The organism is Mucilaginibacter rivuli (assembly GCF_019391655.1).
In the GTDB taxonomy this organism is placed as follows: domain Bacteria; phylum Bacteroidota; class Bacteroidia; order Sphingobacteriales; family Sphingobacteriaceae; genus Mucilaginibacter; species Mucilaginibacter rivuli.
The window spans coordinates 115,343-173,013 of the sequence record NZ_JAHXPQ010000006.1 but is presented as its reverse complement, the minus strand read 5'-3'; the positions used below and the strand labels follow the sequence as shown (position 1 = coordinate 173,013).

General features: G+C 43.0%; 39 protein-coding genes and 2 tRNA genes (2 of these 41 running past the window's edge). 17 read left to right on the top strand and 24 right to left on the bottom strand.

Translation table 11 applies throughout. The features are described from left to right. The 4 genes from KXQ82_RS15045 to KXQ82_RS15030 all read left to right on the top strand — a co-directional run. On the top strand, positions 1–1,623 hold the 3' portion of the coding sequence (locus KXQ82_RS15045; RefSeq protein WP_219489259.1) for a TonB-dependent receptor. Its footprint begins 840 nt before the window's first position; the window shows 1,623 of its 2,463 coding nt (coding positions 841–2,463); the start codon falls outside the window, past its left edge; it ends in the stop codon at positions 1,621–1,623. Between the two features lie 237 nt (positions 1,624–1,860). Continuing rightward, positions 1,861–2,463 carry a trimeric intracellular cation channel family protein gene (locus KXQ82_RS15040; RefSeq protein WP_219489257.1) on the top strand — a complete coding sequence of 201 codons (603 nt, stop codon included), beginning with the start codon at positions 1,861–1,863 and terminating at the stop codon, positions 2,461–2,463. 166 nt (positions 2,464–2,629) lie between these two features. Further along, positions 2,630–4,708 (top strand): beta-galactosidase, encoded by a 2,079-nt coding sequence (locus tag KXQ82_RS15035; RefSeq protein ID WP_369412467.1) that lies wholly within the window; start codon positions 2,630–2,632, stop codon positions 4,706–4,708. Positions 4,709–4,865: 157 nt separating this feature from the next. Continuing rightward, entirely contained in the window at positions 4,866–8,918 is a 4,053-nt protein-coding gene (locus KXQ82_RS15030) for a hybrid sensor histidine kinase/response regulator transcription factor (protein WP_219489252.1), read from the top strand. Positions 8,919–8,949: 31 nt separating this feature from the next. Here KXQ82_RS15030 and KXQ82_RS15025 read toward each other — a convergent pair whose 3' ends face one another. Genes KXQ82_RS15025 through KXQ82_RS14990 form a run of 8 tightly spaced genes read right to left on the bottom strand, consistent with a single transcriptional unit; the run spans position 8,950 to position 19,377 of the window. Then, a complete protein-coding gene (locus KXQ82_RS15025) occupies positions 8,950–9,804 on the bottom strand; it encodes a glycoside hydrolase family 16 protein (protein ID WP_219489250.1) in 855 nt (284 codons plus the stop codon). Between the two features lie 46 nt (positions 9,805–9,850). Next, positions 9,851–11,689 (bottom strand): glycoside hydrolase family 35 protein, encoded by a 1,839-nt coding sequence (locus tag KXQ82_RS15020; RefSeq protein ID WP_255563674.1) that lies wholly within the window; start codon positions 11,687–11,689, stop codon positions 9,851–9,853. Positions 11,690–11,697: 8 nt separating this feature from the next. Then, positions 11,698–13,545, bottom strand: a complete 1,848-nt coding sequence (locus KXQ82_RS15015) for a glycoside hydrolase family 2 protein (protein WP_219489248.1) — start codon at positions 13,543–13,545, stop codon at positions 11,698–11,700. Further along, positions 13,545–14,645 (bottom strand): glycoside hydrolase family 43 protein, encoded by a 1,101-nt coding sequence (locus KXQ82_RS15010; RefSeq protein ID WP_219489246.1) that lies wholly within the window; start codon positions 14,643–14,645, stop codon positions 13,545–13,547. Before KXQ82_RS15010 ends, KXQ82_RS15015 begins: the two co-directional genes overlap by 1 nt. 22 nt (positions 14,646–14,667) lie before the next feature. After that, entirely contained in the window at positions 14,668–15,915 is a 1,248-nt protein-coding gene (locus KXQ82_RS15005) for a DUF2264 domain-containing protein (RefSeq protein WP_255563673.1), read from the bottom strand. Next, positions 15,915–16,925, bottom strand: a complete 1,011-nt coding sequence (locus tag KXQ82_RS15000; protein ID WP_219489245.1) for a family 43 glycosylhydrolase — start codon at positions 16,923–16,925, stop codon at positions 15,915–15,917. Before KXQ82_RS15000 ends, KXQ82_RS15005 begins: the two co-directional genes overlap by 1 nt. Next, positions 16,922–18,127, bottom strand: a complete 1,206-nt coding sequence (locus KXQ82_RS14995) for a glycoside hydrolase family 88 protein (RefSeq protein ID WP_219489243.1) — start codon at positions 18,125–18,127, stop codon at positions 16,922–16,924. Before KXQ82_RS14995 ends, KXQ82_RS15000 begins: the two co-directional genes overlap by 4 nt. An 11-nt stretch (positions 18,128–18,138) precedes the next feature. After that, positions 18,139–19,377 (bottom strand): BNR repeat-containing protein, encoded by a 1,239-nt coding sequence (locus tag KXQ82_RS14990; RefSeq protein WP_255563672.1) that lies wholly within the window; start codon positions 19,375–19,377, stop codon positions 18,139–18,141. A gap of 605 nt (positions 19,378–19,982) precedes the next feature. Between KXQ82_RS14990 and KXQ82_RS14985 the strand changes: the two genes are divergently transcribed. The 10 genes from KXQ82_RS14985 (at position 19,983) to KXQ82_RS14940 (ending at position 35,767) form a co-directional block, all read left to right on the top strand. Then, positions 19,983–23,018: a SusC/RagA family TonB-linked outer membrane protein gene (locus tag KXQ82_RS14985; RefSeq protein ID WP_219489242.1), complete on the top strand. Its 3,036-nt coding sequence runs from the start codon at positions 19,983–19,985 to the stop codon at positions 23,016–23,018. 12 nt (positions 23,019–23,030) lie between these two features. Continuing rightward, entirely contained in the window at positions 23,031–24,770 is a 1,740-nt protein-coding gene (locus KXQ82_RS14980) for a RagB/SusD family nutrient uptake outer membrane protein (protein WP_219489240.1), read from the top strand. Between the two features lie 46 nt (positions 24,771–24,816). After that, positions 24,817–27,966: a SusC/RagA family TonB-linked outer membrane protein gene (locus tag KXQ82_RS14975; protein WP_219489239.1), complete on the top strand. Its 3,150-nt coding sequence runs from the start codon at positions 24,817–24,819 to the stop codon at positions 27,964–27,966. A gap of 47 nt (positions 27,967–28,013) precedes the next feature. After that, positions 28,014–29,831 carry a RagB/SusD family nutrient uptake outer membrane protein gene (locus KXQ82_RS14970; protein ID WP_219489238.1) on the top strand — a complete coding sequence of 606 codons (1,818 nt, stop codon included), beginning with the start codon at positions 28,014–28,016 and terminating at the stop codon, positions 29,829–29,831. Between the two features lie 328 nt (positions 29,832–30,159). Further along, positions 30,160–30,750 carry a TetR/AcrR family transcriptional regulator gene (locus KXQ82_RS14965; RefSeq protein WP_219489236.1) on the top strand — a complete coding sequence of 197 codons (591 nt, stop codon included), beginning with the start codon at positions 30,160–30,162 and terminating at the stop codon, positions 30,748–30,750. A 138-nt stretch (positions 30,751–30,888) separates the two neighbouring features. Next, positions 30,889–31,563: an SDR family NAD(P)-dependent oxidoreductase gene (locus KXQ82_RS14960; RefSeq protein ID WP_219489235.1), complete on the top strand. Its 675-nt coding sequence runs from the start codon at positions 30,889–30,891 to the stop codon at positions 31,561–31,563. 11 nt (positions 31,564–31,574) lie between these two features. After that, positions 31,575–32,573: an NADP-dependent oxidoreductase gene (locus KXQ82_RS14955; RefSeq protein ID WP_219489233.1), complete on the top strand. Its 999-nt coding sequence runs from the start codon at positions 31,575–31,577 to the stop codon at positions 32,571–32,573. A 429-nt stretch (positions 32,574–33,002) separates the two neighbouring features. Continuing rightward, positions 33,003–34,187, top strand: coding sequence for a PAS domain-containing sensor histidine kinase (locus tag KXQ82_RS14950; RefSeq protein ID WP_219489232.1), 1,185 nt, complete (start codon positions 33,003–33,005; stop codon positions 34,185–34,187). Further along, positions 34,184–35,236, top strand: coding sequence for a response regulator (locus KXQ82_RS14945; RefSeq protein WP_219489230.1), 1,053 nt, complete (start codon positions 34,184–34,186; stop codon positions 35,234–35,236). The genes KXQ82_RS14950 and KXQ82_RS14945 overlap by 4 nt, the downstream gene beginning before the upstream one ends. Before the next feature lie 81 nt (positions 35,237–35,317). Next, positions 35,318–35,767: a Rossmann-fold NAD(P)-binding domain-containing protein gene (locus KXQ82_RS14940; protein ID WP_219489228.1), complete on the top strand. Its 450-nt coding sequence runs from the start codon at positions 35,318–35,320 to the stop codon at positions 35,765–35,767. 77 nt (positions 35,768–35,844) lie between these two features. Here the strand turns inward: KXQ82_RS14940 and KXQ82_RS14935 are convergent, their stop codons facing one another. The 9 genes from KXQ82_RS14935 to KXQ82_RS14895 all read right to left on the bottom strand — a co-directional run bounded on the left by KXQ82_RS14935 (position 35,845) and on the right by KXQ82_RS14895 (position 42,529). Beyond that, positions 35,845–36,192, bottom strand: coding sequence for a hypothetical protein (locus tag KXQ82_RS14935; RefSeq protein WP_219489227.1), 348 nt, complete (start codon positions 36,190–36,192; stop codon positions 35,845–35,847). Positions 36,193–36,283: 91 nt separating this feature from the next. Next, positions 36,284–36,895, bottom strand: a complete 612-nt coding sequence (locus KXQ82_RS14930) for a YceI family protein (protein WP_219489226.1) — start codon at positions 36,893–36,895, stop codon at positions 36,284–36,286. A gap of 11 nt (positions 36,896–36,906) precedes the next feature. Beyond that, a complete protein-coding gene (locus KXQ82_RS14925) occupies positions 36,907–37,314 on the bottom strand; it encodes a hypothetical protein (protein ID WP_219489224.1) in 408 nt (135 codons plus the stop codon). A gap of 78 nt (positions 37,315–37,392) precedes the next feature. After that, complete coding sequence (locus KXQ82_RS14920; RefSeq protein ID WP_219489223.1) at positions 37,393–38,769, bottom strand: hypothetical protein; 1,377 nt, start codon at positions 38,767–38,769, stop codon at positions 37,393–37,395. 32 nt (positions 38,770–38,801) lie between these two features. Next, positions 38,802–39,413 carry a YceI family protein gene (locus tag KXQ82_RS14915; RefSeq protein ID WP_219489222.1) on the bottom strand — a complete coding sequence of 204 codons (612 nt, stop codon included), beginning with the start codon at positions 39,411–39,413 and terminating at the stop codon, positions 38,802–38,804. A gap of 175 nt (positions 39,414–39,588) precedes the next feature. Continuing rightward, on the bottom strand, positions 39,589–40,482 hold the full coding sequence (locus KXQ82_RS14910) for a universal stress protein (protein WP_219489220.1): 894 nt from the start codon (positions 40,480–40,482) through the stop codon (positions 39,589–39,591). A 63-nt stretch (positions 40,483–40,545) separates the two neighbouring features. Next, entirely contained in the window at positions 40,546–41,838 is a 1,293-nt protein-coding gene (locus tag KXQ82_RS14905) for an acetyl-CoA hydrolase/transferase family protein (protein WP_219489219.1), read from the bottom strand. 11 nt (positions 41,839–41,849) lie between these two features. Next, positions 41,850–42,278 (bottom strand): hypothetical protein, encoded by a 429-nt coding sequence (locus KXQ82_RS14900; RefSeq protein ID WP_219489218.1) that lies wholly within the window; start codon positions 42,276–42,278, stop codon positions 41,850–41,852. Between the two features lie 163 nt (positions 42,279–42,441). After that, positions 42,442–42,529: transfer RNA gene (locus KXQ82_RS14895), tRNA-Ser, on the bottom strand. 164 nt (positions 42,530–42,693) lie between these two features. Here KXQ82_RS14895 and KXQ82_RS14890 point away from each other — a divergent pair. From KXQ82_RS14890 to cdaA, 3 genes are read left to right on the top strand one after another with little or no spacing between them, the layout of a single operon-like run. Further along, positions 42,694–43,665, top strand: a complete 972-nt coding sequence (locus tag KXQ82_RS14890) for a polyprenyl synthetase family protein (RefSeq protein ID WP_219489216.1) — start codon at positions 42,694–42,696, stop codon at positions 43,663–43,665. A gap of 1 nt (position 43,666) precedes the next feature. Next, positions 43,667–44,716, top strand: a complete 1,050-nt coding sequence (locus KXQ82_RS14885) for a TerC/Alx family metal homeostasis membrane protein (protein WP_219489215.1) — start codon at positions 43,667–43,669, stop codon at positions 44,714–44,716. Positions 44,717–44,745: 29 nt separating this feature from the next. Then, complete coding sequence (gene cdaA / locus KXQ82_RS14880; RefSeq protein ID WP_219489213.1) at positions 44,746–45,537, top strand: diadenylate cyclase CdaA; 792 nt, start codon at positions 44,746–44,748, stop codon at positions 45,535–45,537. A gap of 195 nt (positions 45,538–45,732) precedes the next feature. On the opposite strand, the gene KXQ82_RS14875 is transcribed toward cdaA, so the two are convergent. The 7 genes from KXQ82_RS14875 to KXQ82_RS14845 form a co-directional block, all read right to left on the bottom strand. Beyond that, positions 45,733–47,145 (bottom strand): efflux transporter outer membrane subunit, encoded by a 1,413-nt coding sequence (locus KXQ82_RS14875; RefSeq protein WP_219489212.1) that lies wholly within the window; start codon positions 47,143–47,145, stop codon positions 45,733–45,735. Positions 47,146–47,178: 33 nt separating this feature from the next. Further along, positions 47,179–50,394 carry an efflux RND transporter permease subunit gene (locus KXQ82_RS14870; RefSeq protein ID WP_219489211.1) on the bottom strand — a complete coding sequence of 1,072 codons (3,216 nt, stop codon included), beginning with the start codon at positions 50,392–50,394 and terminating at the stop codon, positions 47,179–47,181. Between the two features lie 23 nt (positions 50,395–50,417). Beyond that, complete coding sequence (locus tag KXQ82_RS14865) at positions 50,418–51,554, bottom strand: efflux RND transporter periplasmic adaptor subunit (protein ID WP_219489421.1); 1,137 nt, start codon at positions 51,552–51,554, stop codon at positions 50,418–50,420. A 317-nt stretch (positions 51,555–51,871) separates the two neighbouring features. Continuing rightward, positions 51,872–52,471 carry a TetR/AcrR family transcriptional regulator gene (locus tag KXQ82_RS14860; RefSeq protein ID WP_219489208.1) on the bottom strand — a complete coding sequence of 200 codons (600 nt, stop codon included), beginning with the start codon at positions 52,469–52,471 and terminating at the stop codon, positions 51,872–51,874. Positions 52,472–52,778: 307 nt separating this feature from the next. Then, a tRNA-Ala gene (locus KXQ82_RS14855) sits at positions 52,779–52,852 on the bottom strand. A gap of 66 nt (positions 52,853–52,918) precedes the next feature. Next, positions 52,919–54,883 (bottom strand): rhamnogalacturonan lyase, encoded by a 1,965-nt coding sequence (locus KXQ82_RS14850; protein WP_255563671.1) that lies wholly within the window; start codon positions 54,881–54,883, stop codon positions 52,919–52,921. A gap of 241 nt (positions 54,884–55,124) precedes the next feature. Further along, positions 55,125–57,671, bottom strand: partial view of a glycoside hydrolase family 2 TIM barrel-domain containing protein gene (locus KXQ82_RS14845; RefSeq protein WP_219489207.1) — the 3' portion only. The gene runs 450 nt beyond the window's last position; 2,547 of the gene's 2,997 nt are visible here — the last part of the coding sequence; its start codon lies off the right edge, out of view; the stop codon is at positions 55,125–55,127.

Genomic DNA, 57,671 nt, shown 5'->3' with positions numbered 1-57,671 from the left:
AACAAAATTGACGGCCCGGTTTACAATACAGGTTTCCGCGAATACAATCTTTCTGCCATGGCCCGGGCCGATAAAAAATGGGGCTACACTCAAATAGGGGCTACACTTTATGATAACCAGCAGGAAATACCTGATGGTAGCCGCGACTCGTTAACCCGCAAATTTACCAGGCAGGTAAGCGAGAGTGTTACTGATGATATAAAGAACAGGCCATTGGTAAATACCGGCGATTTTAAAAGTTACACCATATCACCCTTGCACCAGCATATTCAACATTACAGGCTATACACCCACAATGAAATTAAGTTGGGCAATGGCAGCCTCAATGCCTCGCTGGGTTTGCAGCAAAGTATCCGCAGAGAGTATAACCACCCCACGTTGCCTGAGCAGGCGGGTTTGTACGTAGTGCTCAATACCTTTAACTATGATTTGAAGTACAACCTGCCTGCTATTGGCGGGGTAGAGAGTACCATTGGCCTTAACGGGATGTACCAGGCCAACCGCAGCAAAGCTGCAACCGACTTCCCCATTCCTGATTATGACCTGTTAGATGCAGGTGCCTTTTTTTTCGCCAAAAAAACCTTTGGAAAGCTGGATCTTTCCGGCGGGTTAAGGTATGATAACCGCCATATTAACTGGAGCGATTTTTATGTAGGGCCAAACCCCGGGAACGGATTTGAGCAGCACATTCAATTAGCCGGTACGGCCGGTTCACGCTTGCAGTTCCCGGCATTTGAACATGTGTATGAGGGTTTTTCGGGTAGTTTAGGACTGACCTACAACATCAGCGAAAGGTTATTGCTTAAAGCCAACATTGCCAGGGGCTACCGTGCGCCCAATATTACCGAAACCGGCTCAAACGGCCTCGATCCGGGCGCGCATATAGTTTACCTGGGTAACCGTGGCTTTAACCCCGAGTTCAGCTTGCAGGAAGATATCGGTATTATCTCTTACCTAAAAGATGCCGATCTTATAGCGGAGCTTTTTAACAATAATATTGATAACTACATTTACCAGGCAAAATTAACCGATGCCAATGGTAATCCGGTGGTTATTGTACCGGGTAACAGCACATATCAATATCAACAGTCAAAAGCATGGTTATATGGGGCCGAATTAACCGTTAATCTGCACCCACGCGGTTTAAAATGGCTGGCCTTTAACAACAGCCTGGCCTACGTAGCGGGTATTAATCAAAACGAACAACTGATAAACGAATCAAAAGGAGCGGCTAAATACCTGCCCTTTATTCCCCCTTTACATACCCGCTCTGAGTTGAAAGTTACCTTACAACGCCGGTACGGTTGTTTATCCAAAATTTATTTAAAAACAGAAATAGAAGCTTACGCCGCACAGAACAATTTTTATGCGTTGGATGATACCGAAACCGCAACCCCCGGCTATACCTTATTCAACGTTGGGGCAGGTGTAACTCTAAAAAACAAAAAGGAGCTTACAGTGGCCGAGCTTTTTTTACAAGCAGATAACCTTTTCGATATCGCCTACCAATCTAACCTTAACCGCCTCAAATACTTTGAATATTACAATGCTTCGCCCAACGGACATTTAGGTATTTATAACATGGGCCGCAACATTAGCTTTAAAGCGGTGTTTCCGTTTTGATATTTGTTATTGGAGTTTAAAAAAAACAGGTAAAAACAGGTATTCTTTCGTTTTCGCTCCAAAGCAGGGTGGTAAATTGGTATTTTAAAAAAAACATCACTTTAGTCCTTCATAGCTAACTATACAATATACGAAACATTGATGGTATTTGGAAACTATTCCATCTATAACAAAGGTGAGTTTGCTCGCATATTGCCACAAAGTCATTTCGCTCAATTTTGTAAGTTTGCATCCTCAATGAACCTGTCTTATATCATCATCATAGAATTATTCGGCACCATTGCATTTGCAATTTCAGGCGCGGTATCAGCTATTGAGAAGAAGCTCGACCTGTTTGGCGTGCTGGTGCTGGCCTTTGTAACCGCCATTGGCGGTGGTACCATTCGTGATGTGCTTATTGGCAATACGCCCGTTACCTGGATGCGCGATTTGAATACCCCTATGGTGATACTTGCAACGGCATTGCTGGCCGTATTTTTTAAAAACAGATTAAAGCTGTTGCCAAAAACGCTTTTTTTATTTGATACGCTTGGCCTTGGCCTGTTTACAGTAACCGGTATACAAAAAGGTATCGCCATGGGTATCAGCCCCGGCATTTGTGTGGCGCTCGGTACCATTACCGGATGCTTCGGCGGCGTAATGCGCGATCTGTTATTAAGGGAAATACCTGTATTATTCCGAAAGGAATTTTACGCGTCGGCATGTATTGTAGGTGGCTCTGTTTACGTGTTATTGCTCCCGGTTTGCGGGCAGGTAATTGCCCAAACTGTTGCAATTGTTATCATCTGTGCTTTGCGTTCCCTGGCCGTTCGGTTCAACTGGCGGCTTCCATCGGTTTAGTGAGATAGGGTTTAAAGCTACCTGCAAATTATTTAATGGGCTACCCTTTGGTAACTAAATATAAAAAATCTACATAATGGCTACGCTGATTTTTTTCAGTGCAATTAAATAGTATTTTAGCACAACCAATTTCAATCCGATATTTTTTTATTCACGAATGACCTGAATGATGATGAAAAAAAGATTGCTTGTTTTAATAAATGTTATTTTAACAATTATATGTTGTAAACAAACAAGCTACGGACAAGTTCCAAAAGACCATATTTTGTTTGGCGTAGCTTATTATGACGAATATATGCCCTATGAGCGTCTTGAAAGGGATGTTAAAATGATGAAGGAAACAGGCATAAACGTGGTACGCATAGCAGAGTCTACCTGGAGTACAATGGAACCACAGGAAGGGGTTTATGATTTTAGTCATATCGACAGGGTGCTTAACGCGATGGGCAAGGCCGGTATCAGCGTCATTATCGGAACACCGACCTATGCGGTACCTACCTGGCTGGTAAAAAAATATCCTGATGTATTGGCCATTACTTCAAAAGGCCAAAATCAGTACGGGCCGCGTCAAAACATGGATATTATTAATGTTCACTTTCGTGCCTATGCCGAAAAGGCAATACGCAAAATGCTGATGCATATTAAAGATCATCCGGCAATCATCGGCTATCAGATTGATAATGAAACCAAATCTTATGGAACCAGGGGGCCAAATGTGCAGGCGCAGTTTGTGGCTTACATGAAAGTTAAATACCCATCGCTGGATAGCCTCAACAAGATATTCGGACTGGATTATTGGAGCAACCGTATAAACAACTGGGATGATTTCCCATCCGTAAACAGCAGTATCAATGCCAGCCTTACGGCAGAGTTTGCCAAATTTCAGCGTGCTTTAGTTACCGAATACCTTGGCTGGCAGGCCAATATGGTGCGGGAGTATAAAAAGCCCAACCAGTTTATTACCCAGAATTTTGATTTTGATTGGTGGGGATATACTTATGGTATACAACCGGAGGTAGATCATTTTGCGGCAGCTAAAGTACTTGATGTTGCCGGTGTTGATATTTACCACCCATCGCAGGATAAACTTACGGGTGCCGAGATCTCATTTGGCGGCGATGTTGGAAGATCTATGAAAGGAGGGCAAAACTACCTGGTAATGGAAACACAAGCGCAGGGTTTCCCGGAATGGCTTCCTTATCCGGGCCAGTTACGCCTGCAGGCTTTCAGCCACCTCGCATCGGGTGCTAATATGGTTTCTTACTGGCATTGGCATTCCATACACAATTCCGCAGAAACCTATTGGAAAGGCTTGCTCAGTCATGATTTTGAACCTAATCCAACTTACCTGGAAGCGCAGAGCACAGGCGCGGATCTCAAAAAGATCGGCCCGCACCTGGTAAACCTTAAAAAAACAAATGAGGTAGCCATATTATTCAGTAATGAAGCGCTAACTGCTTACAATTCTTTTGGACCGGGCAATTATAACGGCATACTTAGGCCAATGTATGATGTGTTTTATAATATGAATATCGGGGTTGACTTTATAGATCCGTCAAGCAAGGAAATGGAAAAGTATAAGCTAATCGTTGTACCAGCTTTATATGCCGCTCCCGATAGCTTATTGCAACGTTTGAACCGTTTTGTAAAAAATGGCGGGCATATTGTATATACCTTTAAAAGCGGCTTTGCCGATGAGCATAATAAAGTAAGGGCCGTTCGCCAGCCGGGCATTATCAGTGAAGCTTGTGGTGTGTACTATAGTGAATTTTCCAGGCCCGAAAAGGTAACGCTAAAAGATGACCCGTTTCATGTTGGTAATAACCAAAACTATATTGATAAATGGATGGAACTTGTTGTACCAACAACCGCCAAAGTATTAGCATGGTATGATCATCCGGCCTGGGGCAAGTACGCAGCGGTTACACAGAACAGCTATGGTAAAGGAGTGGCTACGTACATAGGCTGTGGCACCACCGGGGCTATCACACAAAAGATACTGGAGGGGGCAGTGAAAGGTGCAGGACTTTGGGGGAAAGACCAGGCACTGCAATTTCCGTTGATAGCCAAGTCCGGGATTAACCAACAGGGTAAAACAATTCATTATTATTTCAATTATTCTGCTGCGGAGAAAACATTTGTTTACCCATATAGTAATGGTACTATGCTGTTAAGCAATGAAAAAATAGTTGCGCAAAGCCAGGTAAAATTACCAGCCTGGGGATTCATGATTGTTGAGGAGTAACAGATGCGATAATGCTGTTATGAAAAGCGAATATGTGAAAATATAAATTATTGAGTGTGATAGAAAGAGTTAATATGCTCATTGTGGGGAGTACTTCGTTATGCGGTTTAAAAAAGGTAATTTTGAGTACCAATTTAATTTTAATAACTATACTTATTTGAAATCAACATTTACTTGCATCGTCGGGTTTGTGCTAATGGTATGTGGTGTGCTGGTTTCTCCGGGTGCATCAATGGCGCAGGATCGTCCTGTTAAATACCTTGGTATAGAATCGGGGCTGTCAAATAATTCTGTTACCAGCGTTCTGCAAGATCAATTCGGATACATATGGCTTGGCACTTATGATGGTGTTAACCGTTACGATGGCTACGATTTTAAAACATTTCACAATGAGTGGGGCGATCCCCATTCGCTTATCAACAACCACATTAAATCGGTAGCTATTGCAGGTAACCGCATGTTTGTTGGAACTGAAAAGGGGCTGATGTACCTCGATTTTACCGATTCGAAATTTCATTCATTATATTTTGCCGGAGCTGATAAACAACCCACAAAGATCGATTTTATTATCAACCAGGTTATAGCTGATCGCGAGGGGAATATATACGCGGGTACAGGTGCTAATGGACTGATAAGATTTCAGGGTACAGATACAGTTGGTATAATAGTGCCACTTAAAGCTTCTAAACCCAATTACTCAGCGCAAGCAATGGCGCTTGATGGTGCCGGCCACATGATGCTATTTATAAATGGCAAAGGTTTGGGGCTATACAACGCTAAAAGTAAAAGCATTTCGCTTGTCAATAAAGACCTGCTATTAGCTGGTTGTATGATCATTGATAATAAGAACACGGTGTGGATAGGTACCAGTAATGGAGTTTATACCTTTAAAGACCACCGGTTAACGAGGTTTGATGACGAACAACATCATTTGTCAGCTACCAATATCTCATGTTTGTACCAGGTAAGCAATGGCGATATATGGATAGGTACCAATGGTGCTGGTATCAATATTTGGAATCCTGAGAAGGGCAATATCCGCTACCTTGTTCCCGGAGAATCACAAACATCGCTTAGGAGCGGAGCTGTTTTTGGTATCTTCGAAGATAAGGAGAAACGGATTTGGATTGCTACCCTGCGTGGAGGAGTAAATATTATAGACAGCAGGCCGGTACGTTTTGTTAATTATACCTATGATGCCGCAAATAAGTATGGCATCCCCAATAATTTTGTCCGTTCTTTTTGCGAGGACGAACTGCATAATGTTTGGGTTGGTTTTGACGGTAGCGGACTCTCTTACTGGAACCGTAAAACGGATACATTTTCCAGTTATCCCCACCCGGGCGCCGGTACCGTAGGCAGCAATTTTGTGGTGAGTATAGTTAAAGATTACCAAAACAAGATATGGACAGCCACCTTTAACGGGGGAATTGATGCACTTGATAAAAAGTCGGGAGCATTTAAACATTATACCTGCCTAAAGCCGGGTACAAACATTGAAGAAAAAAACTTTTGGAACTTATACGAAGACAACGCGCATAACCTTTGGGCGGGAAGCACCTGGGGCGGAACAATATACCATTACAACCGCGCGAGTGATCGCTTTGAAGTGCTTGACCCCGGATTAGCTGATATCCACGCCCTGTATGTTGACCATTCAGGAAGAATGTGGGGTGGCGATTACAGACGCTTGATTTTATTAGACCCCATTAAAAGAAAACATAAATCTTTTTTTGTAGGACAGGCTATACGTGCTATTACTGAAGATCATAACGGGCAACTATGGGTTGGTACCGAAGGCGGGGGCTTATTAAAATTTGAACCTGCTACGGGGCGTTTTAAACGCTATACAAGTACCGATGGATTACCGAGCAACTCCGTGCTCACTATTTTGGTAGACGAACGAAATAACCTGTGGTGCAGCACGTACCACGGGTTGGCTAACCTTAATACAGCTACCGGAAAATTTACCAATTATTTTGCTTCGGATGGTTTGCAGAGCAACCAATTTCTTTATGGTGCCGCGCTGCGCCTCAGTTCAGGGGAAATGATTTTTGGAGGTATAAAAGGCCTCAGTCTTTTCAATCCCACAAAAGTGGCAGCATACGTACATGTTCCTACCTTATTGCTAACCGATTTTAAAATAAATAACGTGTCGGTAGCTGATAATGCCGATTATTCGGCCCACCAACCCTTAAATGCGTTGAAAGAGATCGAGATCCCATATGATCAGGCATCGCTGGCACTAAGCTATACCGCACTGGAATATTCGTATCCCGAAAAGATAAACTATGCTTATTACCTTGAAAATTGGGATCACAACTGGAATTATGTTGGCAAACTTAAAACCGCATACTTTAGCCGGTTGAACGAAGGTCATTATGTGCTTAAAATCAAATCAACCGATACGCAGGGTATATGGAGCAAACCCTATGTGTTGCGTATTACTGTGTTGCCACCCTGGTACCGTACATGGTGGGCATACCTGTTTTATATATGCTCTGTAAGTACCATAGTTTACTGGATATGGCTGTATCGCATCAGGCAAACACGCTTGAAGTACGAAGTCACTATCGCTAACCTAAAGGTTGAGCAGGAGAAAGAAGCTAACGAACGCAAACTTTCCTTTTTTACCAACGTATCACACGAGTTTCGTACACCACTTACATTGATCATCAACCCGATCAAAGATATGTTGAAGCTGCATAAAGCTCCGGGCGACGAACTTAATATCGTATATCGTAATGCCAGCCGCCTGCTTGGTTTGGTTGATCAGTTGCTCATGTTCCGCAAATCTGAAAGTGAAAATGCCGATGTTAAGGTTAGTGTACTCAATTTTACCGACGTTTGCCGCGAAATATATAACTGCTTTACTCACCAGGCTAAAATTAAACTCATTAATTATACTTTTGAAAGCACCGAACCCGAAATTGAAATATTTGCTGATCGCGAAAAGATCGAGATCGCTTTGTTCAACCTGATTTCGAACGCGATAAAATTTACACCACAAAATGGCAATATCACAGTTACGGTAAAGCAAGATAATGAATCGGTATATTTCGAAATAGCTGATAGTGGCATTGGGATATCTGCCGATGTTGGCGAAAAATTGTTCGATAAATTTTACCAGGTGAAAGATCCGAGTTCGCTCAAAACCGGTTTTGGTATTGGCCTTTACCTGGTTAAAAACTTTATCGAACTACATAAAGGAACCATCACTTTCCACAGTACTTCGGGCGAGGGAACTACATTTGTATTGTGCCTGCCAAAAGGTAATGCTCACCTGGCGGGCTACCAAATGGTGGAAACTACACCGGGCAAAAATTCTTATGTTGAAGAATTGATCGATGCCGACTCGACGGAAGCGGTTGCGCCTGAAGAACCTGTTGCAAACGATATCGAATTGATGATATCAACCGCACAGTCCATTCTGGTTATAGATGATGATGTGGATATTCGCGATTACATTAAAAAAATATTTGAACGGGATTATACCGTTTATGAAGCGGAAAATGGAGCGATTGGATTAGACCTGATCAGAAAAGTGCTCCCCGACGTAGTGATCAGCGATATCAACATGCCAAACCTTACCGGTTTAGAACTTTGCCGCCTCGTTAAACAAGATTCACAGCTTAGCCATATCCCCATCATCCTTTTAACAGGCGAACAAGCCCCTGAGATGAAATTACAAGGGATTGAAGAGGGCGCGGTAGATTTTTTAAGCAAGCCTTTTGATAAAGACCTCCTTGTGGCGAGGGTTAAGGGTATTATCAAAAATAAAAAAGAGCTTCAGCATTACTTTTTTAATGAGGTTACACGCAAAAACAATAGCCGCAACATTTCTGAAGAGAACAAACAGTTTTTGTATAAGTGTATCGATATCATTGAGAACTCCCTGCTCGACCCGGTGCTGGATGTGAATACCATAGCCGATAAAATGGGGATGAGCTATTCAAACCTTTACAAAAAGATCAAAAATGTAACAGGGCAATCCATCAATGGCTTTATCCGTTTTGTACGGCTCCGTAAATCGGCTGAGTTGTTAATCGAAACTAATTGCAATGTTAACGAAGCTGCCTTTAGGGTAGGCTTTAGCGATGTGAAATATTTTAGGGAGAACTTTAACAAACAGTTTGGCCTTAATCCATCCGAATTTATCAAAAAACACCGTGTTAATTTCCAAAATACACCCGAAAAAGTAAAGAAGTAGCACAGGCTACTTCTTTACTTTTTGTATGGGTTTAAGGGTGGTTTTTTTGATAAACCCTTACATAATCAATGGCAAACGTTCTGGGGAATTGAGTTGGGGTAGGGTCTCCGCCATTATCTCCGCCTAAAGCCAGGTCGAGCAATATGTAATGCTCCTGCATAAATGGGTTAAAATTGCTGCCATCCTGGTTTATAATATCCTGCATCTTCGCATCCTTTAAAAGTAAGCCATCCACGTATAGCCTGATGCCTGTTTCGTCCCAATCCATCTCCCATACGTGGAATGCTTTGCTCCACTCAGCGCCAAAATCAACAACTGGTTTTGCAGAACTATTATACACCGCCTTATATTGCCTGTTGGTTCCAAAAATAACATTGGCCAAGAGCTTGCCACGGTAATATTCCATAATATCTACTTCGCCGCTGGATGGCCATGGTTTGTGTTCGCCCAAAGTCCAGAAGGCTGGCCATAAACCGGCGTCAATATCTATCCGGGCACGCATAATAAAACGCCCATATTGCCAGTTATGCTTTTTGTGGGTGTTCATACTGGTTGATGTATAATCGATAAACTCCCTGTTGGTTCGCCAATCGGTGCTCCCGGCTACATAATTTGGATTAGGCAGATGCACCCGTTTTGCTTCGATAATGCACAACCCACCTTTACAAAAGGCATTATCCTGCTGATACCATTGCAATTCGTGGTTACGTTTAAAGCCGGTTTCAAAACTCCAGTTTGCTGTATCGGGATGACCATCTTTATTAAACTCATCCGACCAAACTAAATGATAACCCGGTAAGTCATTCGTTGGGTTTTTGGATTGCCCATCAACATATTGTGAAAGACCACAAAATACGAATGCACATAACGCAATTTTTAAACTCATAGTAATTCAAACATAATCATTGCCCGCATTAATTTCATCCGGATCATTATTGTTGCAGATCCAATATCGGTTTTGAAAGTGATGATAATTCATTTTGGTCACTTTTCAGTAATTCAAGCACCACTACTTCATTATTTCCTTTTTTTAACCATTCCGCAGGTACATATAAGGTTTGCTGTGCGCCAATGCTCCAGTACTTACCAAGATTATGCCCGTTTATCCAAACCACACCTTTGCCCCATTTGCGCATATCCAGGTAGGTATCGGCAATAGTAGTCAGTTCAAAAGCTCCCTTTTTAACAACAGGCGCGTCAGTATCGGTCATTTTATATTTTAATTTGGATACATCTGAAAAGGGTAGGCTATACATATTCCAGCCCAATAGTTCTTTACCACCCAACATCACTTGTTTGGTAATGCCCTTTTTATTTTCTAAAAGGTATTTACCGAAATTGATCCTGCCCATATTCTCAACCAGAATATCAAGGGTCACTGTTCCTGCAGGTATCGTTATCGCTAAACTATCCTGCTTCAATCGCCTGTCCAGTATTCCCGCCCTTTTACCATTAAGCATAATGATTGCGTAATCACGCAGGGCCGAAATCTTCAATACTCCGCTTTTGGCGTTTTCTAAAGTGGTACGGTAAAGTACATAACCGTAATCCTGGTTCATATCTTCGAAAGTTAGCGGATGTTCGCTTTTACGTGCAACAGGTAGGTTTTCTGTTAATGCTCCGGAGCCTGTTAGCTTGATGCTTTCTATAGCCATGCTTGGTTTGGCTGCAGGTACTTCGGGTAAATTTGTCCCTGGTGGTAAATGTTTCGCTATTACATTTCTGAAAGCCATAAATTTTGCAGTAGCATTGCCTGCCTCGTCAAGCGGGGCATCGTAATCATAACTGCTGGTTTGCGGTTCGTAAGGCGAAGTATCTTTATAATTTGCACCATTCATAAAGCCACGCGTTGTACCGCCATGAAACATGTACATATTGATAGAAATACCTGCTGTTAAAACAGAGTCAAGAGGGCCTACATACTTAGATGCCGGTACAGTATGGTGCTTTGTTCCCCACCAGTCAAACCATGCGGGGTACCACTCGGCAATATAATACGGGCCTTTACCGCCGTGATTATCATTCACCAGTTTTTTCACCTTTGCGGGATTGTCAATACCGTTAACAGCAGGTAATAAACCAGGTAAATGGCCTTTGGCTACATCGTTTGCCGGGTCGCAGGTATAAAGCAAACCATCAAAACCGGCTTCTTTAAACAGCGATTCGTTGATCGTTAAATATTCTTTATCGGCGGCGTACGAGCCATATTCATTTTCGATCTGAACCATCAGAATATTACCGCCATGGTTAATTTGCAGGGGGGCCAATTGTTTGCCTATCTCGATAATGTACTTCCGGTATTCATCCAAATATTGTTTCTCCTTGCTGCGAACGATGAGGCCTTTTTCGTTTTGCAGCCAGTAGGGGTAACCTCCAAACTCCCATTCAGCGCACACATAAGGGCTTGGGCGAAGGATCACCCACAAACCTTCCTGTTGCGCTATTTTTACAAATTCGGCTACATCATTATTGCCCGAAAAATCAAATTTGCCTTTTTGTGGCTCATGCAGGTTCCAAAAAACATAAGTGCCTATAGTATTTAAGCCCATTGCTTTCGCCATTTTCATACGTGCGCGCCATGCTTCGCGCGGCACTCTGGGGTAATGCATTTCCCCGCTGATCATCTGGAAAGGTTTTCCGTCCAGCATAAAGTCCTGGTCGCCAAAACTAAAACTGTGTTTGGTTTGGGCTTGTGCGTATAAGCTACCTGCCAGCACTAAACAGGCTAACAGTTTTAAGAATTTTTTATTTAACATGTTATCTCTCTTCATTCGGTTTATTATTTTGATGTTTTGGTTTTCATTTCGTTATAATAGTTCTGCATAATGTAAAAGGCCTTTTTCTTGTTCCCCTTATCATCATACAAACCCTTGCGGTTCCATCCTTCCTGGTATACAGGATTATTTCGTTTTGGCGAACGGAAATCATTTAACACCCATGGCGTAATACCTACAAAATTATCGGGCATACGTTTCAGCATGGCTACCTGCTCTTTAAAATACCATTCCTGGTATTCTTCGCTAAAGCGGGTAAGCGAATCGGCATGAAAACCGCCTTTTGCACCGCCTCCTGTTTCGCTGATGAATAAAGGTTTATTATAAGGCGTGCTCCAGCTGGTTTTGCGGCATTGGTCGGGCAGGCCGCCATACCAGCCTAAATATTCGTTAAAGGCAACCAGGTCAACAAATTCGCCCAAGGGATCGTCAACCACGTTCACATTTTTAAGCGAGGCATAGTTCACTTCAAGGGCTGCAGATATCATACGTGTATTATCCAACTCTTTTGCTTTTGTGATCAAACTGTGCATAAAATCAGTCCTGGTTTGGCTTATCGGTGTTTCGTTTCCTACAGACCAGATAATGATAGAAGCTCGGTTATGGTCGCGGGTGATCATTTCCTGCAATTGTGCTTTGGCTTTATTTAATACTGCATTGCTACCAAAATTGATGGTCCAATACACCGGGATCTCCGACCATACCAATATCCCAAGGGAATCGGCTAGGCGGGTGATCGCCTCATCATGTGGGTAATGCGCCAGCCTAACCATATTACAGCCTAATTCCCGGGCCTGGTTTAAGAGTTGTTTGGCATCATCCGGGCCAACCGCACGTCTAACATCCTGTGGTATTTCGCCGTGGATACAAATGCCTCGCATAAATATTGGCTTACCATTTAATAGTACCTGTTTTCCAAAGGCTTCAATGGTGCGGAACCCGATCTGATCATCCACCACATCGGCACCAGCCGAAACGCTTACATGGTATAGTTTAGGGTGTTCCGGCGACCAAAGTTTGATTTTAGGAAGTTTGAAATTTATTGGAGTAATATCACCCGTAGCTGCCAGCTGTTTTTTGAATTTTAACTCGGGAATGTTAATCGTGATGATCTCGCCGGCCTTTATGTTTTTTGACTTTACCCAGCCCTCTGCATCAGGTGTAACTGCAGGGATTGCACCCGGTACAGGCTTTTTTAATTGGATAACAAAGTCTTGTATAAAGCCGGTTGGAACTTCTACAACCTTAACATCGCGGGTAATACCGCCATAGTTCCACCAATCTGTATTAAGGGTCGGCACTTCGTCGGCACCACGTTTATTGTCTACTTTCACAACAAGAAAGTTTCCCTTTTCTTTCAGCAAGCTATCGGGTATAGCAAAGTTAAACGGTGTAAACCCGCCAATATGCATTCCTAACTTTTTGCCGTTCAGGTAAACATCTGCGCGGTAATTTACAGCACCAAAATACAGGTAATAATTGCTGTTGGAGTTTTCGCGATGATAATCGAAAGATTTTTTATACCAGATAGTACCTTCATAATACAGAAACTCGGGCTTTTGATGGTTCCAGGCGCCGGGCACCTGGATGGTATATTTATCAATATATCCGTGTTCCTTTTTTTCGGTCTTGTTTTTCTGCACATCGGTATTCCAATAAGCATCGCCATTATTTTCCTTTAATTCCTTAAAACGGTAATCGTAAAAGCCCGTTTCATAAGGATCAACAATATATTGCCAGGCTCCGTTGAGCGATAGCGCTTTCCGGTTACCAATGGAAGTGATCAGGCTTTCTTGTGCAAATGAGCTTGCGAATAAAAGCAGCCAGCATGTTGTTAAAAATATTCTTTTCATTATTTATTAAATACATCAAGGTTCCATTTATCTACCCAACTAATCTCAATATCATCGCCTTTAAAAGTGATAGGTAGCCACAGGTAACGCCCGTCAATAGCGTCTTTAGGTGTCCATTTATCTGCAATAAAAATAAAGGCGTTTTTTTTACCCGTTACCGGCAACACATAAGTGCTTTGCCCACCAAAAGTTATTTCGGCGCCTTTGCCAACGCAAGGGTTGCCGTGATAGGTCCATGGACCATAAATAGATTTAGCAGTAAACCAGCGTGCAGGGTTAGGCGCCCAGCCTGTAGTACCCGAGCCTATCATATAATAAATACCGTTTCGCTTAAAAATTGCCGGAGCCTCAGTTTGGTGGCCTGCATATACCCTTGAGAATTTACCGGTATGCCCGGTATAATCGTCAGTCATTTCGGCAACATCCAGTGTGAAATTCTCTTCAGCCGAAAAAATATGGTAAGCCTTGCCATCGTCATCAATAAAAACGTTCATATCCCGGGCCATCTGTCCACCCGGCACATCGCGACAGAAAAAGCCTTCGCTCTTATTCTTCGGCTGAGCGCAATCCAAAATTTCAGCCTTATCGGTACCGGGAGGATAATACGGCTGAAAGCCTGCATTTGGCCTGTAGCTTTTTACAAAAGTATAAGGCCCGGTAACTTTATTACTGGTTGCCACACCCGCGCGGGCGGCTTTATAACCCTGGCCAAGCAACTCCAGGTGGAACCACATTACATATTTTTTTGTTTTAGCGTTGTACACAACTTTTGGCCTTTCCAGTATGCAGCCCTTTGCAATATCATTTGCCGGGTCTTCTGATACGCTTAACGCGATGCCTTCATCTTTCCAGTTGTACAGGTCTTTAGATGAATAGCAATGCACCCCAACCATTGCCCGGTTGCCTGCTCCGCCGGCAATTTTGTGCTCTCCAAACCAATAGTATATTCCACCTTTATAAAGCAAACCACCACCGTGGGCATTAATATGCACTCCTTTATCGTCGGGCCAAAGTGTGCCCGGCGTAAAATCTTTATTTTTTTGCTGCGCGTAGGCTGCCCCAAACAGGATAAGGAACAAAAAGGCCAATTGGTACTTCATACGTTTCACTTTAAATAGTTCATTAGTTTTTAATGTCTAAAGCATGGTCTGCCGGCGTATCCTGTCCGGTCCAAACTTTAACAGCTGTCCAGGGCTCATCAGGCGTTGTCCAAAAAGCGTTGGTGTCGGGCAGGCCAAGGGGTAAAAATATCTCGCTGCAGATGTATAAGCTACCCGAGGTAATATAAACATCGGCCAATGAAGGCTGAGGGCCGTACAGCCCAATGCTCAGCCAGCCATCTTTAGAAAATGTAGCGGGCGCGCCTAAGGTCTTTTTTATCACAGCCGCCAACGCGCAGCGCACCTGTGCGGGTTTAAGGCTGGCTGGCAGTTGTTGTAAGTATGCCATGTTGGCCAGGTGATGGAAAACGCCACCACGGTAAACAATAGAGCGACCAATTATAGGGTAAGTGCCATCCATGTTGATCGTACGCTCTTGTATTTCAGCATATCGCTGGCCTATTTTTACTTGTTTTTCTTCTTCATTTGGATATGATCTCTTTTTCGCGTTGATCTCTTTTAAGATGAGCGACAGGTAGGGCTGGATTACGATGCTGTTATAATAATCCTGGTGAAAATTCATACCATCCGAATACATCCCATCGCCAGCATACCAGTGTTTGGTAAATTCCTTAACCCCAAATTCAACCCTGAGCGGATCATACGGAAGGTCATATTTACAAAAGAAGGTTTCGATCATTCCCGAAAAAAGTATCCAGTTTGAGTAAACAGGAACTGTTGCACGGGTAGATATAAGTGCATCTATCACTTGTTTTTGAACGTGTTCATCCAAATGATGCCAAAGCCAGGGCGAGCGTACCAGTCCTAAAGCAAAAAAAGAGGCATCAACCAAAGGTTGCCCGCCGGTCCATTGCAGGTAATCTTTAGCTTCCGGGTTAACCGCGTTGGCAATTGCTTTTAGCGTTTGCTTTCGATACTCGTTACGCAAACTGGTTTCATCAGCATCGCCGCCTTCAAGTTCTAACCATGGCGCAATTCCGCTTAATGTTCGTCCGAAAGCTTCCAGGTAACCCACCTTTGCCCTGCTTACCTTATTATCGATATGATCAGACATTAGCATGGGCATTTTCTCTTTCAATTGATTTTCGGCAAGGTTGAAAATTATAGGCCGTGCAACCTCATCCATATATTTTAACCAAACCTGCCGTTCAGAAACGGGCTTTGCCGTTTTCTTTTGCCCGTAAACGGGGCCAATAAATACCGCTAATAATAAACTGATCCGGATGGTGAATTTGATCTTTTTCATCATTATTTTATCTTCACAGGTTTGATTTGTTCGTAAACATTTACCGGCATAATATTTCCGGCTGCATCAAAATGCATGGAAGAGATACAGGTTTCCCTGTTGTACCCATCGCCTCCGGGTATTTTAAACCGATGATATGCGATATACCATTCATCTTTGCCCGGTACCTGAACAACAGAATGATGCCCGGCACCTTTAACCAGGCCATATCCTTTTAGTACAGAATGTCCCTCTGCCTTAACAAAAGGCCCGAGGGGCGAGTTGGATGTAGCATACGCTATAGAATAACGCGGGTCGCGGGTATCAAATTCTGACCACATAAGGTAGTAAACCCCTTTACGCTTGATCATGAAAGGCCCTTCGTTATACCCCGGAGGTTTGAAAGACTTGATGGCTGCCGTATCACAACTGATCATGTCAGCATTTAATTTCACGATGTTGCATTGCCCTTGCCCCCAGTATAAGTAGGTGCTGCCGTCGTCATCGGTAAAGGCCATTGGGTCTATCATTTGCCCCCTTCGCGTACCTTTTGGTATCAATGGTTTTGATAATGGATCTTTAAAAGGACCCGTAGGTTTATCCGCCACAGCGACACCAATATTTACATTGGCCGAAAAATAGAAATAGTACTTGCCGTTTTTTGCGGCTATTGTTGGTGCCCATGCACGATCCTTCGCCCAGGTAAGGTCTCTAGGAAGATCGAGTATAACGCCCTCGTTTCTCCAGTCTACCATGTTTGCAGATGACCAGCAGCTGAACGAGGTAGATAACCAGCCTTTGGTGCCATCGGTAGTTGGATATATGTAAAACCTTTTTCCAAAAGCTGCGATGTTAGGATCAGCAAATAAGCCGGGTAGTTTTGGTGCAGGAGCAGGCCGTACGGTATCAATTATAACTCCGGCCAGGTGTCTTTTCCCAACCGTATCGCGAACCTGCGCGAATGTTATTTGACACGCGGCCGCCATCAAAAACGGTATCATGGCACCACTATAGTGTTTTATTCTTTTTTTCATTTTTGCGCGAAGTTTTGGTACCGCTGTATGGCTTCAATAAAATAATAGTCGGCATAGGTTAAAGGCACATCTATCTCTTTCTTTTCGGGCATGTGCCCTACGCTGTGCTGTAATATAAAGCCACCATTGCTACCTGCTTTGGCCAGGTACTCAGGTGACGACAAGTTCCGGATAATAGTTTCTGCAGTTTTAAAATAAAGCTGACCATATTTTAAGTCTGAATATCTACAAAGCTCAAGAAATGCTGAGGCCATTACGCTCGCCGCAGAAGCATCTCTTAACGCATTAGGTATATTGGGCGCATTGTAATCCCAATAGGGGATCTTATCGGCCGGCAGGTTGTGGTTGTTCAATATAAACTGAGCGATGTGTTCTGCCTGTTGTAAATACTTTTTATTGTGAGTTTCGCGGTACATTACCGTATAGCCATAAAGTCCCCAGGCTTGCCCACGCGCCCATGCCGATTCGTTTGAATAACCCTGTGCTGTGCGGCGTTGTTGAACCTCGCCCGTGGCAGGGTTGTAGTTAACTACATGATACGAACTGAAATCGGGCCGGAAATGGTTCTTCATCGTGGTGTTCGCATGGGTAACGGCAATTTTGTAAAAGCTGGAATCGCCGGTTACTTTTGTCGCGTAAAACAACAACTCAAGGTTCATCATATTATCGATGATGACCAGGTACTCCGGCTTTTTTGAATCCCATGATTTTATACAACCAATTTTAGGATCAAAACGGCTGCTTAATGATTTAGCGCTATTGATCAATATCTCTTTATTTTTTTGAGTATTGTTTATTTTCTGCACGGTGCCAAAGCTGCAATACATCATAAAACCCAGATCGTGCGTGGTTTTATTGTATTGCTGGGCAGATAATACATCCAACATCCGGTTAGCTTCGGTAAGCAGCGCTGCATCTTTTGTTTTTTGATAAATATTAAGCAATGTACCCGGATAAAAACCACTGCACCACCAACCCGGGCCACTTGTTTCCAGTTTATTTGAATCCGGATGATAGGTCTTGGGGAACTTGCCGGGTGCTAAGGTTTGCATTAATTGTTTGTATTGGCTGTCTGCTAACTTATAATCTGCCTCAATTAGCTTCAAAACGGCCCTGTTGGTTTTGAAACTCCTATGCTGGGCATTGGCCAATGTAAATATCAGCATTAAAGCCACTAAACCAGACGCTATTTTTTTTCTCATGTTACCTTTTCTCAAAATTTTGGTGTCCATTCAATTACTCCTACGGGTTGCGATGACACTTTAGCGGTACCTTCACCGTCTATCTGCGTAGTTTTTTGGATAAATAAATTAAGTATGTGTTTGTCATTCCACAACAATGTATCATACGATGGTTCCCATGATCCTACAGCGTAATCTGTTAAATCGCTTATCTGCCATTGGTTTCCGGCAATATCATTAGTTATGGCAACGGATACTTTGTTCCCGCGTTCTTCATCGCGGAATATTAATGCTGTTTTAAAGTGTTTTTTTTCGGCCCAGGCAACAATTTGCGGCCTGGAAACAGGTATTTGCTTTGTACCTGTGCCGCTTAAGCTAAAGTCTGTTTTGCGAAAGCCTAAATTGTTCACCTCCCAATGATCGCCTGTTTTGTAAACAATATGGTATTGCGGTACTGATTGAGCATTATCTTTCCAATAGGTTGCTATAAAAGGGTGCCCGGATGCATCAGCAAACATTGATGTTTGATTGATCAGTTCGCTCCGCTGTGGGATTTTAACCGCGTACTCCGCTGTTTCTGCATTAATAGGTAATTTGTAAGCTTCTCCCGTCGATTTTTGCCAGGTTATGCCACCGTCTTTCGAACTAGCGTAAGCGATATCATGGTTACTTGCAACATCAGGCGATTCGCGCCAAACCCACGACAGGTGAATGGTGCCCAAAACATCGGTGGTAATTTGCCAGTATGCATTGCGCTTACCCTGGCCATTTATCAGGTTATCCTGCAAACGGTTCCACTTCTTATTCTTTAGGTCATAACGGTTTAAAATGAGGTTCCCATTCCCCGATCCGCCATCTCTGTAAAAAAACAGCAAATCGCCGGTAGGAAGCCGGTAAAACTCAGGGTAACTTAATTTATTCTCCTTTTCGCCGGTCATGCTTTTTTTACCGGAAAGATCTAACGAACCGGGAGCGATACCAACGGCATAATTTAATGGATTATTATGCTGCCCCCATGCCATATGGATATACCCATCACCGTCAACCATAATACTGATGGACTTGTGTGCATCGGTAACATCGCCTTTAAAAGGGGTACGCTTTATTTCCCACTGGCTTGCGCCCGACTTTCTTTTTGCCAATACAACATATGCCGAGCTATCGTAATAAGCAGCATATTGATATCTGCTGGAGGTGACCAGGGAGTTTTTACGGAAGATGACCGTATTAACACTATTATTGGCCCATCCGCCGGAATCAATTACTGACAAATGACCAGACTGTGCAAAAGAGTTGCGGTGTAGCACGCAACAACTAAGGCCAATAAACAAAAGGTAACAAAAAATTTTCTTTAACACATTATTATATTTAGATATCGGCCCTGCTACTTAGGTTTAGCACCGGTCGTTATAATTGATGCTGCTAAATTCAAACTTTTACATGGATTACACAGGGGGTAAAATCACCATTTAAAGGGGGATAATTAAAAAAAAGCATAAATGTAAATATTGTATTAATCGTTTTAACTGCTATATAGTGGGTTTTTAAAAATGACGTGATCCATTTTATTGTATCGATGTTTTAACCGTATAAGTTTGCTGGTTGGTTGTATGTTAAGTACTTTCTGCTGGTTAAGTGCTGTTTTTTAAGTGTTTAGGTGGTGGCTTAATGGTTTGAACTCCCCGGACATATGTGTAAAGTAATGATTAGTCCCTCTATCTTGGTAGATTTGTCCCCTTCTTTTGCCATACCCTCTGTATACCTTTGTCATATTCGGGATCGAATACAAAGCTAATTAGTGTCAAAATCATTAAAGTAAGCTCCCCGTTTCGACGACGATAACCAATAAACCAATAAGCTAAAAAATTGTAAAACTATGAAGTTAATGCTTAAACCTGCATTACTCTCTCTATTAGTGTGCTACACTTTAGGGACGGTTGCTGCCCCACCCGGCAAAATTTCCAACAATGTGAAGAAGCGATCCCACCGTGTCGCTGAAAATGAATTTAAGGGTACGGTTTTAGATGATCAGAACAATCCCCTGGCTGATGCAACTATCAAGAACCCGATTACCCGTTTTGAAACCAGGTCTAACAAATCGGGCAAGTTTATTTTAACAGCCAACATTGGCGATACCATCATTGTTAGTTTACAGGGATACAAAAACTTAAAATATGTATTGGGTGCCGAAAAGGAATTTTCGGTTAGCCTGGAAACAGACCAGGGCAGTGTAGCCCCGACAAAAGCACTGGCTGTACAACAAATTTATAATACAGTGCCGCAGGATCTTGTCATTTCGTCTAACGGTGCGGTGTATAATAAAGATTTGCTTAAATCGCCTGTAACCAGTTTCAGAAACGCTTTAACAGGTAGATTAGCCGGTTTATATACTTTACAATCATCGGGTCTGCCTGGTTCAGATGGTGCATCACTTACGTTAAGGGGCCAGGCACCTATCCTTATCATTGATGGCGTAGTTGCAAATATAACCTCATTCGATATGGAAGAGATCGAATCGGTTACTGTTTTAAAAGACGCATTAGCAACCGCCATGTTGGGTGTTAGAGGATCTCATGGAGCAATAGTGGTGACCACTAAAAAGGGGGCTGCAAAAAAACAGCAGATATCATTTACCGCGCAAACCGCCATACAGCAACCCATTACCTGGACAAAACCATTAAACTCGTTTGATTACGCCACCTTGCGAAATGAAGCCATGAAAAATGATGGAGTCCCTGCAAACTCAGGTTTGTATTATTCGCAAACAGCCTTAGATGCCTATAAAAATCATACAGACCCTATCAATTATCCTGATGTTGATTACAGGAGCGCCATTACAAAAAATAGCTCATTGTTTAATCGTTATACTTTCAGCGCTAATGGAGGCAACAGCTCGGCCCGGTATTTCGTTTCGATGGAAAACGTTAATCAGTCGGGCTTTTTAGCAACTGTTGATAGTAATAAGTATGAAACCAACAACAATTTCAACAGCTATATCATCCGCTCGAATGTTGACTTGAATATCACAAAGAAATTAACCGGCGGTTTGTATTTATTGGGACGTATTCAAAACTCAAATGAACCGGGGGCAACTACCGGAACAATTATTTCTAATTTATTGAATACACCCGCCAATGCTTATCCGTTGTTAAACCCAAACAACTCGTTTGCCGGAAATCAATTGTATCAAAACAACCTGTTAGCGCAAACTATCGGATCGGGTTACCGGCAGCGGTATTTCAGGGATATCATTGTTAATTTATATTTAAGGCAAGACCTGAGCGATTTGTTACAAGGCTTATGGATGAAAGGTAAAGTAGCCTTTAACTCCACTTTGGCCGAAGACATTACCAGGAATAAGGGTTTCGCGGTATTTCAGCAAACAGGTGCAACATATGCGCAATTTGGCACTAATGGTACCCAGGCAAACGGAAACGGTATAGGATACCAGGGTAAAATGGATTACGAGGAGTTTTCTTTGGGCTATGATAAAACAGTTGGTAAAAATGACTTTAGTGTTTTATTGCTGGCAAACAGGGATAACTCTACCGATGCTAATGATGCGCAGGCACTGCCTTATACTATCGTAGGTACCTCGGGCCGCTTTGCTTACAATTACGATGGCAAATACGTAGCCGAAGCAACCTTTGGGTTTAATGGTTCAAACAGGTACCCGCCTGATGGAAATTATAAACTTGGTTTTTTCCCGGCAATAGGTTTAGGATGGAATATGGAGAAAGAAAGTTTCATGAAGCCACTCACGGCCATCAGCAAACTTAAACTCTATGCATCTTACGGTATCAATGGATGGGATAGCCCGGGTTATTTTACCTATTATCAACGCTATTTTGATGGCCCCGCCCAGTATTTCGGAACAGGTGCCGGCTCGGTAACTACCATCACAGAAGGTACTTTGGCAAACGGTAACCTCACTTTTGAAAAAGCTGCCAAATTAAATATCGGCCTATCAGGTACACTGTTAAAAGACAGACTTTCGTTTACCGCCGAATACTTCAATAATAAATATTATGATCTGGCCATGCAGCGCGGGTCTAACAGCACTACTTTAGGGAATGACTATCCTAATCAAAATATTGGCCAAAACAGGTATTTTGGATGGGAGGGAACTGTTGGATGGCAGCAGAATATTAAACAGGTACAATTTTTTGTTTCTGTGAACGCCTCATCTGTAGGTAGCAAAATTATTTTTGCCGATGAGCCGGCTCAGCCTTATTCATGGATGTACCGCACAGGTCAGCCTGTTGGTCAACAATATGGGTACGTAGCACAGGGCTTATTTCAAACCCAGGCAGAGATCAACAGCAGCGCAACAACTGTTGGTTATAAAGCACAGCCCGGAGATATTAAATACCAGGATCTGAACAGTGACGGCGTAATCAACCAAAATGATGTAACCGCTATTGGTTCAACAAAGCCATTGTTTTTTTACGGCATAACCCTTGGCTTCGGTTGGAAAGGCTTTGATGTGAGCTTACTCTTCCAGGGTGTTCAAAACAGGAATGTGTACCTGAGCGGTAACAGCTATTGGGCCTTCCAGAACAACGGTACAGGTCAGGCTTATCAGCATAACCTAACCAGGTGGACTCCACAAACTGCCGCTACGGCAACCTACCCGCGTTTAAGCTATGGGTCAAATTCTAACAATGATGCAACCTCTTCTTATTGGGTAAGGAGCGGAGATTATTTCCGCTTAAAAAACGCGGAGATAGGTTATTCATTACCTGCATCCCTCATTTCAAAAATCCGACTTACAACAGTAAGGATATTTGCAAACGGTTATAACCTGGCAACAAGCAGCTCATCTGAGTTAGATGGCCTTTCGCCGGAATCTTATGGCGGCGGTTACCCGGTTATGCGCCTATATAACTTTGGTATTAACATTAAATTTTAGGACCTCACGAATATGAAAAAGAAATTTTACTCAGTTTTTGCCATCACATCGGTATTGTTATCTGTGCTGGGGAGTTCCTGCACCAAGTACGAAGAACAGCCTAAAGACTGGTTCACGAAGGACCTGACTTTTGATAACGTAGATCAGAATGGTATTGTTGCAGGTTACGATCTGAACAATATATACACCTATATCCCTGATGGCTTTGCCCGTATAAACGGTGAATTTTTAGATGCAGCTACCGATAATGCGGTTCCGTCTACCTATAATAAATCGGCAGAATACTTTACACGTGGTACAGTAACTGCCCAGAATAATCCTGAAGAAAGTACCGGAAATGGATATCCGCTTACTTTTTGGGGCGATTGTTATTATGGTATCCGCAGGGTAAATATCTTCCTGGCTAACATTAACGCGGTGCCGGTTGCTGCCCAAACCAAACAATACTGGATAACCGAAGCACGTTTTTTACGCGCCTACTTTTATTGGGAACTGCTTAAACGTTATGGTGGTGTGCCTCTTTTAGGCGATACGGTTTACGGCCTTGATGATAACATCCAGTTACCCAGAAATACATTTGCGCAAACGGTTGATTATATCATAAGTGAGTGTAACGCTATTAAACCCAATATGCGCCCCGATCCATTATCAACTTCCGATTTTGGCCGCGCGTCAAAAGGAGCGGCTGTTGCATTAAAATGTCATGTTCTGTTATTTGCTGCAAGCCCTTTATTTAACGGTGGCGGGTTTGAATCTGATCCGGTTAAGAAAGCTTTAACAGGCTACCCAACCGCCGACCCAACCCGCTGGCAGGCAGTAGTAGATGCCTATACAGAGTTTCAGGCACTGGGTTATTACGCTTTGGTGCAAACAGGTACACCAACAGCTTTCACATCGGTATTTACCACAAAAATGTCAACCGAGATCATTTTTGCTAAGCAAAGTACAAACAATAACTCCTTGGAAAACAACCAGAGCCCTGTTGGTTATATTGTTTCCAATACAAAAAGCCAGGGACTTACCAGTCCAACCCAAAATTTGGTGGATGCCTTCCCAATGTTAAATGGTTTAGGTATTAATGATGTTGGTTCCGGATATAGCAGTGCCTCGCCTTATACAAACCGCGATCCGCGTTTGGCAGGTACCGTATTTTATAACGGGTTAACCTGGTTAAACCGCCCTACCCAAATGTTTGAAGGAGGCCTGGATAAACCGAATAATACAACAATATCTACCGTGCAATCACGCACAGGATACAACCTGCGTAAGTTTTTAGGTAATTTCAGTACCAGCACAACATTTTCGGCCCAAAGCCATAACTACCCTATCTTCCGCTATGCCGAGATCATCCTGAATTATGCTGAGGCATTGAACGAGCTTGGCCAAACAGAGAATGCTGTTCAGCAAGTTATCCTGATCAGGAAAAGGGCGGGTATTACAGCAGGCACTAATAACAGGTATGGTATACCAGTGGGGATCAATACATCGGATATGAGAACGCTGATCATGAATGAAAGAAGAATTGAGTTCGCATTTGAGGAGCATCGCTTTTGGGATATAAGGAGATGGAAAACCGCGCCGCAGGTGATGACACAAAACCTTACCGGCGTTAGTATATCCGCAGGTGCTACACCAACCTTTACACCCATCGCAGTAACTACAGGTGTTTGGAATGACAGGTTATATCATATGCCGATCCCTTATGACGAGATCATGAAGAACCCTAAACTGATTCAGAACGAGGGCTGGTAATCATATTGATTTGGACAATTTATAATCCCTATTTAAAAAATAAATAATGAAAAAGATATTATACCTGGTTCTGACCATCTGTTGCCTGAGTAGTGTTAGGCTGATGGCTCAAAGCATACAAGTTACAGGGACCGTTTCAGACACTACCGGAGCCGCTCTGCCGGGAGCGCTCATTACCGAACAAGGTACAACAAATGCTACGGCGGCAAATGCTTCCGGTCGGTTTACCTTAATGCTTAAGGGCACCAAACATATTTTGGTTTTTACCATGATCGGTTTTAAAAGCCAGGAAGTTAACCTGGGCAACAGGCGAACCGTTGACATCAAGTTAAAGGAATCTTCGCAAAGCCTTAATGAGGTTGTTGTTGTTGGTTACGGCAAACAAAAGAAAATTACTGCAACAGGTGCCATAAGTTCGGTTTCGGGGGAAGAACTGCGGTCAAACCCTACAGCGGCTATCCAGAATACCATGGCCGGGAAAGTTCCGGGTTTCTTTTCACAGCAAACTTCGGGTCGTCCCGGTGCAGATGGTGCAACCTTTTATATCCGTGGGGTGAGTTCATATAACACGGGCAGTAACTCGCCAACCATTTATGTAGATGATATTGAATATACATTAGATCAGTTTTCGAGATTAGATGCCAATGAGATCGAGTCGGTATCGGTATTAAAAGACGCCGCCGCAACCGCAGTGTTTGGGGTTAGGGGGGCAAACGGTGTTATCGTAGTAACAACACGCCGGGGCAAGATAGGACCGCCGCAGATCACTTTCCGTGGCGAGACCAGCTTATCGCAGCCTACCGTATTCCCAACTTTTTTAAATTCGTTTGATGCCGCAACATTATACAACCAGGGCCGCAAAAATGACGGGCAGGCACCTCAGTTTAGTGATGCCGATCTGGCAGCATACCGTGATCACACTGACCCTTACGGACACCCGGATGTGGATTGGAAAAGCGTGCTGTTTAAAAAATTCGCGAGTCAGTACCGCGGTAACTTCGATGTATCAGGTGGTACAGAAAGTGTGAAATACTTCGTATCAGCCGGTTATCTTCATCAGGATGGTATGGTGAATGATTTTGGCAGCGCGGTAGGGGTAAATAACAATTATTTTAGTGATCGTTATAACTACCGCTCCAACCTGGATATGAAAATAACCCGGACTACCGATCTTAAGGTTGATCTTTCGGGTAATATCAGTACCATTAATGTACCACAGGTAGGCAGCCCCAATGGCTGGAATGATGTATTGGCTGATTATGGAAGCATCTGGACGCTTGCTCCATGGGCGTACCCGATCTATAATCCCGACGGATCATTAGGCTATAGCCAATGGGCCCGTAGCCCCGGCACCGGTGGTACGGTTTATGATGCGAATAATATTGTAGGAAGGTTAACCTATCTGGGTTATACCAGGACTTTTGAAAATAACATGAACCTGGCTACTACGGCCAATCAAAAGCTTGATTTTATTACCGAAGGTCTTTCATTAAAAGGTACCTTATCTTACGCCTCTCAATATAATAATCCAACGCTTACCATGTCTGGCGGCGAATTTCCTTCATATATTTATGATCCTGTAGCCAATACATATTCGCCACGTAGCGCAAACACCTTCAGGGTGCGCAGGTTGATCAGGGGATCGGGAAATGGCAGCACCATCAGGATACTGACCACCCAGGCAGCATTAAATTACGACCGCGGCTTTGGGTACCATCACATTACAGCCCTTGCCTTGTACCTGCAGCAATCAGACACCAGGAATAGTGGAGATGCTACCTATAATTTTATTCCAAGTATCTTCAAAAGTTATGTTGGAAGGTTCGCCTATAATTATCGCCAAAAATACCTGCTCGAGTTTAATGGTGCTATAAACGGATCCGATCGCTTTTCTGCCGATCATCGCTACGGTTTCTTCCCGGCTGTTTCAGCAGGATGGAATGTAAGCGAAGAGGGCTTCTTTAAAAATCATGTCAACTTTATCAACCGCTTAAAATTAAGAGGTTCATACGGGCTTGTGGGTAATGATAAATTAGGCAGTTTTACCTATTATTATCAACAAACGTATGGCTCTGGAGGTAACCAGGTATTCTTTGGTAACCCTAGCGCCAACGCCGCTAATGGCATTTACGAAGGCACCTTAGGTAACCTCGAGGTGAGTTGGGAAAAAGAAAGAAAACTTGACCTTGGTATCGAAATGGGTTTCTTTAAAGATAAACTATCGGCAACGGTTGATTACTTTGACAATAACAGGTTCGATATCCTGACCGACAGAAGTGGTAAAACTGATCCGCGTTTCGGTTCAGTATCATTGGTGTTCGGGCAAAGCCTGCCGCCGGTTAACCTTGGAAAAGTAAATAACAAAGGTGTGGAAGTTGAGCTGAGCTATAATGGCAAAGTAGGTAAGGACCTTAGCTTTAATGTGAAAGGTACCTATTCGATCGCCAAAAATAAGATCGTGTTTGCTGATGAGCCTTCTTACCAAAATAGCTACCAGGCCTACACCGGCAATGCCATCAATACACAACGTGTTTATACCTGGATAGGATTTTATAAAGACGCAGCCGATATTGCTGCCAGTCCTAAGCCAGCTGGTGCGCCTCCTCGTCCCGGAGACTTAAAATATGCTGACTTAAACAATGATGGCATTATTGATGGTTTTGATTCAAAAGTGCAGGGCGACCCGAATGTGCCAAACACAACTGGTGGTTTGAACCTGGGTATCCGCTATAAGAATTTCAATATTGGTGTATTCTTCCAGGGCTCGAGAGGGTTTAATGTGCGCGGCCTTGCAGAAGCCATTCAACCTGTTGGTGCAAACTTCCAGGCTATCCACCAACAGGCCTGGACGCCTGCTATTGGCGACGACGCCAAATTCCCGCTATTGTCGTTCATTCCGGGTATTAGCGATTCACGGGCGTACCCTTCAACTTTCTGGCTTATTCCCGGAGATTATATTCGCCTCAAAACAGCCGAGATAGGCTATACACTACCTAAAGCCTGGGTTGCGAAATTAAAAATGAAAGATATAAAGGTGTATTCTAATGGTTATAACCTGTATACCTGGACCAAGTTAAGTTCACTTTATCAGCTTGATCCCGAAATTAACCAGGGATCAACCGGATCGAGCGGTACCGACAGAACCAATTACCCGCCGCAACGCATGTTTAATTTTGGTGTTAGCGCAACATTTTAATAACAGATAAATTAACAAAGTACCTACGTACTTAAAAACTTAATAAAATGAAGAAGTTATTACTAATCTTAGGTGTTTGCGCGGTTTTCGCGTCATGCTCCAAGACAAGCTCTCTTGATAATAAAACCTCGGCTTTAGATGAGACCGCGGTATTTACCGATAGTTTACGTACCATACAATTTTTGAATGGTATATATGCCGAGGGTACTTACGGTAATACAGATTATGCAGGTATCGGTTTTTCATTCAATAAAAGAAGATGGGAAACACACGGTAATTGGGAAACCTCTGCCGACGACGCGGAGTATTCGCTAAGCTCGGCTACGCGCCCTTCGGTAATGTTTTACCAGGGTACTTTTTCGGCAGCCAACTATGGGGCAAGCCCCAAAGCCACCGATATTTGGGCTACTCCTTACAAAAACATCCGCAGGTGTAATTTACTATTGCAGGATATTGACAAATCGCCATTATCAACCGGAACAAAAAACAGGATAAGGGGTGAGGCAAGGTGTTTGAGGGCCTGGTATTACATGCAGTTACTTATCGTTTACGGTGGTGTTCCTAACGTGGGCGATAAGGTTTATGGCATAAGTGATTTTATAAACCTGCCAAGGCAAAATTTCGCTGAATTTGTAGCCTATTTATCTGCAGAACTGGATGCCGCCGCCGCATTGCTCCCTATACCCGGTGCAACTTACCCGCAAGGGGGCTATCAGGATCTTGACTATCAACGGGTAACTAAAGGTACTGCAATGGGCCTTAAATCGCGCTTGTTGCTGTACGCTGCCAGCCCATTATTTAATGGTGGGGCACTCGCTACGGCTACCGCCCAACAAAAGGCCGTTGTGAGCTATCCAACTTACAGTGTTGCCCGTTGGCAGGCCGCAGCTGATGCTGCTTTGGCGGTGATCAACAGTAATTACTATTCATTAAACGTTGATAACACAAAACCAGGCCTTGGATTCTATAATTTATTTTTATCGAGAACCAATAACGAATATATATTCGCCGTGTCGAGGCCGGTTAACAAAGATTTCGAGTCTTATTACCTTCCGGGAACAAGGGGCGGATCAAATTATTCAAGACCAACTCAAAACATGGTTGATGCTTTTCCTATGCGCAACGGTAAAGCCATTACCGATCCTGCCTCTGGTTATGTAGCAAGCAATCCTTACATTAACCGCGATCCGAGAATGAATTATACGGTTATGTTCAATGGTGCCAAGTATCAAAGTAATGCCAACATTCAGGATTTTGTTTGGACGTTTACAGGCACAGGGTCAAATGGCGATGCATTTTCGTCAGGTGGTAATACCGGGTATTTTTGCCGCAAAATGTGTGATAGCACGGTTACAAATAGTGTTGGCGCAAGCCCTGCAAGAAGCTGGCCGTTGATGCGTTATGCCGAAATACTGTTAAATTATGCCGAGGCGATTAACGAAACCGGGCAACCTGACTTAGCTTACCCGAACCTGAGGCTGATAAGAGACAGGGCTGGTATTTTGCCGGGTACTGATGGTAATTACGGTATGAAAGCAAACATGACCCAGGACGAGATGCGCGCGTTTATTCAAAACGAACGCCATATTGAGTTAGCTTACGAAGACCAGCGCTGGCATGATATCAGGAGATGGAAAATAGCCATGACGCTTTACAATGGCGGCCCTAACGGATATAACAAAGTAATGCACCCCATCCGCGTTGGCTCTGCCGGATCATTAACTACGGGTGTAGGTTTGACATTTACCTATCAGATAGAAGATAATATCCGCCAGCACGTATTCAGGCCCGAAATGTACCTGTTGCCGATTATGGATGATGAGATCCGTAAAATGCCGGCCATGATCCAAAATCCGGGCTGGTAAACAGCTTGATAACTTAACTCCCTATCATAATATAATTGACCGATAGCTGGTTCACGTTTTGTGGATCAGCTATTTTTATGAATGTTTCGCACTAATAAATTATTAATTACGATGAATGGGAAAGTATTTGGCTTAATAAAGAAAATGGCACTTCTTCGGTGTTTATGTACGATAACTCTAAATTATATAAATATAGCGAGTAACCTCGACGGAAAGAACTATCGCGTATAGAGCTGATTGTCATCTTCATATCATAAAGAATATAATATACTAAAAAGTATTTTAAAATAAACTTTTTAGTATATTTTTGCTTCAAAACTTTATTGATATGCTTAGCAAAGCGGAAAGAACAAAACAATTTATCCTGGAAACAGCGGCCCCCATCTTTAATCAGAAAGGGATATCAGGCGCAAATATAGACGACGTGCTTGCCGCCACAAAACTGACCAAAGGATGTCTTTACGGTCATTTTGAAGGCAAGGAAGATCTGGCCCTGCAGGTTGTTGATTTTATGCTAAATACTAACGGCGAAAAAATGTTACTAACCATTAGCCAGGGTAAAACAGCTAAGGCTAAAGTATTCGCCTTTCTCGATTTTTATAAGGATCCTCTTAATACTTACCTTAAAGGCGGATGTCCTGTATTTAACATCGCGGTAGAATCAGACGATAACTTTCCGGCTGTTAAACAAAAGATAGCCGGTGTTATCAGGCATGGACAGGAATTGTTTGTTAGCATTTTAAATAAAGGCATTGCCGACGGGGAGTTTTCTGACAAGCTTGACCCGGCTGTTTACGCGTTCAAAGCGGTGGCTGCGGTTGAAGGTGCGGTTGTGATGTGCAAGGCGATGAATACTGCACAACCGATGGCTGGTTTGCTCAGGAGTCTTAAAGCAGAATTGGAGAGTTACTCACTCTAATTTTTTTAATATAAAATATACTAAAAAGTCTAAAAAAAATAGAACCATGCAATTAAACGGAAAAACGATATTGATCACAGGCGGTGCATCAGGTATCGGGCTGGAAGCAGCAAACAATTTTTAGCCAATGGCGCCAGCGTGATCATCACCGGCAGAAACCAGAAAAAATTAGATGAAGCCAGAAAGCTGTATCCGGCAATTACAGTCATTAAAAGTGATGTATCAGATGCCGTTGATGCGCAAAAGCTTTTCAACCAGGTACAGCAACTGGGCGGTATAGATATTTTATATAATAACGCAGGAGTGTTAACTGCCCCGATCAACCTCGGAACAGCAAACGATCAGCATTTTGAAGATGCGGCGTACGAAATAAACGTTAATTACCTGGCAGTGATTCGGCTTAACAACCTTTTCATCGATATGCTTAAATCAAGGAAGGAAAGCGCGATCATCAATACTACATCATTATTGAGTTATGTTCCGTCATTGTTGGAAGCCACTTACGCCGCCTCCAAAGTAGCATTGCAGTTTTACACCAAAGCGCTTAGAAAGCACCTGCAAATTTTGAACAGCAGCACAAAGGTTTTTGAACTTTTACCGCCGCTTGTTGCCACAGAAATGACAACTGCTATGAACGGCAAAAAAATGACCACGGCAGATATGGTGAAAGCCTTTATTGCAGGCCTTAAAAAAGATCAGCTTACTATCCGTATAGGTGATGCCAAAGCAGTGTATATACTCAACCGACTTTTTCCCAAACTGACTTTTGACCTGGCTAATCCTAAGAAAAGTTACAAAGTAATAGCCTCGTAAAAATTTAAAAAATGAAAGCATTTATTATAGACAAGTATAAAAAAGATGGTGGCTACATTGGGCAAATGCCCGTTCCTGAACTTCAAGCAGACGAAGTGCTGGTAGAAGTACATGCTGCCGGCATCAACCTGCTGGATTCTAAAATCAGAAACGGGGAGTTCAAAATTATTTTGCCATATAAAACACCCTTTGTTTTAGGACATGACGTAGCTGGTGTTGTAACCAAGATTGGAGCCCGGGTGAAACAATTTAAGGTTGGCGACGAGGTTTACGCGCGTCCGGCAGATCACCGGATTGGAACATTCGCGGATTTGATTGCTGTTAAGGAAACGGATGCGGCGCTTAAACCTAAACAACTGAGTATGGAAGCAGCGGCATCCATCCCCCTGGTGGGCCTAACCGCCTGGCAGGCCCTGATTGAAAAAGGGAGACTGAAGAAAGGACAGAAAGTATTCATCCAGGCAGGCTCAGGTGGTGTGGGCACATTTGCCATTCAGCTGGCTAAACATTTGGGCGCAACTGTGGCTACAACTACAAGCGCAGTCAACATTGAGTTAGTGAAAAGCCTTGGCGCTGATGTTGTTATTGATTACAAAAAAGATGACTTTGAGAAAGTACTGCACGGTTATGACCTGGTTTTACATAGTCAGGACGGAAAGACGCTCGAAAAATCGCTGCGGGTATTAAAACCCGGCGGAAAACTCATCTCGGTCTCCGGCCCGCCTGACCCTGATTTTGCAGAAGAGATTGAAGCGCCCTGGTTCGTAAAATTAATTATGCGCCTGTTAAGCTTTGGCGTACGGAAGAAAGCAAAAGGGCTTAAAGTGTATTTTTCCTTCCTGTTTATGAGGGCAAACGGAGATCAGTTAAAGGAAATTACCGCTCTTATAAATTCGGGTACTATAAGACCGGTTATAGATAAAGTTTTCCCATTCGAGGCCATCAAAGAAGCGATGGCATATGTTGAAAGCGGCCATGCAAAAGGAAAAGTGGTGATAAAAATTAAATGATTAAAATCTCAGCAATAGATACTTGAAAAGCTGACAAACGCTATTCGCCTGGTATAGTGTATATGTATTATCGGGGCATCGGGAAAGGAACAAATGCCGAATGCTTTTGTGTGTGGAGCGATCTTATAATTTTATGAGATTTAGAACACCTTAAATCACAGTTATACCTTATTCTAAACAGCTAAGCCTGACAACTGTCAGGCTTAATCGCTTTTCGCGGAGAAAGAGATATTCGAATTGTATTTTTATTGTATTGATAATCAAATTATTGATTTGTAAATTTAATTAAAGACAACGATTAAGACATTTTATTGAATTAGCGGTATGACGGTCATTTTTGAATGAAGTAATTTGTGAGTTTATAAACCGGTAATCACTTTACATTGTCGATATTTGCATTTCTTCAATATTTATTTTCAATAACCATTTATGGAAAATGCCGCCCTGCTAAAAGCAATTATTGATAATGCGATAGACGGTATCATTACTATTGATGATCGCGGTAAGATCGAATCTATCAATCCCGCCGGGTGTAAGTTATTTCAATACACACCCGAAGAAGTGATAGGCAGCAATGTGGCCATATTAATGCCCCCGCCCGACAGGGAGCAGCACGATGAATACATTAACCGCTACCAGCGCACCGGCGATCCGCATATTATTGGTAAGGGGCGCGAAGTAACAGGATTGAGAAAGGATGGTACGAGATTCCCCTTTAGGTTGGGTGTAAGTGAGGTGCAGTATTCGGGCCGGAAGATCTATACGGGTTTTATCCACGACCAAAGCCGTGAAAAAGAAGCGGAGCAGCAACTGAAAGAATATGCCGCCGATCTGGAGCAGCAGGTACAGGAGCGTACACATTCGTTACAGGAAACAGTACAGGCATTGCAACAAGCCAAAGAAGAGGTGAGTTTATCGCTGGTGAAAGAGAAAGAACTGGGCCAGTTAAAAAGCCGTTTCGTTTCTATGGCTTCGCACGAGTTCAGGACGCCTTTGAGTTCGATACAATTATCGGCATCGCTGATCGATAAATATGCGGCACCGTTTCAAAGCAATGTTGGCAAACACGTGGTAAAGATAAAGAACGCGGTTAGTAACCTGACAACCATACTGAACGACTTTTTGTCGCTTGAGAAGCTGGAAGCCGGAAAGGTGGAGGCCTTGTTCAGTAGTTTTGACCTGGTCAGGTTTTCGGAAGAGATCACCGAAGAAATGCAAATGGTGGCCAAGCAAAACCAAAGCATTATTTACCAGCATACAGGTTCGCACCATGTGGTTACCCTGGATCAGAATTTACTGCGAAATTGCGTCATCAATCTCATTGCTAATGCAATAAAGTACTCGGGCGAAAATACGTTCATCGAGTTTAATACAGAGATCAACGGTTCGGAATGTATACTGACAGTGAAAGACAACGGGATCGGCATCCCGGAAACAGATCAGCAACATTTATTTGAGGCTTTTTTTAGGGCGCACAATACCGGTAATATCCCGGGCACGGGGCTTGGTTTAAACATTGTGGCCAGGTATACTAACCTGATGCATGGTAAAATCGATTTTAAGAGCGAGGTTAACAAAGGCACATTATTTACAATTACATTCAAAATAGTATGAGCAAGAAAATATTGATCATTGAGGATAACCTGGACATACGCGAGAACATTGTAGAGATATTAGAATTGGCCGGTTATACTGTTTTTGATGCTGATAACGGCAAAAAAGGTGTTGAACTGGCTTTAAAAAACCTTCCGGATATTATTTTGTGCGATATTATGATGCCTGAGTTAGACGGATACGGTGTTTTGCATATGCTGAACAAGTATCCCGGAACGGCCAATATTCCCTTTATATTTTTAACGGCAAAAGCTGAGCGGGTTGATTTGCGCAAAGGAATGGAAATGGGTGCAGATGATTACCTGACCAAACCCTTCGACGATATGGAGCTTTTAAATGCCATTGACGTGAGGCTGAAAAAGAAAGAGGCACAGGTGAACTTTTATAGCAAGTCGCTTGACCAGTTAAATATCCTGGTGATAAAAAGCGGAGGTTTAGCTGAACTCAAAAAGATCATCCATGAGCGTAAACACCGTCAGTTTAAAAAAGACCAGGTGATCTATTATGAAGGCGATAAGGGCAATGGGATATACCTGCTTATTTCCGGTAAGGTGAAAAGCGTAAAACTTGCCGAAGACGGGCGCGAGTTAATGACAGGTATTTACGCTTCAGACGATTATTTAGGGATAAATGCAATGTTATCGGGCGAAGCTTATTCGGATACGGCCACAGCTTTGGAGGATAGTACGCTTTGCCTCATCCCTAAAGATGAAATAGAGCAGTTGCTGAATTTGTATCCCGAAGTTGGCCGGGAGTTCATCAAGTTACTGGCAAATGATATCCGCGAGAAGGAAGAGCAGTTATTGCAACTGGCCTATCATTCGGTAAGGAAAAAAATGGCTGAGGCGATATTGAGGATCTACAGTAAACACAAAAGTACTGATCACAGCTTTAAGTTTTCTCGCGAGGACCTGGCCGCTATGGCCGGTATGGCTACGGAAACCGTGAGCCGCACTTTATCCGATTTTAAGGATGAGGGGTTGATAGAAAAGAAAGGCAGCATCATCACCATTATCGACATCAATAAGCTGACCAAAATGAAAAACTGACGAAGATCATTTTTTGTGCTGATGCCGCTCATGGTGTAAACATGCAGCTACCGTAGCTTTGTGTTTACAAATACAAGCCGGATGAAAGTAGTAGCCTATAGCGTAGCCCCATTTGAAAAGGAATACCTGGCCAGAGCCAATCAAAAGAAACACGATATCACGCTCATATCAAATGCGTTAGATATGAATACAGCTATTTATGCTGTAGATAAGGATGCCGTGCTGGTTTCTGTTAATGATGATGTATCGGAACTGGTGATAGAAAAGCTTTTCGCTATGGGTATCAGGTATATTGCCACCCGGTCGTTAAACACCGATCATCTTGATAAGGCAGCCGCGGACAGGTTTGCCATTAAACTATCCAATATACCAACATTTATAGCGGTACCGGTGCAAACCAAAGAAATGATGCAAAGCAATGCCGACCAGATCATCAAAAATCTCGATCAGTGGCAGCTCAACAAATGTGTAGGTAAAGCCTGTGTTGCTTCCAAAGGGTGCAATGGTATTAAGTCGGGCCATCACCATTGATATTGAACCATCCATAAAAAAAGATGCCCCGATATTATCTGGGCATCTTTTTTTATGGATGTGATTTTACCCTGTTATTACAAAATATAGATAGCCACCATTGTAATGTAAGCAATAATAGTTATTACAAATAACGACAGTGTGGTACGGATAGAGCCGCCACCCGTGCCAAAAATAAAATTGGCGAAGAACAGGGCCATTGAAATAGCAAGCACACTAATATTAGCCTGGTAATTATAAATTAAAACCGCAGGCAACGGAAGGAACAATACACCGATAGATATCATAGATACTGCAAACCAACCGGTTTGATTTTTTGCCTGGCTATCAGCTATTTTTAGCCATTTTTCCCATAAATTAAAATGTTGTTTTTGCTCTGTGGTTACTGATGCCCATGATGCCGGAGAGTTGGTTATTGTTGTCATGATCTGATGTTTTTTATACACCAAAGATGGGCTGAAAGGGCAGGATGTGCCATGACTTAGCGCTCGCCAAAAAGTGATATCGGTCACTTTCTTAGTTGAGTTCCTTTATTTTTAAATGGAAAATAACGCTCAGCTTATTGTTGGTTTTAATAAGGCCGCCCAACTTTCGGGGTGGCGTCAGATCAAAGTCCGAAAAGTTGATATCGCGTGTACCTAACAGGTGAACTACTTTTTGATCATCTATCGAAACCTGGTAGTTTACCTCAAAACGTTTAGTTATACCAACCATTTCAATATTCACCAGGCCTGTTATTAATTGTGGTTTTTCGGTTAGCTCCGGGAAATTGCTCAGTGATAAAAAGAGGATCCGCAGCCTTGGGTATTGTTTCTCTTTTAATGTTGTCCGCAGGTCGCGGGTCATGATAGCGTTATGGCAATCAAAGCTTTGTATGCTCAGGCTAATATTCCCCGATAGTGTTATCTCTTTGCTGCTCTTATTCCTGGTCATGTTCAAGGTATCCGTTCGGTCGCAAGCGGGTATCTCGCATGAGAATTTATTGACATTGGTATTTCCGTTCACACACAGGTTGCTACTTTCGCTGATGAGCCATTTTTTTGGTTCGATCATACCCGCGGTAAACCCCAAAAGCATAAATGCGGTAAATCCCAAAAGCAAACAGGCCCATCGTTGTTTTTTTAACATGATGATAGCTACTAAGGATTTGTTTTTGAAAATACCATTCCCGCAATAACTGCCTGCACCGATCCGTATAAAAACCAACTGGCTACCATGGGCACGGTGATATCCAAAGCGCTGAACGAGATCCACATTACAGGTAATAAGGCGATGATGGAGTACACCGCCCCAAACTCCAGGCCCCTCAAAACAAAAGGGCCCTTGAACAATATTTTGAAACTGTCCCAAAACCAGGATAAGGCGAAGCTGATGATGAATGGATGCATGTAGAAAAGCACATCTCTGCTGCCATCCGAATTGAATAGTGGGCTGTTGTATTCTACAAACAATGTAGGGAACAGCTTAACGGCAAAAAATAATCCGCCATAGCTAAATACAAACAGTATGCAGCCTGCTATTGATCCGGAGATAAGAATTTTTTTCATTGTTGTAGTTGAAAAATGCCGATAACAAGATACTAGCGCTTAACCGGCAGATCTTGTATCGGCATTTATTTTTATCAATTAGAAACTGATGGCTGCTTCCAGTACAAAGCCATTGAACTTGCCGCCGTTCAATATATTGGTGGCATCATAGTTTTGATATTCCTGGTTCACGTATTCGCCCTTCATCATGATATTTTTGGTCATGAACCAACCTAATGAACCTGCTGAACGGTTAACGGTAACATCCTGTGTGTTGCCTAAAATTGTGGCGCTTACGGTATTGTAGCGATATGCTACCCAAAAATTCTCTGTCTTTTCGGGAAATCTGTAAGTGATATCAGCAGCAAACTGTTTAGCACCACGGGTTGATGTTTCGGTAATGGTTCTTCCTTTTGCGGTTTCGGCAGTTCCGAAAAACTCAATGCCTTTGTATTTTACGAACAGGTTAGCCATGTAGCTATGGTTTTCCTGGCTAAAGCCGGGGTTAAAACGTCCTGAAAAAGCATTATAATCAACCGCTTGTGAAAGTGTTGTGCCTGCGGCTGTAGTAGGGTTCGACATTACATTATAGTAACGTGAGCCGGTACGGTCGCCGCCAAACAACGTACTGCTGTTGGCACTGCTTACGCTGTAAAACGAGCCTGATACACGTACCCTTAAGTCGGAGTTCAATTGTTTGTCGAAACCTAATTTACCCAAAAATGCAGGGGGGTATTTGTTAGTTTCGCCGGTTTCGGCATCTGTTTTAGTTGAAGCAAGGGTAGTGGCATTTAACTCGCCATTGGTTATTGCACCCATGGCAAACAAGCCTGTTTTAGCGCATTTGTAGTAAATATGTATACCTGTTTCGGTAGCGTACTCGTCCATGATGTAGTTTTCTACAAAGGGGTTGTAAATAGTATTACCACCATCAGATCTGCGGTAATGCTGATCGCCGTAGTCAATATCATACTGGCCTATAACAAAAGTTACGCTCTTCATGATATTGTCAATGGCCTGGCTGTGCAGAAAGGGTAACTTGTCGATCTGTAAATATCCGCCTTTTACCCAGGTGTCTTCGTGGTGCCTGGTAGATAGGTACGATGTCAGGTTCAAACGTATACCATCGGCTAACTGGACATCAAAATAAAGGTTGGCCATGGGCAGGTTAAAACCATCCATTAAAGGTGTAATGGCATTTACATTACCGGTTGCGGTGCCTACGGTTTTTACTACCGGTGTAGCAGTGTTACTGGCACGTAAAGTTTGGTAGGTTATAGTAAAGCCACCGCCTACTTTTACTTTTAAACCGGTGAACGGAACACTATCTTGTTTCGAAGTTTCGAAAGTGTTGATGCCTTGCTTGTTGTTAGGACGGTAGAATTGTATCTGCCCTTCCTGGGCTTTTAAACTTACCGGGATAAAACTTAGCGCTGCAATAGCTAACAGTGCGGGTATTGTATATTGATTTTTCATGGTGTTGTTGATTATATTAGGTGTTGAAATATTTATTTTTTGTAATTAAGGTTGTATTTGATGCTCAGGTCGTTATAAACCTTCATGGTGCCCAGCATAAAACTTGGCGGGGTAATTTTATAGTCGGTCAGTTTTAACTTTTCGGTCCCGGTGCAGGTGATGGAATTGTCGGCATTCACCACAGCGGTCACATCAAGTGTTACGCCTTGTGTGGCCCCGGCTATGGTAAGCTCGCCTTTGGCCTTAATAAGATATTTGTTCTTTTCGATCAATGTTACCACGGCCGAGTTCAGCTTATAAGTTATTTTAGGATACTGATTTGCGTTGATGGCTTTGTAGGTACGGCTATCCATTGAGCTGTGTTCGCTTTTTAAGGTCTTTACATCAATGGATAAGTTGAACGATTGCAGCCCCGTAAGGATGCCATTATCAAACTTAAATTCGCCTTTGCTATCTATCCCGGTCGAGGCCATGGTCCAGTCGTGCACGTTTGAGGTACCCAGTACTTTGATGCTTACATCTGGTCCGGGTGATAACTTGTAAAGTGTTTGTGCCTTTAAAGAGGGTAGGGCGAAAAGGATAGTGATCGCAGTAATGAGCATCACTCTTACTGTATTGCGGTGCGTTAAATAATTTGCTTTCATTTTGGCTATGTTTTTATATGAAGCAAATGTATGCCCGCATTGAGCGCCGGGGAATGATGGGCGTTGCCTGCAAAAGTGACCTTAGTCAGTTTATTTCCATTTCTCCGGAAATTTAAAAACGCCCATCACCGGTATCGGCAATGAGCGTTTTTAGATTATTTATTTGTTACGGTATTTAAAACACAGGCATCGTATCTTCAACCTTTGAGCATGGAAAAACCAGTAATGGTTTGGTTAAGTGCCCCGCCATTTTTTGTGTGATGCTTCCCTGGAAAAGGCTTTCAAAAAATCCTTTTTTACGGTGCACCATTACCAGCATATCAATGTCAGTATGCGCTGCGATCCAGTCTAACCCGGTTACCACATTGTTGCCACGTATAGGTCGGTAGTAAATTTTGGGGTAGTTTACTTTTGATGATACCATGCTCAAAAATATTTTAGCGGCCGGTTCAACTTTCTGGTCAGCTATGCTTTCATCGGCTACGTGGGTAAGCAGTATTTCGGCATAGTAATGTTTGGCTAAGCCGGATAAAGAATGCAGCACGTAAGTGTCGGTATGCGACAGATCGGTAGCAAAGGCGATCGTTTTCAGATCGTATCCTTTTGCCATTTCCGGGATCAGTAATACCGGGTAATCTGCCTTTTCGATAATATCCCTGGCATGGTCGCCCATTAAAAAGCTACCTAAACCATGTTTGGCATGTGTGCCTATAACAACCATTATAACATGGTGGCTTTTGGCTATTTCGCTTATCGCATCGGCAACAAAACCCACTTTACTACAGTATTTAATATTGGGCCTAAAGCCACCGTTCATTAGTATATCAAGGTCTAGCTCATTATTTATATTGTTAACCATCTTATCTAGATCGTTGGTGCTGTTTTGTTGCAATTCTTCGTAATTTTCCATTGGCCATGCTATTTGCGATGCCATTGGTGTGGTTGAAGGGACAAGGAATACATTACAAAGCAGCACATTGGCTTCAATTTTTTGTGCCAGCTTGATAGCATATTGCGTGGCGTGGGCTGCACGGATGGAAAAATCGGATAATACTAATATGGTTTTCATGGCTTATATTGATTAGGTATAAATGGAACATTTCAGCATAGTATATACATCGGTCGGGCCGGGTTACGAAAGCATATCCTTTTTAAACCTTTCGTAAAACGCAATTTCAAGCCATTCCCTATGGTTAGGGTGCGCAATTTGTATGAGGGCCTGTGCACGTTGCTTTAAATTTTTGCCAAACAGGTTTACTATACCGTACTCTGTAACCACCCAATGTACATGCCCGCGGGTAGTAACTACGCCGGCTCCTTCTTTTAAAAAGGGTACTATCCGGCTAATGCCTTTGCTGGTTTGTGATGGCAGGGCGATAATAGGCTTTCCATCTTCTGATAAGGATGCTCCGCGGATAAAATCCATCTGGCCGCCAATACCGGAGTACTGGTAAGTACCAATAGAATCTGAACATACCTGCCCTGTAAGGTCAATTTCTATAGCGCTGTTTATAGCGGTAGCTTTAGCATTTTGCCTGATGATACTGGTGTCATTAACATACGCGATATCCATTACCCGCACCCCCGGGTTATCATTTACAAAATCATATAACTTACGTGTACCGGTAATAAATGCGGTGACGGAGTGCCCCACATTTAATTTTTTCTGACTGTTATTAATGATCCCTTTTTCAATAAGCGGAATCACTCCGTCTGATATCATTTCACTATGAATACCTAAATTTTTGTGCGTGGACAGGTTCTTTAAAACCTGATCGGGTATACTCCCGATACCTAATTGTAACGTAGCCCCATCTTCTACCAGCGATGCAATATTATATCCTATCTTTTCTACAGCCGCGCTTACATCAAATGAGTAATCAACCTCTGGTAGTTCAGCCTTTTGCCAAACCATAGCATCAATTTTATTGATATGGATAAAACTATCCCCGTGGGTACGTGGCATTAAGGGGTTAACCTGCGCTATTACGTATTTCGCAATATCAACAGCAGCCCTTGCAATATCTACTGATGTGCCTAAAGAGCAATACCCATGCGCGTCGGGTGGCGAAACGTGGATCAGTGCAACATCGATAGGAAGGATATTTTTGCGGAATAGTTGGGGGATCTGGCTTAAAAATACAGGTACATAATCGCCATTATTGCTGTTTACTACATCCCGTGTTGCGGCCGAAACAAACAGCGAATTAAAAAAGAAAGATTTGCGATGCTCAGGCTTATCGAAGTTAACATCGCCTAAAGTAGTAATGCTTACCAGTTCAACGTCGTTTATCTCGTTATATCTGTTTTGTAACGCATTTACCAGACAAACAGGCGTTGCCGCGCTGCCATGAATAAAAACCCTGTTGCCCGATCTAATATTCTTTACGGCTTCTTGTGCCGATATGTAGTTTATTTGTAGCATTTGACCCTATTTTAAATAAAAAGGTTTCTCTCATTATCTATCACATCTTCTGCAAGGGCAAAAAGTTCCGCCTTCAATAACCTGACAGCGTCCAATAACGCTGCAATGCGATCTGTCAACATTGAATGTGTTTCAATTAGTTCAATGCCTATTTTTTTACTCGTATCACTGATAAGAGGAGTAAGAAACGCTAAATAGGCAGCAACGTTATTTCTAAGATCGATCACCTCAAATTGTTGTTGGTAAAGCATCATTTTGCAATGATGCAGCTTTGCATCATGCCCGTTGATGATATCCGGCTTAATATATTTGTCTATTACAGTATGAAAAAATTTAGCTTCATCCTCAGCAAAAGCGATGTCGGATAGCCAATGCTTGCTTGCGATGTAAAGGTCCTGTAATTCGTATTCGAGTTGGGTGTCGGTGCTTGTAATGTTCATGTTTTGCCGATTTGGTACTGCAAAACTGGGCATTAATGGTTGTCTAAATAATGACGATGGTCATCTTTTGAGATGATATTAGATGGTTAAATAAAATATTATAAAAACAAAACCCACTTAATATTTTAAATGGGTTTTTAGCGTTGTTGACAAGTATAAGCTGCGGAGAAAGAGAGATTCGAACTCTCGATACACTTTTGGCGTATACACACTTTCCAGGCGTGCTCTTTCGACCACTCAGACATTTCTCCGTTTTTGTGGGAGTGCAAAAGTAAAACAAATAGCCATATTATCACATAAAAATACGAACCTTCAAAGCTTTTGCCGTTCCCAGCTATTTTTAAACTGATTTTTACCTTATGTTTGCGGTATAGGTGTTTACACGTTTATTACGCGTAAATGCCACCTGTACCCCATGCTAAGCATAGACGAGATAAAAAAACCCATAGCCGCCGAAATTGATGCCTTCGAAGAGAAGTTTACCGCATCAATGAAAAGCTCGGTACCCTTACTCGATCGCATTACACATTACATTGTAAAACGTAAGGGCAAGCAAATACGGCCCATGTTTGTGTTTCTGTCGGCCAGTTTATGCGATGGTATTAACGAAAGCACTTACCGTGGCGCGGCCCTGGTAGAGTTGTTGCATACCGCAAGCCTGGTACACGATGATGTGGTTGATAACTCGTACCAGCGCCGTGGCTTTTTTTCTATCAATGCCCTTTGGAAAAATAAGATAGCCGTTTTAGTAGGAGATTTCCTTTTGTCTAAAGGCCTGCTGTTGTCTGTTGAACATAACGATTTTCACCTGCTGCGCATCGTATCCGAGGCTGTTCGCCAAATGAGTGAGGGCGAATTGCTACAGATAGAAAAGGTACGCCGCCTGGATATTGACGAAGCCATTTATTACGATGTGATCCGCCAGAAAACGGCATCGCTTATCGCTTCATGCTGTGCCTGTGGCGCGGCATCATCAGGCGCGGATGAAACTACAGTTGAAAAAATGCGTTTGTTTGGCGAGAAGATAGGTATAGCTTTCCAGATAAAGGATGATATGTTTGATTTTGGTACAGACGATGTAGGGAAACCCCTCGGCATCGATATCAAAGAGAAAAAAATAACCCTACCGCTGATATATGCTTTAAACCAGGCTTCGTCGTCAGATAAAAAACGCATGATCAACCTCGTGAAAAATCATAACGATGAGCCTAAAAAGATAGCCGAAATCATCAACTTCGTAAAAAGTACAGGTGGCCTGCAATATGCCGAAAGCCAGATGAAAATTTACCAGGATGATGCCTTTGCCATTCTCAATACCTTCCCGGAAGGAGAGGCCCGCACATCGTTAGAACAATTGGTGCGTTACACAACAGAAAGGAATAAATAATATGTCGAACGAACTCCTGTTTATCAGCGGTTTTATTGTTTTTGTTGTGGCTATGCTGGCTATTGATCTGGGCTTGTTCTCAAAACCCGGCCAGCCTGTAACGCTAAAACGCGCTGCTACTATGAGTTTGATATGGGTCACCTTCGCGGTAATATTCTACATGTTGATCTATCGCTACGGCGATATGCTGCATGGCATAAAAACCTACGCCGATCTGCAAGCCGTAAACATCGCTCACCTTCACCACCTTAAACTCAACCCCGCCGATCTGGAGTCCAGCCTGGATATTTACCGCCAAAACCTGTCGCTCGAGTTTATTACCGGATACGTTGTTGAGTATGCGCTTTCGGTTGATAATATTTTTGTGATGGTGTTGATATTTACCGCTTTTAAGGTAAGCCCTAAACATTATCATAAAGTGTTGTTCTGGGGGATAGTTGGCGCCATAGCAATGCGTTTTATATTCGTATTTGTAGGTGCGGCGCTTATCAGCCGGTTCGAATGGATACTATACCTATTCGGTGCGTTTTTAGTTTATACCGGCGTTACGATGTTTATTAACCGCGATAAGGAAGATGAGGTTGATACCGAGAACCACAAGATAGTAAAGCTGGCATCAAAATACTTTGCAGTACACCGTAGCTTTGAGGGCGATCGGTTTTTTATCAAACAAAACTCCAAAAGGATGATAACGCCTTTGTTTTTGGTGCTGCTCATTATCGAGTTTACAGACCTGGTATTTGCTGTTGATTCTATACCTGCTGTATTTTCGGTAACTAAAGATCCTTACATTGTATTCTTCTCCAACATATTTGCCATACTTGGGCTACGTTCCATGTTTTTTTTGCTGGTGAATATTATTGATAAGTTCCACTACTTAAAAGTTGGTTTAGCGGTGCTGCTGGCTTTTATAGGTGTCAAAATGCTGGCCGGCGAGTACGCCGAGCATATTGGTTTAACTACCATGAACTCTCTGCTGGTTATCTTGCTCATTTTGGTCATCAGTGTTGTGGCATCGCTGCTCTTCCCAAAAAAGGAAGTAGCTGTTTAATAAGCGTAAAAACTTGTTAACTTCGCTACATGCAATCGCTCGATTTTCATTTGTTTAAATTTCGTTTTTTCGATTTGCTGGATATTGTTGTTGTAGCTATTATCATCTATCAGTTATACAACCTCATCCGCGGAACCATTGCTGCCAATATTTTTATCGGGCTTGCCCTTATTTGGGCATTGTATTTTTTGGTGCGCAAACTCGAAATGCCTTTGCTTACGCAGATCCTCGAAAACTTTGTTAACGTAGGTATATTGGCGCTCATTGTAGTCTTTCAGCAAGAGATACGGCGTTTCCTGCTCCTTGTCGGGAAGAATGCCTCATTACAGCGTAATAAAGCATGGTGGCGGTACTTTTTTGGTAAAAATGATGCTGAACGCAATAACCTGATACGTATTAAACCCATTATTGATGCCTGCAAAAGCATGAAACAGAGCCGTACAGGTGCGCTCATTGTGTTTGCCAAATATTACGATGAGCAATTTTACCAAAACAGCTGCGAGCTTGTAGATGCCAAAATATCAAAACGTTTGCTCGAAAGTATTTTCCAAAAGAACAGCCCCCTGCATGATGGCGCTGTTGTTATCGCAGAGAACAAGATCAAATCGGCCAGTTGTATTTTGCCCTTAACTGATAATACTGATTTGCCGCCACAGTTTGGTTTACGCCACCGGGCGGGTATTGGCGTATCCGAAGCTAATGATGCCACTGCACTTATTATCTCCGAAGAAACCGGCGAAATATCATATGCCAAACATGGCCGTGTAAAAATGAATATCAGCTTTGCCGAATTGGAAAAACTGTTGAACAAGGATTTTTAGGCAATGTAAGGTGCGGCAACTTATATATTGAATAAGGGAGATAAAATTATGCCCGGAACCGTATTTAAAATTAATGCGATCAGGTAACACTGTTACCTGATCGTATTAATTTTTTATGGACATTGGCAAGCCACGGAGCATGTTATAACCAGTTATTAATAACAGGAATCCCGCATTAGCCTGTTACTATTCAGGTTAATTCCAACCACCACCTAATGAACGGTAAAGCTCAGATATGGCATTTAACTCATTACGTTTGATGACTGATAATTCCAGCTCGCTTTGCAGCACATTACTTTGGGCGGTAATTACCTCGAGGTAATTAGCCATCCCGTTCCTGAACAACAGGTTGGCATTGCCTGTGGCTTTTTGCAAAGTGCTTACCCTATTAGCGGCTATAACTTGCTGTACTTTTAGTTTTTCAATGCTTACCAATGCATCTGATACCTCGCCAACAGCATTTAAAACCGACTGGCGGAACTGCAATACCACTTTTTCGCGGTTTACCTGCGCAACTTTGTAATTGGTGCTTAACTCTTTACGGGCTACCAACGGTTGCACCACACTGCCTGCCACCACCCCAAACAATGAAGCCGGGATATTGAACCAGTTACTTGCCTTAAAGGAGTTTACACCTCCGGTAGCAGTAATGCGCAATGCAGGGTACATATTGGCTTTGGTAATACCAACGTTAGCGTTGGCAATGTTTAATGCCAGTTCAGCACTTTTTACATCTGGCCGGCGCGATACAATACCTGCCGGAACACCTGTACCTAAATTGCTGCTCGTTATGCCTTCATCCCGGATAGCGGTCCGTTCAATTTTGCCGGGTAAAACACCGGTTAATATACTTAAGGCATTTTCTTGTATGGCTATATTTTGCTCAAATTGTGGTACCAGTTGCGCCGCAGCTAACCGTTGTGCTTCTGCCTGCTGCACCGCAAGTGAGGTAACCTGGCCAGCGGTATATTGTAAACGGATGATCTGTAATGTGCTATCGTTCAATTTTACATTTCGTTGAGCGATGTTTAACTGCTCATCAAGCATCAGCAGGTTATAATACCCCTGCGATACGCCGGCTACTATATTGGTTTGGATCAGCTTTCTTGCCTCGTTAGTTTGCAGGTATGCTGCTAAGGCGCCTTTTTGCTGGTTGCGTATTTTGGCCCATATATCAGCTTCCCATGATAATGAGAGGTTAGCCGAATAATCTTCAATATGGCTTGAACCAATATTATACTGGCTCAAACTTAAGCCGGTAACGCTATTGTCGGACGGGCGATTGCTATTGGCCGTAACGTTCAAGGCAACCTGCGGAACATAGTTCCATTTCACCTGTTTAAACAATAGTTGCGATGCTTCTATGTTTTTAACAGCGATCTGCATATCATAGTTTTTTACCACGGCGCTATCTATCAGTTTTTGGAGTGCAGGCGTTGTAAAAAAACGCTTCCATTGTATATCGGCAATACTGCCGGTATCTGTTGTGGCAACACTATTCCTGAAAGTCACCGGCACTTCGGCTTTGGGTGTTTCAATATCTTTCGATACAGAACAGGCGCTTAACAGCAACACCATTAAGCTTAGCCCGCTTATATATTTTTTCATGTTCTTATTTTAAATTGTGATGGAATGTCCCGCTTATGCGTTCAATTCTCCTTGTAATTCTTTAACGCTATGCCCGTTAAGGTGCCCATGCTCATGTCCGTCGGTTAATGCGGCTACCGGTACCCCTGTAAATCGTTCCTGTAATCCCTGGAAGATGACAAACAATACCGGGATAATAAATAAACCCAGGATAACGCCCGAAACCATACCTCCCGCTGCGCCTATACTGATAGAGTGGTTACCCTGAGCGGATGGCCCGGTGGCAATACTCATCGGGAACAACCCAAACACAAAGGCAAGCGAAGTCATGATGATAGGGCGGATACGTAACCTTGCGGCTTCAATGGCCGACTCAACCAAACCGAGGCCAGCCTTGCGCCGCTGCACAGCAAACTCGATGATCAGGATGGCATTTTTGGCCAACAAACCGATCAGCATAATGAGTGCTACCTGTACGTAAATGTTATTTTCGATACCTGTTAAGCCCAATACCACAAATACACCTAAAATACCGGTTGGGATAGATAAGATAACCGCTAAAGGCAAAATATAGCTTTCATACTGCGCTGCTAAAAGGAAGTATACAAACACTAAGCACAGCATAAATATAATAGTAGATTGACCACCCGAAGATATCTCTTCGCGTGTTTGGCCAGAAAACTGGTAATCATATCCCGATGGCAATTGCTCTTTCGCGGTTTCCTGGATAGCTTTAATGGCATCACCCGAGCTAAAGCCAGGTTTAGGTATTGCGTTTACTTGTATTGAATTGAACAGGTTGTATCGTGATACCGTTTCGGAACCATATACACGGGTTAGTTTCACTAAAGTGTTGATAGGGACCATTTCGCCTGCTTTGTTTTTTACAAACACACGATCGATAGCTGATGGATCTGCCCTGTCGGCAATATCTGCCTGAACGACAACCCTGTAATATTTACCAAAGCGGTTAAAATCGGAAGCCTGGGCGCTACCAAAATAGGCCTGCATGGTTGATAAGATATCCCTAACACTTACACCCAATTGGTTGGCTTTATCATCATCAATAGCTAACTGCAATTGGGGGTAATCGGCTTTAAAGCTGGTAAAGGCGTAGGCTATGGCCGGTTTAGCCATTAGTTTACCAATAAAATTATTGGCCACGCCGCTAAATTTATCCAGCTTGCCGCCGGTTTTATCCTGTAGTACTACATCCAATGCTTCCACATTACTAAAACCCGGCACCGTTGGAAAACTAAACACAAAGAAACTGCCTTTGGTTATTGCTGCCAGTTTACCTCTTAACACATCCTGTATCGCATTAATATCCTTAACAGCGCCGCGGTCTTCGTTAGGTTTTAATAAAACAAAAAATACTGAAGCAGAAGGACTTGTTGAATTGGTTAACAGGTTAAAACCCCCAATAGCCGCAACAAACCTCGCTGCCGGTAATGCTCTTGCGGCATCTTCGGCTTGTTTTAAAATTTTGGTAGTAGCATCTAATGATGTTCCTGAAGGGGTAGATACCGATACAGCAATGAAACCCTGATCTTCGGTAGGGATAAAGCCAGATTTGGTGGTGTTTACCAGGTAAACAGTAATTAAAACTACCACTACTAACCCGCTAATACCAACCCATTTATTTTTGATCAGGAATTTAAGCCCACCAATATACCTGCTGGTCATGGCGCTAAAGCTGCTGTTAAAGCCTGCGTAAAACTTCTCAACAAAACCTTTTTGAACAGCAGGATCGCCGTTTTTACCCACATGGTTGCTCTTTAAAAATAAAGCAGCCAGTGCAGGGCTTAAGGTTAAAGCGTTAACCGCCGATATCATAATGGCGATGGACATGGTAAAGGCAAATTGCCTGTAAAATATCCCGGTTGAGCCTGTCATGAAACCTACGGGTAAAAATACCGCCGCCATAACTAAGGTGATGGATATAATGGCGCCCGTAATTTCGTGCATAGCTTTAGTGGTGGCAGCTTTGGCTGGTAAATGTTCGTTCTCCATCTTGGCGTGCACGGCTTCAACAACCACAATGGCATCATCCACAACTATACCTATGGCCAATACCAGGGCGAATAAGGTAAGCAGGTTAATAGAGAAACCAAACAGACTCATGAAAAAGAAAGTACCCAAAATAGCTACAGGAACAGCAATAGCCGGGATAAGCGTTGACCGGAAATCCTGCAAGAAAAGAAATACTACCAGAAACACCAGTATAAAGGCTTCTATCAGCGTATGCTCAACTTGTGTTATCGATTCATCCAAAGCTGTTTTGGTACGGTAAAAGTTATTGTATTTGATACCTGCCGGGAAATCCTTCGAAGCTTTTTCCATTAACTTATCAACCGCTATCTGTATCTCGTTAGCATTCGATCCGGCTAATTGTACCACACCAATGGCAATACCATCGTGCCCGTTCAGGTGCGATATGCTGGTATACGAATACGCACCCAACTCAACCCTCGCTACATCCTTTAAATGCAGCACAGAGCCATCGGGGTTAGCGCGGATAGCGATATTATCGTACTCTTCAGGTTTAGTCAGTTTGCCTTTGTATTTAATTACATATTCAAACACTTCTTTGCTTCGCTCGCCAAATTTACCCGGTGCTGCTTCTATATTTTTATCTTGTATGGCAGCCATTACTTCGGCAGGAGTAATTTTATGATCTGTCATTTGACCGGGGTTAAGCCATACCCGCATCGAGTAATCTTTAACACCACCAAATATGGTTGCCGAACCCACACCCGGAATACGTTTTAACTCGGGAATAATGTTGATCTGCGCATAGTTGGCAACAAATGTTTGATTGTATTTTTTGGAGTCTTCAGTATACACACCCACAGCACCTATCAAACTGTTTTGCTGTTTGGTGGTGTTTATCCCTTGCTGTACCACTTCGGCAGGGAGCTGGCTGGTGGCCTGCGCCACACGGTTCTGTACGTTTACAGCAGCCTGATCCGGGTTGGTGCCTTGCTTAAAGTATATGGTAATTGCCAACGAACCATCATTACTGGCGGTCGAGCTCATGTAGCTCATGTTTTCCACCCCGTTTATCGATTCTTCTAACGATGGTGCTACCGAACGCAACACGGTTTCGGCATTAGCGCCGGGATATACTGCTGTTACTAATACTGCCGGTGGGGCAATATCAGGAAATTGCTGCAGTGGCAATTTTGTGAGGCCAAGCACACCAACAATCACCAATAAAATGGAGATAACGGTTGACAGTACCGGCCTGTCTATAAATTTTTGGAACATGATGTTTTAATTTAAATGAGCAATTAGTTTTTTGCGATAGCCGCAACTTTTTCAGGAGCCTTTTCGGGATGGATAACGGCGCCTTCCTGTAAGTTGCCAAAACCACTTAATACGATCTGATCGCCGGCCTTTACGCCCGATTTTACGAGGTAGTTGTTACCTGACTTTCCAACAATATCAATAGCTTGTTTTTTAACTTTACTGCTATCGCCAACGGTAAATACAAATACCTTATCCTGCATTTCGATGGTAGCATCTTCCGGAACCACCAGGGCGTCTTTATGGATAAGGCTTAACCTGATCTTACCGGTATTGCCGGAGCGTAACAAACCTTGTGGGTTAGAGAAGTTAGCCCTTAATGTAATAGCGCCGGTAGTTTTATCAAACTGTCCGTCTATCATATCTACTTTTCCTTGTTTGCCATAAACCGTATTATCAGCCAGCAATAAGGATACGCCCGACAGTTGCTTTAACTTATCTTTCAAGGTTTCGCCCGGGTATTGCTCTTTGAAGGTTACAAAGTCTTTTTCGCTTAGCGAAAAGTAAACGTGTACGTCGTGTACGTCTGATAATTGTGTTAATTCCTGCACATCAGCGGGGCTAACCAGGCTTCCTTGCTTTTTAAGCAGGCGGCCAATGTATCCGGCTACCGGAGCTTTAATTACCGTATAACCCAGGTTGATCTGAGCGGTGGCTACATTCGCTTTAGCTTGTTCTATATTTGCTTTGGCGATATCGTAAGTTGCTTTTGCTGTTTTTAACTGGAAATCAGATATTACTTTGTTTTGAACCAGGGGGGTCAGTTTTTCAATTTCTAAGCGTGCATTGGCCAATGCGCCTTCGGCAGCGTGCTGGCTTGCCAGTGCATTGTTTAATGCCGCGCGGTAAGGCTGATCATTGATCTTAAATAAAGGCTGGCCTGCGCTTACTGCAGCACCTTCGTCAATAAATACCTTATCTAATGAGCCGCTTACCTGCGGGCGTATCTCTACGTTTACAGTCCCTTCAATTGCGGCAGGGTATTCCTGGTAGGTAGTATCAGTACCGGTAGTGATGGTTGCTACGGGGAGTGATGGCGGCCCTGCCTGTTGTTGTTGCACCGGCTTTGTTGCACAACTGAATAATGCAATTGCTATAATGGATAATAGGATAATTTTCATAATGGTGAGTTTTGAATTTGAATTAATGGATGTTAATGCCGTACGTATGCTGCTTACATATATCGTATCATCGGTATGAGAATAATTAACAGTATTAGTATTACTAACGCTGTTAAAGTTATTTGCTGTGCTGTAATTATTAATGGTCATATATATTTACTATTGTGTTATTGTAATGTGATGTTAAATTATAGTTATCACTTAGTTAATTTTATTAACAGTGTTAAGTTATTGTGGTGATTGCGACAGTGTTTCATAAGCGTGTGATTTAAGTAATTAATAATTTATTTTACGGCATGGCCGAAAGGGTAAAAATATCAGGGCTTGATAGAACGAATAATGCCGGTAATGGCATCTTTTAACACTTCTTCGTTCATTCCTTCGGGTACACCCTGCCTAACCAGGTTAATCGAGATCAATCCATGTACTACCGACCAAAATGTATAATAACGTTTACAGATCAGGTCTTCGGGCGGATTTTCCATACCCGTTAATTCGCCTATAACTTCCCATATCATATTGGCCGGAATTTCAGCTTCTGGTACCGAGTTATCCCAAACGCAACAGTTTACTTCGATGCCAAACATTAACTGGTATAGTTCCTTTTCAGCAAAAGCGAAGTTCCAATAGGTAAGCCACATATCTTCCAATTGCTTTTCTGGCAATTGGTGCTTATCGCGTGCTATTTTCATGTCTTTTGCTAAAATACGATAGCCTACTTTTGTAAGCTCAAGCATCAAAGCTTCTTTATTAGCAAAATACTCGTAAATAACCGGCGGAGTATATTCTATAATATCCGCTATTTTACGCATGCTTAACGCCTGCCATCCCTCTGCTCTACCTATACGCATAGCCGCATCCAGTATATTTTGCCTGGTTTCGTCTTTTATACGTTGTTTTCTGTCTGCACTGGCCATTAGTTCTTTTTCTTATCGCTGTTGTAATTTTTCTAACAGTGTTAGGCAAATGTACAACGTTAATTTATATGATTATTCATGCGTTTGTCAATTTGTGATTTCATATATTAGTGTTTCAGTCGCTTACCGCTAATATCTATTGTATAATGCCTTGGCGGCAAAAAGCCAAACCCCAGTGCTGGCGCAAGCCTTCTATTAGGAAAAGATTGAATTGTATTGAACGACGTTAAATTATACAACTGGTATTACCTCAGTATTGCCTTAAAAAAAAGGCTCTACGAAATATCGTAAAGCCTTAATCATTAGGTGGAGAATATCGGAGTCGAACCGATGACCTCTTGCATGCCATGCAAGCGCTCTAGCCAGCTGAGCTAATCCCCCTTATTGCGGGCTGCAAATATATCATATCCTGCAATAAAATAAAACAGAAAGTTTATTTAATTCCTGTTATTTCTTTGTAGCTGTATTCCCCTTGGGCTGCACCATGATGATGTTTGGCTTAGGCAGGTTTTTCATACCGTAACCCAGGTAAAAACTCACATGCGGCGGCTGGTTATAACCGGAGTTTTGCCAGGCTATCGCATCGCGGTATTGGGGGTCATGCATCAGTGTATATATCTTATGTGTGGTTGGTATAACTGTGGTATAAATCCTGAGGCTTTGGTTGTCGCTGCTGCGCTCAATTACTTCCTCACGCCAATCGCCAAACAAGTCGGCACTTAAGGCCGGGGTTGATTTTGATCCGTTGTTTGATTGAGCGCCCGTCATGGTAAATATGCGGCCTTTACCATACTTATCAATATGGTTGCCATCCAATAGCTCGCGGGTCAGGTCCGCATCCCACCAGCAAAGAAAATTACATGAGCTTGGCGATGGGCCAATTAATTGACCATGAATATCCATCAGTTTCGATCCGTTCCACCACATTTGCGCGCCATAACGGGTGGTATCAATGTTTTCGGCTACGCCGCGGCCCAGGTCTTTGTTTTCATTCCCACGAAATAATGTTTCACCCGTGCGTGCATCATATACTGTTGCACCGGGGCCTTTGGTATTATCTTCAATTTCGTGTATGCCAAACACCTCCAGGCCGGGATGATCAGGGTCCAGATCGCTTACATGCAAGGCATCACCATGGCGGTACCCTGTACTTAACAGGCCGGTACCATCGTCGTCAACTACCATCGATCCGTAAACAATCTCATCCTTGCCATCGTCATCAACATCAGCCACACTAACGGTATGGTATCCCTGCCCCGAAAATGGGTTTTCGCCATCTTTACTGTCAAATACCCAGCGCGAACTCAGTTTTCCGCCGCGCCAATCCCAGGCTGCCAATACCGTACGGCCATAATAGCCGCGGCACATTACCACACTTGGGTGTATGCCATCAAGGTAGGCAACACAAGCGTTAAAACGATCAACCCGGTTACCGGTATTATCGCTGCCACCATTGCCGCCGTGGCCACTCCACCCTGCGGTTGGATAACGGCTTGGTATATAGTTGGTAGTAGCCAATGCTTCGCCGGTTTTGCCGCTGAAGATGGTAAAGTATTCTGGCCCGTCTAATATCTTACCGTAAAAAGTATTACGTGGCTCTACATTGGTGCGGCGCCAGTGTTTGGTCGAATCGCCTATTACTTTACCTTTCCCGTCGATGGTGCCATCGGCAGTTTTGCAGGCAAATTCGGCTATGCCATCGCCATCCAGGTCATAAACTATAAATTGAGTATAATGCGCGCCTTCGCGGATGTTTTCGCCAAGGTTGATCTGCCATAAAAATGTGCCATCCATTTTATATGCCTGGAAAATAGGCGCGTCTGTTAAACCCGGCGATGGCGTATCGCGCCCGCGGCCGGTTTGGTGCACTATAATTTCGTATTCACCATCGCCATCCAGATCGCCTACCGAAACATCATTGGGCGTGTATCCTTTGGGTGTCCTTAAGGGGATGTTTAAGTATTGTTGCACAGGTGCATTTGCCGGGAGTGTAAATGGCTTGCTGGCTTCTTCTTCTTTACTCGCTGTAACCACTTTTACAAACCATGAGTTCGGCTTGCTAAAATCTACTTTAGTATCTACATAATTGGTACTGGTGGTGATAGGAGCTTTATTCAACTTTATGGGCGCAGCATTGCCGGTTTTACGATAGAGGTTAAAAGCAATGTCTTGTGGTTCGGTACCCAGCATACGCCAGCCAAGATATGCAGAATCGGTACCGGTATGTACTGCTATCATGCCCCTGTCAAGAAACTCCATTTGGCGGGGCGCGGTAACTTTGATTGTTTTTTTTGCAGGCAGGTTTAGCACCTGAGGGCCGGGGCCTTGCGCGAATGACAATGCAACACTGCAAACAAAAATAGCTGCAAACAGTATGGCTTTTAATTGATGAGAGCGTAGGAGTTTTTTCATTTTTATATAGGGTATGCCATTAGCTATGGCAAATTGGTTAAATAAAAATATCCAAATGAGTATAGCCAACCATCATGTACTATCACGTACTTTTTTGACGATAAATATCAAAAAGTGCAGATAATACAAAAAGGAGGTGTTTTTGAGATTTTGGCAATGGGAGGCGTAATACAGTTGTTACAGAATGAGCCCGTTTTTGAACAACTGCTAAAAGATAACCCAACTAATATTTGTTTCCGTTTTACTGATCGTAACTATTATAAAAGGGTTTGAACGGAACTGCAACATGCGACGGATCACCAAAAAGTTGCCGTAAGGCAAGTGGCCATGTACTTTGTAGTGGTATAATTGAAAAACTACCCGAGATATCTTTTAAATTTTCGATACGGACAGACCTCTCGGGATTAGAACCTTTATTATAACGTCCCGATACATAGGCATTATGGCTTACTATAATGCCATCAGCAGCGTTTTCAACGGAAACATTGGCGTTGTTAGCTACAAGTACAAAACCCTTACCCTTCGCATCCGATAAAACAGCGAGGTTTACCTGTTCATGGTTGCCCTGGTAATTAATATCCGCACTGTTTTTATGATAAAAACCAAATTCGTCCAGCCGGTTTTTGCCGGGATAAGCAGGGTATGGACCTTTTCCTACCCATCTCAACTCGGTTAAAGATGATGGGATCAAAAATGATATCCCTGCCTCAAGCGCCATACCTTTCGCATTATTAGGTATAAAATGGTACTTAACATCAACCCGGCCACTATCTGATAGGGTATATTCTGCTGTGCCCGTAATAAACTGACCTTTAATGTTTTGCCGTTCATAATTATAGCTTACAAGTACTTTGTTAGCGCTTATGCTTTCAATTTTTGCCGCAGGCTTTGTTAGTACATGAGGTTGCCAGATGGGGTTATTATCTCCGGTCGATTTTGCTGTGGTAGCCTGTTCAGACATTGTTGTTTTACGGCTCATGCGTGCGTAAGGGCCATCTGCAATCAAAGCCGAGCCGGAAGCATCTTTCAGGCTAACCATACCCGTTTGTTGGTTTACCTCAAAACCAAAATTGCCAAATGAGATGTTGTTGCCATTCAATACTGGTTTAGCAGGTTTTATGGCCAGTTTTTGCCTAAAGTCTGGCAGGGTGTTACCATTACGCAAAAGGTATGTTTTTTCGTAAAATGTATAGTTCTGTTTATCCTTAAATTGCAGTTTTAGTGTGTAATAACTGGCTGTTAATTTTTGCGCCAAAGTAATATCAATGCCCAAAGTGAGGGTATCATGCGGGGCGCAAGCCATTGGGCTTATGCCTGATTGTATAGCTGTGGTATCGGCATACAGCGTCCATGTGCATTGCCTTTCGGATAGGTTGGTAAAATCATACCGGTTGATCAGTTTTATTTTTACCTGCTGTTTGCCGGGTACAACTTGCAGGGTATCGTCCAGGGCTTTTACAGGTGTGTATACCTTACGTACCTGCCAGTAATCAACCTGGGGAACGCGATTAGCATATACCACGCCATCGGCGCCTTCATTCCCGCTATTATCATAAACAGTTACCGAATCCAGCCAAACCGAAGTAGTGAATTTTCCGGGCGCAGTTTTTTCCGGCGATTTGCGTAAGATGCCCTGGTCAAAAAAATGCCATACAGCCCCGCCCGCCAGTTTAGGATGAGCGTACATAATTTCCCATAAACTTTCCATGCGGTCAAAATCAAGCCCTAACGAGTGTGCATATTCGGTAATAACCATAGGGTGGTTAAATCTGTCGGCATACCCCCGCAGGGTTGAGGCATCGGGATAATGCGGTGCCAGTATATCGATCTGATCAGGGAAAGTAGCCGCGATGCGCCCAAAGTACGATCCTACTTCCGGAAAACAATACGGCCTTGTATCATCCAGCGATTTAACGTATTTGCCGGTTTCTATACAAATAGGAGTCAATGGGTTTTCATTACCAACGCTCCAGATTATGATAGAGGGGTGATTTTTATCGCGCCACAATGTTGCCTTGGCGCGTCCTTTTAAAACCGGCAAATAGGTAGTGTCGTTTAAGTGCTCATCTCCAAAACCAAAGGGAACTTCTTCTATCACATAAAAGCCTAAAGAATCACAAAGTTCAATAAACCGTGGATGCGGTTGGTAATGCGAAGTACGTATGAAATTAATATTGGCTTCGCGTATCAATTTCAGGTCTTGCAACATTTCTTTTTCGGTTACTGCACGCCCATTAACCGGAGATAAGTCGTGATGATCCACCCCGCGTAATTTGATCGGTTTACCATTTAATTTCAGTACGCCATTTGTCCATGTTATTTCGCGGATACCAATCTTTTGGCTGTATTGCTGCAGTTCGTTGTTCCCGTTTTTGAGGGTAATGTTTAGTGTATATAAATAAGGGCTTTCTGCTGTCCATAAATGTGGAGCATCTATTTTTACAGACTGGCCAAAAGGCGTGGTATTCCCGGCTGATGCCTTGCTATCTAAGATAAATTCTTTTACCGGTTTACCATAGGCATCCAAAAGTTTCGCGGAAACAGACGTGTTTTTTGCAGGCGCAATGCCCGTTACGGTTTCAACAAGCGCTGATACAGATAGCGTGGCATCATGGTTGCCCACATTGGTTTTTACTACCAGGTCTTTTACATGTGTTTTAGGCAGGCTAAACAACGTAACATCTCGTATAATGCCCGATAACGACCAGTCATCATTAGTATCAAACTCCCATCCCTTAACCCGTGTGGATACTTTTACAGCAAGCGTAGCCGATTTGCCTGACGAAAC

Coding starts and splice junctions, on each gene's coding strand:
- KXQ82_RS14975 (WP_219489239.1), top strand. CDS start 24,817: ATGAAAAAGATATTATACCTGGTTCTGACCATCTGTTGCCTGAGTAGT.
- KXQ82_RS14900 (WP_219489218.1), bottom strand. CDS start 42,278: ATGAACATTACAAGCACCGACACCCAACTCGAATACGAATTACAGGAC.
- KXQ82_RS14870 (WP_219489211.1), bottom strand. CDS start 50,394: ATGTTCCAAAAATTTATAGACAGGCCGGTACTGTCAACCGTTATCTCC.
- KXQ82_RS15000 (WP_219489245.1), bottom strand. CDS start 16,925: ATGAAAAAAAGAATAAAACACTATAGTGGTGCCATGATACCGTTTTTG.
- KXQ82_RS15005 (WP_255563673.1), bottom strand. CDS start 15,915: ATGATGAAAAAGATCAAATTCACCATCCGGATCAGTTTATTATTAGCG.
- KXQ82_RS14920 (WP_219489223.1), bottom strand. CDS start 38,769: ATGAAAAATCAATATACAATACCCGCACTGTTAGCTATTGCAGCGCTA.
- KXQ82_RS15015 (WP_219489248.1), bottom strand. CDS start 13,545: ATGAAAAGAATATTTTTAACAACATGCTGGCTGCTTTTATTCGCAAGC.
- KXQ82_RS14930 (WP_219489226.1), bottom strand. CDS start 36,895: ATGTTAAAAAAACAACGATGGGCCTGTTTGCTTTTGGGATTTACCGCA.
- KXQ82_RS15010 (WP_219489246.1), bottom strand. CDS start 14,645: ATGAAGTACCAATTGGCCTTTTTGTTCCTTATCCTGTTTGGGGCAGCC.
- KXQ82_RS15040 (WP_219489257.1), top strand. CDS start 1,861: ATGAACCTGTCTTATATCATCATCATAGAATTATTCGGCACCATTGCA.
- KXQ82_RS14965 (WP_219489236.1), top strand. CDS start 30,160: ATGCTTAGCAAAGCGGAAAGAACAAAACAATTTATCCTGGAAACAGCG.
- KXQ82_RS14910 (WP_219489220.1), bottom strand. CDS start 40,482: ATGAAAACCATATTAGTATTATCCGATTTTTCCATCCGTGCAGCCCAC.
- KXQ82_RS14940 (WP_219489228.1), top strand. CDS start 35,318: ATGAAAGTAGTAGCCTATAGCGTAGCCCCATTTGAAAAGGAATACCTG.
- KXQ82_RS14915 (WP_219489222.1), bottom strand. CDS start 39,413: ATGAAAGCAAATTATTTAACGCACCGCAATACAGTAAGAGTGATGCTC.
- KXQ82_RS15035 (WP_369412467.1), top strand. CDS start 2,630: ATGATGATGAAAAAAAGATTGCTTGTTTTAATAAATGTTATTTTAACA.
- KXQ82_RS14890 (WP_219489216.1), top strand. CDS start 42,694: ATGCTAAGCATAGACGAGATAAAAAAACCCATAGCCGCCGAAATTGAT.
- KXQ82_RS14925 (WP_219489224.1), bottom strand. CDS start 37,314: ATGAAAAAAATTCTTATCTCCGGATCAATAGCAGGCTGCATACTGTTT.
- KXQ82_RS14945 (WP_219489230.1), top strand. CDS start 34,184: ATGAGCAAGAAAATATTGATCATTGAGGATAACCTGGACATACGCGAG.
- KXQ82_RS14985 (WP_219489242.1), top strand. CDS start 19,983: ATGAAGTTAATGCTTAAACCTGCATTACTCTCTCTATTAGTGTGCTAC.
- KXQ82_RS14955 (WP_219489233.1), top strand. CDS start 31,575: ATGAAAGCATTTATTATAGACAAGTATAAAAAAGATGGTGGCTACATT.
- KXQ82_RS14905 (WP_219489219.1), bottom strand. CDS start 41,838: ATGCTACAAATAAACTACATATCGGCACAAGAAGCCGTAAAGAATATT.
- KXQ82_RS14950 (WP_219489232.1), top strand. CDS start 33,003: ATGGAAAATGCCGCCCTGCTAAAAGCAATTATTGATAATGCGATAGAC.
- KXQ82_RS14935 (WP_219489227.1), bottom strand. CDS start 36,192: ATGACAACAATAACCAACTCTCCGGCATCATGGGCATCAGTAACCACA.
- KXQ82_RS15025 (WP_219489250.1), bottom strand. CDS start 9,804: ATGAGTTTAAAAATTGCGTTATGTGCATTCGTATTTTGTGGTCTTTCA.
- KXQ82_RS14860 (WP_219489208.1), bottom strand. CDS start 52,471: ATGGCCAGTGCAGACAGAAAACAACGTATAAAAGACGAAACCAGGCAA.
- KXQ82_RS14885 (WP_219489215.1), top strand. CDS start 43,667: ATGTCGAACGAACTCCTGTTTATCAGCGGTTTTATTGTTTTTGTTGTG.
- KXQ82_RS14995 (WP_219489243.1), bottom strand. CDS start 18,127: ATGAGAAAAAAAATAGCGTCTGGTTTAGTGGCTTTAATGCTGATATTT.
- KXQ82_RS14970 (WP_219489238.1), top strand. CDS start 28,014: ATGAAGAAGTTATTACTAATCTTAGGTGTTTGCGCGGTTTTCGCGTCA.
- cdaA (WP_219489213.1), top strand. CDS start 44,746: ATGCAATCGCTCGATTTTCATTTGTTTAAATTTCGTTTTTTCGATTTG.
- KXQ82_RS14850 (WP_255563671.1), bottom strand. CDS start 54,883: ATGAAAAAACTCCTACGCTCTCATCAATTAAAAGCCATACTGTTTGCA.
- KXQ82_RS14865 (WP_219489421.1), bottom strand. CDS start 51,554: ATGAAAATTATCCTATTATCCATTATAGCAATTGCATTATTCAGTTGT.
- KXQ82_RS15020 (WP_255563674.1), bottom strand. CDS start 11,689: ATGAAGAGAGATAACATGTTAAATAAAAAATTCTTAAAACTGTTAGCC.
- KXQ82_RS14980 (WP_219489240.1), top strand. CDS start 23,031: ATGAAAAAGAAATTTTACTCAGTTTTTGCCATCACATCGGTATTGTTA.
- KXQ82_RS14875 (WP_219489212.1), bottom strand. CDS start 47,145: ATGAAAAAATATATAAGCGGGCTAAGCTTAATGGTGTTGCTGTTAAGC.